Below are 57,671 nucleotides of genomic sequence, written 5' to 3' on the forward strand. Positions count from 1 at the left end.
CGGGCTCGCTCATCGCCGTCGGCGCGCTCGCCGAGCAGATGACGGGGCGCACCCCCGACTACATCCGGGTGGTCCGTCCGGTCTCCGGCGGAACCGTCGTCGACATCGACATGGCGCAGCGCATGCTGCGCCAGTTGCTCGGTGAGAAGCTCCGCCGCCAGCTGCGCCGCAAGCCGCGGCTGCGCGCCGCCGCCTGCACCCCGCACGACAGCGATCCGCTCGCCCAGCGCGCCGCCGTCGAGACCCTGGTCGGACTCGGGGCCCGCCGGGTCGAGCTCGTCGACACCCTGATCGCGGCGGCCGTCGGCTGCGGACTGCCGGTCGAGCAGCCGACCGCCACCATGATCATGGTGTGCGGGGCCGCGACCACCCAGATCGCGGTGCTCTCCCTCGGTTCGATCGTGACCGCGGTACGCATCCCCATCGGCGGCGACGCCATCGACCACGCGGTGATCCAGCACCTGCGCCAGTACCACGAGCTGATGCTGCCCAGCCAGTCCGTACGCCCCCTCCAACTGGCGCTCAGCGGCAACGGACTGACCCCGTACGGTCCCGCCGTGACCGAGATCCACGGGCGGGACGTGGCGACCGGCCTGGCCCGTTCCGTGCAGGTCGACACCGCAGCGGTGCGGCAGGCGATCCACCGCCCGCTGACCGCGGTCCTCGACGGGCTGGGCAAGATCCTGCGGGACTGCCCGCCCGATCTGGTGGCCGACCTCGCCGACTGCGGGATCATGATGGTCGGCGGCAGCGCGCTGCTGCCCGGCCTGGACCAGATGCTGCGCGACGCGACGGGCATGCCGGTACACATCGCCGAGCGGCCCGACGTCTGCTCCGTCCTCGGGCTGGGCGCCATGCTGGACGGCAAGATCAGCCCCCTGGTCCTCGACCCGCTCGCCGGCTGAGTCCCGCACGGGCCCGGCGCATGACCGACGAACCACGCGGCGCGGCACCCGGCCGCGGTGTCCCCGAGTCACCGCGGCTGCCGATGCTGCTGGAGGCGGTGCTGAGCGTCGGCACCGACCTCGAACTGCGCGCCACCCTTCAGCAGATCATCGACACCGCCACCGCGCTGACCGAGGCCCGCTACGGCGCGCTCGGGGTCCTGGACCCCGGGAGCGGCACGATCAGCGAGCTGTTCGTCACCGGGATGAGCGAGAGCGAGCAGGCGGCCATCGGTGACTTGCCCGACGGGCACACGGGCCTGCTCGGCGCGCTCATCGAGCAGGCGCAACCGCTGCGCTCCGACGACCTGACCACCGACCCCCGCGCCTGCGGCGTGCCGCCCGGCCACCCCCGTATGCACTCGTTCCTCGGCGCCCCGATCCGGGTCCACCACAGGGTCTTCGGGAACATCTACCTGGCCGAGAAACACACCGGGCACTTCAGCGACACCGATATGACGCTGCTCCGGGTCCTCGCCTCGCAGGCCGGCATCGCGATCGGCAACGCCCGGCTGTACGAGAGCGCCCGGCAGCGGGAACGCTGGATCGAGGGCGCGGCAGCGGTCACCAACACGCTGCTGACCGGCGAGAACGCCTCCGACGCCCTGATGACCGTGGCCGAAAGGGCCAGAATCCTCAGCGACGCGTCGGCCGGGGTGATCCTCCAGCCCAACGAGGAGGGCGGCATGGAGATCGTCGTCGCGTCCACTCTGGAGGATCCGGCCGGTCTCGTGGGAACGGCGATCGCCCCCGGCTCCCCCGTCCTGGTCCAGCTGCTGGGCGGCGAGGCGGTCTTCGTCGACGACTCGGCGACCGATCCCCGGATGACCACCCCGGTACGCTCCCGCTTCGGCCCCAGCATGATGCTGCCGCTGCAGAGCGGCGGGCGGCTCATCGGCACCCTCGCCCTGCCCCGGCGGCGCGGCGCCCGTCCGTACACCGACGTGGACCGGCTGCTGGCCGCCCAGTTCGCCTCCCAGGCCGCGCTCGCCCTGGTCCTGGCGGACTCCCAGCACGACCGCGAGCAGCTGGCGGTGTACGAGGACCGGGACCGGATCGCCCGCGATCTGCACGATCTCGTCGTCCAGCGGCTGTTCGCCACCGAGATGATGCTGGAGTCGACCCGCCGGCGGGCCGGCGCCGGGGACACGGACGAGCTGCTCGGCCGGGCCGTCGACGAGCTGGACTCCACGATCCAGGAGGTGCGGACGGCCATCTTCGCTCTCCAGCAGCCGCCCGCCGAGGCACCCACCACCTTCCGTGGCCGGGTGCTGCGGGAGGCCAGCGGCGCGGCCGCGGTGCTCGGGTTCCAGCCCTCGGTGCACTTCACCGGTGCGGTGGACGCGCTCGTACGGGACCCGCTGGACGGGCAGCTGCTTGCCGCGCTGCGCGGTGCGCTGGCCGCCGCGCACCGGCGGCCCGGGGTGTCGGCGATCGAGGTGGAGGTGGACGCGACGGCCGCGCTGCCCGACGGCCGGGCCGCGGTCCGGCTCGCGGTCGCCGACGACGGGCGCGAACCTGACGGTTCGCGCGCGCCGACCGTCATCTGGCAGGCGCCGCTCTGAGCGCGATCCTGGTGCTGGAGTGGGCGACGCCGGCCTCGCGCTTGAGTCTGCGCAGCAGTCCGTCCAGGGCCGCGGTGTCGGCGGCCGTGGCCCGTACGAGGTAGTCGTGCCCGCCCGTCACGTGCACCACTTCGGTGATACCGGGCAGGGTCAGCACCGCCCGCTCGAACACCTCGTTGGTGGTGTCCGTCCGCAGGGTCACATCGATGAAGACGACGAGCCCGGTCCTGGTGTCGGCGGCGGGGTCGATGATCACGGTGAAGCCGCGGATGACGCCGTCCCGGCGCAGCCGGCGCACCCGGTCGGCCGCCGCGTTCGCGCTGAGCCCGACCCGTGTCCCCAGATCGCGGTACGAGATCCGTGCGTCCTCCTGGAGAACGCCGAGGATTTCCCTGTCCAGACGGTCCATACCGCGATTGTCCCAGCTTCCGGCCGATCGCGACTGCGGAGACGTCGGTATCCCCCTGGCAGGCCGCCGTTGCGGGCCCTCGTTCGGCGTAACCCGACGGGCTCACGCCCCCCTTCCGCACTTGACTGACCGTGTGGAAACAGCAGCCCAGCAGTCACCGGCTCCGGCCGCCGACAAGCCCTCCGGCGCCGCGTACCGCAACCTCGTGATGGCCACGATCGGCTTCGCGCTCACCTTCTGGGCCTGGAACCTGATCGCGCCCATGTCCGCGGACTACAAGGACCGGCTCGGCCTGAGTTCGTTCCAGCAGTCCCTGCTGGTCGCCGTGCCGGTGCTCGTCGGCTCGCTGGGCCGCATCCCGGTGGGTGCGCTCACCGACAAGTACGGTGCGCGGCTGATGTTCCCGCTGGTCTCGGCGCTCACCGTCGTGCCGGTGCTGCTGCTGATCCCGGCGAGGGACTCCTACGGCGCGATGCTGGCCGTGGGCTTCCTGCTGGGTCTGGGCGGCACGACGTTCGCGATCGGCATCCCGCTGGTCAACTCGTGGTTCCCGCCCGCCGATCGCGGCCTCGCGCTCGGGGTGTTCGGCATGGGCATGGGCGGCGTCGCCCTGTCCGGCTACTTCACCCCGCGGATCGCCGAGCACGGCGACAACCTGCCCTTCCTCGTGGTCGCCGGCGCGCTCGTGGTGTACGCGGCGCTGGCGGCGGTGCTGGTCAACGACCGTCCGGGCCGCCAGGTGCCGACCGACTCGCTGGCCCACCGGCTGGGCTCGGCCGGCCGGCTGCGGGTCACCTGGGAGCTGTCCGCGCTGTACGCGATCGGCTTCGGCGGCATCGTCGCGTTCGGCGTCTATCTGCCGACGTATCTGAAGACCTGGTACGAGCTCTCGCCGACCGACGCCGGCACGAAGGCAGCCGGATTCGCCCTGGTCACGGTCATCTTCCGGCCGATCGGCGGCTGGCTCTCGGACCGGATGCACCCGGCACTGGTCTCCTCGGCCGCGCTCGGCGTCGCCGCCCTGATGGCCATCGTCCAGGCCTTCGACCCGAAGCTGGTGCCCGGCGGCACGATCGCCCTGCTCGTCATGGCGGCCGGACTCGGCACCGCGAGCGGCAGCGTCTTCGCCCTGGTCTCCCAGGTGACGCCGCAGGCGAAGGTGGGCAGCGTCACCGGCATCGTCGGCGCGATGGGCGGCCTCGGCGGCTTCGTGCCACCGCTGGTGATGGGGGCGATCTACAGCTCGAAGGGCTCCTACTCGATCGGTTTCATGCTGCTGTCCGACCTGGCGCTGGCGGGCTGCGTGTACGCGTACGGGCGGATGCGCAACATCCAGCGGGACGCCTGAATCCGGGCACCCTTCGGAGCCCGTGAAGGGCCGTCCACGGACCGCCCGAGGGCCGGTCAAGGGCCGGTCGACTCCCGTTCCAGGACCGCAGGCGCTTCGGCGCTCTAGGGTTCGCAGGGTGATGCCACTTCTGCCTGCACTCCAGGACGCGGCCGCCCCGGTGGCCGCCCGCGAAGCCGTCCGTTTCGACGAAGTCTCCCTGTCCTACGCACAGCTGGCCGCCGCAGCGGACTCGCTCGCGGCCCGGATCGCCGGCGCGGGCCGGGTCGCGGTATGGGCCACACCCACCGCGCAGACCGTGATCGCGGTGGTGGCCGCGCTACGGGCAGGAGTCCCCGCCGTACCGCTGAACCCGAAGACGGGCGAACGGGAGCTGGCACACATCGTCGCCGACAGCACACCGACGACGGTGCTGGCCTCGGCGTCCGACGTACTGCCGCCCGCCCTGGCGGCGCTGGAACGGCTCGACGTGACCACGGATGGTCCGGCGAAGGGCGAGGCCGTGACCGCGGAGGCTGGCCCCGCCGGTGCGGGGTTCCCCGAACCGCCGCCCGAGGCCCCCGCCCTGGTCGTGTACACCTCCGGCACCACCGGCCCGCCCAAGGGGGCCGTCCTGCCGCGCCGGGCGATCGCCGCCTCGCTGGACGCGCTGGAGGACGCCTGGCAGTGGACCGGGGACGACGTCCTCGTCCACGCCCTGCCGCTGTTCCATGTGCACGGCCTGATCCTCGGCATCCTCGGCCCGCTGCGCCGGGGCGGCTCGGTGCGCCATCTCGGCCGGTTCTCCGCGGAGGGCGTGGCCCGGGAGCTGGGCTCCGGCGGCACGATGCTGTTCGGTGTGCCGACGATGTACCACCGGCTGGCGGACGTGCTGGCGGACCCGTCGGCGTCGGACGGCCTCGCGAAGGCCCTCGCGGGCGCCCGGCTGCTGGTCTCCGGATCGGCCGCGCTGCCGGTCCACGACCACGAACGGATCGCGGCCGCGACCGGCCGCCGGGTCATCGAGCGGTACGGCATGACGGAGACGCTGATGAACACAGGCGTACGGGCCGACGGCGAACCGCGTCCCGGTACGGTCGGCGCACCCCTCCTCGGCGTCGAACTCCGCCTGGTGGAGGAGGACGGCACCCCGCTCGCGGACCCCGGGTCCATCGGCGAGATCCAGGTGCGCGGCCCGAACCTGTTCACCGAATACCTGAACCGCCCCGACGCCACGGCCGCGGCGCTCACCGCCGACGGCTGGTTCCGTACGGGCGACATGGCCACGCTCGACCCCGACGGGTACGTACGGATCGTCGGCCGCAAGGCCACCGACCTCATCAAGAGCGGCGGCTACAAGATCGGGGCCGGCGAGATCGAGAACGCGCTCCTGGACCACCCGGGCGTCCGCGAGGCCGCCGTCACCGGTGAGCCGGATCCGGACCTGGGCGAGCGGGTCGTCGCCTGGGTGGTGCCTGCCGATCCCGCCGCCCCGCCCTCGGCCACCGCGCTGGCGGACCACGTCGCGGCCCAGCTCTCCCCGCACAAGCGACCGCGCACGGTCCGCTACCTGGACGCGCTGCCGCGCAACGACCTGGGCAAGATCATGAAGCGGGCCCTCCATGGCTGACCGGCTGACGGCCAGGGAGGCGATCACCGCTCTCACCGCCGACTTCACCGAGTCCACCGCACCCGCCAGGGACACCGCGGCCGACGGACCGCTCGACTGGTCCGGCTACGCCGACTCCCGGGCCCGGGCAGCCGCCCGTACCGGTGAGCAGGAGTCCGTCGTCCACGGCACCGCCACGATCGGCGGCCGGCCATGCGTCCTGATCTCCTTCGAGTTCGGCTTCCTCGGCGGCTCGCTCGGACAGCGCACGGGCGACCGGCTGGAGGCGGCGTACGAGGAGGCCACGGCCCGGCGGCTCCCCCTCGTCTCGCTCATCGCGACGGGCGGCAGCCGGATGCAGGAGGGCATGATCGCGCTCACCCAGCTGCACCGGGTGGCCCGTGCGTCGGCCCGGCTGCGGGCTGCCGGCCCGGCGCAGCTCGCGGTCCTGCGCGACCCGACGACCGGCGGCGGCTGGGCGACCCTGGGTGCGGGCGCCGATGTGATCCTGGCGCTGCCGGGGGCGCAGGTCGGGTTCGCCGGTTCCCGGGTTCGGCCGGCCGACGCGGACCCCGGTGCCTACACCGCCGAGGGCCAGCTGGCGGCCGGTCAGATCGACGCGGTCGTCCCACCCGGCGAGCTGCCGGCCGCGGTGGGCCACTGGCTCCGGCTCCTCGCCCGCCGCGACGCCCCGCCCACCCCCGCCCCGGTCCCGGCCGCGCTCTCCTCGGCGGGGCTCCCCCGCACCGGCTGGGACGCCGTGCTCCGGGCCCGGTCCGCGACCCGGCCGCACGCCGAGGCGTATCTGGACACCTACTTCACCCTGCGGCTCCCCCTGAGCGGGGACCGCTGCGGCGGCACGGACCCGGGGCTGCTCTGCGGGTTCGGGCTGCACGAGGGCGAGCCGGTCGCGTACGTGGCACAGTGCGGCACAGCCACCCGCCCGGCGGGCTATCGCACCGCGGCCCGGGTGATCCGGCTGGCCGACCGGCTCGGGATCCCGGTCCTCACCCTGGTCGACACCCCGGGCGCGGCCAACGACGCGGAGGCGGAGCGGGCCGGCGCGGGCGCGGCCATCGCCGACGCCTTCGCGGCGATAGCGGCGGCCCGGGTCCCCGTCACCACCCTGGTGATCGGCGAGGGCGGCTCGGGCGGGGCGCTGGCCCTGGCCGCACCGGGCAGCACCCACGTGACCGCGGACAGCTACTTCTCCGTCATCGCCCCGGAGCTCGCCGCGGCGATCCTGAAGCGCGCCCCGGATCAGGCGCACGCCACGGCCGAGCAGCTGCGACTGCGCCCGCAGGACCTGGTGGACCTCGGCGTCGCCCGCTCGGTGGTACGGCCGGACCCGCCGGGTGGGCGCTGACCCGTGTCCGACGCGCAGAGGAGGCGAGGGATGGCTAGCGTGTCAGAGGGGCCATTCACACCTGAGGAGATGACCGGTCATGGCCGCAGAACCGGAAGGCACACCGTGCTGGGCCGACGCGACGTTCGGCGACCTCGAAGGAGCGAAGCGCTTCTACGGTGAGGTACTGGGCTGGACGTACGGCGACTCGCTGCCCGAGTTCGGCAACTACACGCAGGCCTACGTGGACGGCAAGGCGGTCGCCGCCCTGATGCCGCCCGTGCCCGGCCAGGACGTACCCGCCGCCTGGTGTCTGTACCTCGCGTCACCGGACGCGGCGGCCACCGCCACGAAGGTCCGCGAGAACGGCGGCAAGGTCCTGGTGGAGCCGATGCAGGTCGGTGAGTTCGGCACGATGGTGCTGGCGAGCGACCCGGGCGGGGCGGCCTTCGGGGTGTGGCAGGCGGGCACCCACGAGGGTTTCGAGGCGCGGGCGGTGCCCGGTGCGTACGCCTGGGCCGAGATCTTCACCCGGGAGCCGGAGAAGTCGGACGCCTTCTTCCCGTCGGTCTTCGGGTACGGGGTGAAGCGCATGGTCGACGACGCGGTCGACTTCACGCTGTACGACCTGGGCGCGGACCCAGTCCTCGGCCGGATGAAGATGACGGACGAGTTCCCGCCCGAGGTGCCGCCGCATCTGAACGTGTACTTCACGGTCGCGGACTGCGACGCGGCGGTGGAGAAGGCGAAGGCGCTCGGGGCGGAACTCCGGTTCGGCCCGATGACGATGCCCTTCGGCCGGTTCGCCGCGCTGACCGACCCGCAGGGCGCCACCTTCTCGCTGATCGACGGCACGACGACCGGGGGCGACATGCCCAAGATCGAGGACGTTTCCTGACCGGTCGCCCGGCCGCGCCGGGTCAGGCCCCGGGGTCGCGCGCGTCATAGCGCGCGAACCCGGGCCACCGCAGTGCCAGCAGCGCCACCGCGACCACACACGCGATCCCGCCACCGGTCACAGCGAGGCCCGGGGACGCCAGATCGGCGACGGACCCGGCCAGGAAGTCCCCGAGCCGCGGGCCACCCGCCACCACCACGATGAACACGCCCTGGAGCCGGCCCCGCATCTGGTCGGGCACGGCCGCCTGGAGCATGGTGTTGCGGAAGACCATGGAGGTGGTGTCGGCGGCACCTGCGAGGGCCAGGAAGATCAGCCCGAGCCAGAGCTGGCGGGTCAGCCCGAAGACGGCGACGGCGGTGCCCCAGCTCGCGACGGCGAGCAGCACCGCCAGGCCGTGCCGCCGGATCCGCCCCAGCCAGCCGGAGAACACCCCGCCCAGCAGCGCCCCGAGCGCCGGGGCGGCGACCAGCAGTCCGGTGGTCTTCGCGTCGCCCCCGTACCAGAGCACGGCGACGACGGGGAACAGGGCGCGTGGGTGGGCGAGCACCATGGCGCACAGATCGCTGAGGAAGGTCATCCGCAAGGTGGGCCGGGTCCCGAGGAACCGCAGCCCGTCCATGACGGAGGCACGTTTCGCGTCCCCGGCCTTCTTCTCGCCCCGCTCCGGCAGCATCGAGGGCAGCCGCCACATCGCGTACAGCGAGGCCGTGAAGGTGACCGCGTCGACGCCGTACGCGGCCCGGTACCCCCACCAGCCGACGATGAGCCCGCCGAGCATCGGTCCGACGAGCATGCCCGTGGTGCTGGTGATGGAGTTCAGCGCGTTGGCGGCGGGCAGCTGTTCGGCCGGGAGCAGGCGGGCGATCATCGAGCTGCGGGCGGGCGAGTTGAGCGCGAAGCAGACGGCCTGGAGGGCGACGACCCCGTACAGCAGCCCGACCTGTTCCACGCCGGCCACGGTGCACGTCACCAGCCCCACCGACAGCAGGAACGACCCGAAGGCGCTGACCAGACCGAGCTTGCGCCGGTCGACCGTGTCGGCGACGGCTCCGCCGTACAGTCCGAAGACGACCAGCGGCACGAGCGAGCAGAATCCGATGAGCCCGACGGAGAAGGCGGAGCCGGTGAGGTCGTACACCTGGAGCGAGACGGCGAGCGACGTCATGCCCTGGCCGACCCAGGAGACCGTGTTCCCGAACCAGAGCCGCCGGTAGTCGGGGGAGGTGCGCAGCGGGGTCAGGTCGGCGAGTATCCGGGTCCGGGGAGCCGACTCATCGGCCGCGTCCGCCGGTTCGGTCAGGGATTCGGTCACGGGGAATGGTAACGACCGGTCCCGAGGGGGCTGATCGGGCAAGACATCGACCAGTGCCTCCGCCACCGTCGTCGCGGAGACGAAGGCCCCCTCCTTCACCGCCGAACCCGCCCTGAACCCGCGCAGCGGCACCGTGAACACCGCCGCCGTCCCTGTGAAGCCGAGCTGGAAGGCCACCGACAGCGCGGCCCACAAGGAGGTACGGCTGGTCGCACCACCGGCGAAGGCCTACGGACCGGCCACGACGAGCGCTTCGCACACGGCCAAGTCCGCCGCCACCGCATGGAAGCTGACCAAGGTCGTCGGGGCAGGCACCGCCGGCCGCCCGACCGTCACCACCGACGGCCTCGTCCACCTCAGGTGGTCGACGAGGACGGCGCATGCCGGGACCGTGTGGTCCCGGTGTGCGCCTCCATGCCCGTCAGCCGATGATCGCGACCGGGGCGTCCCATGCGTTTCGGTCGACGGTGATGGTGTAACCGCCGCGGCTTTCCTTGCTGTTGACCATGTACTGGTGGGCGCGGCTGTGGTTGGTGAACTGGGTCGGCTGCCACGGCCAGTCCGTGGTGGTCGTGTTCTTCTTGTCCCACAGTGCGTACCAGAGGTTGCCCGGCAGGTCCGTCTTGTTCGTGGCGGTGGCGATGGCCTTGGCGCTGGAACTGCTGAAGCCGTAGAAGCCGCCACGGTAAGTGGCGTTGCGCAGAGTCTTGGTGAAGGAGCGCACGTACGTCAGGACGGCGTTGTTGCACGCCTTGTCGGTGATGGCGTACGGCTCCATGTCCAGGTAGATGGGGCTGCCGGCCTTCATTCCGAGCGCTGATGCCTTGGCGATGGCGTCCTTGGCGTTGCTCGCTCCGACGGAGGCGGCCGTGGAGGTGGTGAACCTCTCCCGGTTCGCGCTCTTCTGGCAGGGCGGCTGCGCGCCGACGTAGAGCGGGATGAGCTTCCATCCGGTGGCGCTGACCGACTTCACCCAGGGCTTGGTCAGGTTGGGCTGGGCGCAGCCACGGTTCTTCCCGCCGATGTAGACGGCGGCGGCGCCGTAGTACCCCGTGTGCCACGCCTTCATCGCGCTGAGCGAGGGCGCGGTACAGGCGTCGAACGCCCGGCCGGTGTAGGTCTTCTGCGCAGGCCAGGCGCCGGCGGCCATGGACGTCTGTGCCGCGAATCCGGCACCCGCGACCACGGCAGCACCCGCGGTCGCCCACGCGATGTAACGGCTCTTCTTGGACAGCCGATGTCTGGACATTCCCCACCCCATTCAGTGCGGCTCACGGCCGCATCCGACACACCCACAAACGGCGACTCGCAAGGAGCTGTGCCAGGGCCCTGCCGCACCTCACCAGCGAGAGGCGCCTGCCCGAGGCGAAATCGCCGAGATTTCGTTTCCCAGGCCGGAACGGCTCCCCCTGGGCTTCCTCGATGAGGCGAGTGGGACTCGGACCCATTCACGTGACCCACTTCACCTGCGAAGGCGCCGAAACAACGGACGTTCCAGCCCGTTGCCGGCCAGCCCGATCCTCCTCGATTCGGCTCGAAAGGGGATCGGTCAGGCGTTCGCCACACTACTTCCCCGCCGCACGGATTCTCCACTGGACGAAGCGCCACGTAAAAGATCACCCACGCCGAAGTCACGGCGGGCCGACCGGTGTCGATCGACCGCGCGGGCACCCCGTCCCTCCGGCAACCCTTAACCCCTCGCAGGCCGCCCCCACCTCTGATGTAATAGGCTCACCACGGAGTCACCACTTACGCCGGGAGGAACCTTGCCTTTCAGGAACACAGCCGAAGCCGTAGGAGCGTGGGTCGAAGGCTGGGCCGTTTCACGTGGCGCGGCCGAACCGGCGGCCCGCCCCGGGGGTTTCACCATCGATGTCGGGCTGTCCAAGCACGTCATGCGCCACGTCCTGACCACCGCCGACGAGGCGACCGTCCGCAAGATCACCGAGAACGCCCCCATGCCGGGCATCTGGCTGAAGACGTTCGTGTCACCGGAGACGCTCACCCCGTGGCTGGCCCCCGGCTGGTCCCTCGCGGGCGGCCCCGGCTACCTGATGTCCGCCTCGCTGCGCGCAGCCCGGGCCGAGGTCCCCGACGGCTACCGGCTGCGTACGTGGAGCCGCGACGGCGTGGTCCGCGCCCTGGTGCGCACCGCGGACGGCGCCTTCGCGGCGCGCGGTCAGATCGCCGTCACCGGCTCCACCGCCGTTGTCGACCAGGTCGAGACCGACCCGGCCCACCAGCGCCGCGGCCTGGGACGCCTGGTGATGAGCACGCTCGCCACCGCCGCGGCCGGACAGGGCGCCACGGCGGGTGTGCTGGGCGCGACGCCGGAGGGCCGGGCCCTGTACGAGAGCGCAGGGTGGCGTGTTCTGGCCCCGCTGACCGGTGCTACGCGAGACACGGGCCGGGTCGAGGCATGAGCGGGCCGAGGACGAGCTCGAAACGGCCCGCGAGAAGCGGGCCGGCCACCACGATGTACACCAGCTGCCAGCCGTGCGGCATGTGCGAGGCGGTCATCCAGCGGGCCGGGCTACGACGCGTGGTGTACGCCCTGTCCAACGACCAGCTCCTGGACATCAGACCGGGCAGCGGCCAGCCGCCCGTGCCACAGCACGGCCCCGCGCTGCTCGACGAGGTACGAGCCGTGTTCGAGGGGTACTACTGCTGAGCCGTCGCCGATGTACGAGGACTCGCGTTCACCACACCTGCGTGAGGTGAACGCCACACGCAAAAAGCCCCTGCAAAACGCGTTTCCCCAGTTCGGAACGATTCTGCCTGGGGACGCTCGGTGGGGCGGGTGGGACTCGAACCCACGGCCGACGGATTATGAGTCCGCTGCTCTAACCGGCTGAGCTACCGCCCCGTTTCGGCGTGGCGCGTACATGTGTGCGCGCCGTCTGCCGCAGCATAGCCGGTCATACGATCTCTCGCTCCGGGTGCCCGGCTACTCGTGACCATGAAGACCGCGCTGCTCGCTGCCCGGTTCCGGGTGACGAGAAGTTGACGCGAAAGAGTCACGCGAGCCTCACGCTCACCACGGTTCCGACCCCCGGGCGCGATCCTCGCGGACCGGACCCGGGCACACGAAAAAGGACCCCGCAGGGTCCTCTTCCGTTCCGCTCCCCCGACTGGACTCGAACCAGTAACCCTCCGGTTAACAGCCGAATGCTCTGCCAATTGAGCTACAGGGGATCGCGCTCCCCCGACTGGACTCGAACCAGTAACCTGCCGGTTAACAGCCGGCTGCTCTGCCAATTGAGCTACAGGGGATTGCTGCGTTGCCTCGAACGTACCTGCCTGGCTGCTGCCGGGCGGCGCACGTTCGCTGCGACACATACATTAGCGCAAGCAGGGGGGTGCTTTGCCAATCGGTATCGCCCGGGGTGATCTCGGGCGCCTGCGGGTAGGCGAGCAGCACACGTCGCACGGAGCGAAGACGGAGCGAAGGAAGGGTGGCAGCCATGCGGTACCGGCTCACGTTCATCGCCGGAGTGGCCCTCGGTTACGTACTCGGCACGCGTGCCGGGCGCGAGCGTTACGAGCAGCTGAAGAAGTCCGCACGCCAGTTCGCCCAGAACCCGGCCGTGCGCAACACCTGCGAGACGGCGGCCCAGAGCGGTCGCCAGTTCGCCGGGAAGGCGTACCACGCGGTCGAGGAGAAGGTCGGCGAGAAGGTCCCGGCGTCGGTGGCGGACCGGGTGCGGTCGCTGCGCGGGCGCGGGGCCAACGGCGAGGACGACTGGGGAACGACCAACACCTGAGTCGGCATCTCCACGTCTGCCGCACCACCGGTACGGGAAACCTCCGGGGGTGCGGCAGAATCTGTGTATGGGCATAGTCGCCGGCTTGGACAGTTCTTCCGCCTTCACGCACATCGTGGTCTGCGATACGGACTCGGGTGCCGTACTGCGCCAGGGATACGCCGCACATCCCGTCGACGCGAAGGCAACCGAGGTCGACCCTCAGGCATGGCTGCTCTCACTCGGTGAGGCCGCCGCCGGCGGGCTCCTCGAAGGGGTGCAGGCCATCGGTGTGTCGGCGCAGCAGCACGGGCTCGTGCCGCTGGACCACCAGGGCAATCTCGTGCGTCCGGCGCTGCTCGGCAACGACAGGCGGGCGCAGGTCGCCGCGGCCGATCTGATCGACGGGCTCGGCGGGCGGCAGGCCTGGGCCGAGGCGGTCGGGTCCGTGCCGCAGGCCGCGCAGCCCGTGTCGAAGCTGCGCTGGCTGGCGCGGACCGAGCCGGACATGGCGCAGCGGGTCGCCGCGGTGCTGCAGCCGCACGACTGGCTGGTGTGGCAGTTGCTGGGCCGGCCGGCCCGGCGGACCACCGACCGGGGGGCCGCCTCCGGGACGGGTTACTGGTCGGCAGGCAGCGAGTCGTACCGGCCGGAGCTGGTGGAGCTCGCGCTGGGGCGCCAGGCGGCGCTGCCGGAGGTGCTCGGTCCGTCCGACGCGGCGGGGACGACGCCCGAGGGGCTGCTGATCTCGGCGGGTACGGGCGAGACGATGGCGGCGGCGTTCGGGCTGGGGGTCGCGGTCGGTGATGCCGTGGTGTCGCTGGGGGCCTCGGGTTCGGTGATGGCGGTGCACCACGAGGCGCTGGCCGACCCGACGGGGATGATCACCTCCTTCGCCGATGCCACCGGGATGCATCTGCCGGTGGTCCACACGTCGAACGCGGTACGCGCGCTGCGCGGCACCGCCGAGATGCTGGGCCTGGACGGGCTGGAGGAGCTGTCGGCACTGGCGCTGAAGTCGACGCCGGGCGCCTCGGGGCTCGTACTCCTGCCGTATCTGGAGGGTGAGCGCACCCCGAATCTGCCGCACACTGCCGGAACGCTGAGCGGGCTGCGGCGCGAGTCGATGAAGCCGGAGCACCTGGCGCGGGCCGCGTTCGAGGGGATGCTCTGCTCGCTGGCCGACGCGCTGGACGTGCTGCGCGGCCGTGGGGTGGAGGTGCGGCGGGTGTTCCTGCTCGGCGCCGCCGCCGAGCTGCCGGCCGTGCAGGGGCTGGCGCCGGCGTTGCTGGGCACTCAGGTGGTCGTGCCGCAGCCGGCGCAGTACGCGGCGCTGGGTGCGGCCCGGCAGGCGGCCTGGGCGCTGGGCGTCTCCCAGGGAACGCTGGACACCCGCACTCCCCCGGCGTGGCAGGGTGCCGCGGCGCAGGTGCTGGAGCCCGGCGACGAGCTGCCGGTCGGTCAGGCGGTGCGCCAGCAGTACGTGGCGACGCGGGACCAGATCCACCCGGGGGCGTTCGACTCCGCGCGCTGAGACGAGTGTTTTCGGTGACGCGTCCGGGCCTCCGGGGAGGCCCGGACGTGAAAATTATGGACCCGGTCCGTTTTTTTACCTGGACTTGAATTAAAACGTTCGCGGTCCCGGCCGACGGTGTCCGAAGATGAGTCGACTCCCGACCTCGCCGACTCCGAGAGACACGCGTGCTCATAAAAATCCTGCGGGCCTATCTCGGTCCGTACAAGAAACCGATCGCGCTGCTGGTCGTCTTCCAGCTGCTGCAGACCTGCGCCACGCTCTATCTGCCCACCCTGAACGCGGACATCATTGACAACGGTGTCGTCCAGGGGGACACGGGCTACATCCTCCAGTACGGCGGCGTGATGATCGTCGTCAGCATCGCCCAGGTGGTCTGCAACATCGGGGCCGTCTACATCGGTGCCCGCACCGCGTCCGCCCTCGGCCGCGACGTCCGGGCCTCGATCTTCGACCGGGTGCAGTCGTTCTCAGCGCGTGAGGTCGGCCGGTTCGGTGCGCCCTCGCTGATCACCCGTACGACCAATGACGTGCAGCAGGTCCAGATGCTGGCCCTGATGACGTTCACGCTGATGGTGTCGGCGCCGATCATGTGCGTCGGCGGCATCATCATGGCGCTCGGCCAGGACGTCCCGCTGTCCGCGGTGCTGCTCGCGGTGGTGCCGGTCCTCGGCATCGCGGTGAGCCTCATCGTGCGGAAGATGCGCCCGCTGTTCCGGACGATGCAGGAGCGGCTCGACACGGTGAACCGGGTGCTGCGCGAGCAGATCACCGGCAACCGGGTCATCCGCGCCTTCGTGCGCGACGACTACGAGGAAGAGCGCTTCCGGGGCGCCAACACCGAGCTGACGGACGTGGCGCTGTCCACGGGCCGGCTGATGGCACTGATGTTCCCGACCGTGATGACGGTCGTGAACGTGTCGTCGATCGCCGTCGTCTGGTTCGGCGCGCACCGGATCGACAGCGGCGGGATGGAGATCGGCGCGCTGACCGCGTTCCTCTCCTATCTGATGCAGATCGTCATGTCGGTGATGATGGCCACCTTCATGTTCATGATGGTGCCGCGCGCCGAGGTCTGCGCGGAGCGCATCCAGGAGGTCCTGGAGACCGATTCGAGCGTGGTGCCGCCGGTGAACCCGGTGCGGGAGCTCACTGTCCAGGGCCATCTCGAGGTGCGCGGTGCGGACTTCCGCTACCCGGGCGCCGAGGAGCCGGTGCTGCGCTCGGTGGACCTGGTGGCGCGGGCCGGCGAGACGACCGCGATCATCGGGTCGACGGGCAGCGGGAAGTCGACGCTGCTCGGTCTCGTACCCCGGCTGTTCGATGTCACGGACGGCCAGGTGCTGGTCGACGGAACGGACGTACGGACGCTGGATCCGGTCCTGCTGGCGAAGACCGTGAGCCTGGTCCCGCAGAAGCCGTACCTCTTCTCCGGGACGGTCGCGACGAATCTGCGGTACGGGAACCCGGACGCGACCGACGAGGAGCTGTGGCACGCGCTGGAGATCGCGCAGGCCAAGGAGTTCGTCGAGGAACTGGAGCACGGGCTCGACGCACCGATCGCGCAGGGCGGCACCAATGTCTCCGGCGGGCAGCGGCAGCGGCTCTCGATCGCCCGGACGCTGGTGCAGCAGCCGGAGATCTACCTCTTCGACGACTCCTTCTCGGCCCTGGACTACGCCACGGACGCGGCGCTGCGCGCGGCGCTGCTGCGGGAGACCCGGGGGGCGACGGTGGTGATCGTCGCGCAGCGGGTGTCCACCATCCGCGACGCCGACCGGATCCTGGTGCTGGACGAGGGCCGCGTCGTCGGTTCCGGCAGCCACCACGAGCTGATGGAAGGCAATGAGACATACCGGGAGATCGTTCTCTCCCAGCTGACGGAAGCGGAGGCCGCGTAATGGCCGGGCCTGGTGGACGCATGATGGCGGGCGGGGCGCCGACCGAACGGTCCATGGACTTCAAGGGCTCGTCGAAGCGGCTGCTGAAGCGCTTCGCGGCGGAGAAGGCCACCCTGTACGTGATGCTGGTGGCCGTCGCGCTGAGCGTGGCGCTCTCTGTGGTCGGCCCGAAGATCCTCGGCAAGGCCACCGACCTGGTGTTCGCCGGTGTCGTCGGCCGGGGAATGGACGCGGGGACGACGAAGGAGCAGGCCGTCGAGGGCCTGCGCAACAGCGACAGCGGCCTGGCCGACATGCTCTCCAAGGTGGACTTCACCCCGGGACAGGGCATGGACTTCGACGCGATCGGCCAGGTGCTGCTGGTGGCGCTGGCCGTGTACGTCGGTGCCGGGCTGCTGATGCTGGTGTCGACGCGGCTGTCGATCCGGGTGATCAACCGGGTCGTGTTCCAACTGCGCGAGGACATCCAGACGAAGCTGTCGCGGCTGCCGCTGTCGTACTTCGACCAGCAGAAGCGCGGCGAGGTGCTGAGCCGGGCGACGAACGACATCGACAACATCTCGCAGACGATGCAGCAGACGATGGGGCAGCTGATCAACTCGCTGCTCACCATCGTGGGCGTGCTCGTGATGATGTTCTGGATCTCGCCGCTGCTGGCGCTGATCGCGCTGGTGACGGTGCCGCTGTCGGTGGTCGTGGCGACGAAGGTCGGCAAGCGCTCCCAGCCGCAGTTCGTCCAGCAGTGGAAGGTGACGGGCAAGCTCAACGCCCACATCGAGGAGATGTACACCGGGCACACCCTGGTGAAGGTCTTCGGGCGGCAGGACGAGTCGGCGCGGGACTTCGCCGAGCAGAACGACGCGCTGTACGAGGCCGGTTTCAAGGCGCAGTTCAACAGCGGGATCATGCAGCCGCTGATGATGTTCGTGTCGAACCTGAACTATGTACTGATCGCTGTCGTCGGCGGGCTGCGGGTCGCCTCGGGCGCACTGTCGATCGGTGATGTGCAGGCCTTCATCCAGTACTCGCGGCAGTTCTCCATGCCGCTCACCCAGGTCGCCTCGATGGCGAACCTGGTGCAGTCCGGGGTGGCCTCGGCGGAGCGGATCTTCGAGCTGCTGGACTCCGAGGAGCAGGACGCCGACCCGGCGAAGGGCGAGGCCGAGTTCCCCGGGCAGCTGCGCGGCAGCGTGTCCCTGGAGAACGTGTCGTTCCGCTACGACCCGCAGAAGCCGCTCATCGAGGACCTGTCGCTCAGCGTCGAGCCCGGCCACACGGTCGCGATCGTCGGCCCGACCGGCGCAGGCAAGACGACGCTGGTCAATCTGCTGATGCGGTTCTACGAGGTGACCGGCGGCCGGATCGCTCTCGACGGGGTCGACATCGCGAAGATGTCGCGTGACGACCTGCGCTCGGGGATCGGCATGGTCCTCCAGGACACCTGGCTGTTCGGCGGGACCATCGCGGAGAACATCGCCTACGGCGCCTCGGGCGATGTCACCCGTGAGCAGATCGAGGAAGCGGCGCGGGCGGCCCACGCCGACCGCTTCATCCGCACCCTGCCCGACGGCTACGACACGGTGATCGACGACGAGGGCTCGGGTGTCAGTGCGGGCGAGAAGCAGCTGATCACCATCGCACGGGCGTTCCTGTCCGACCCGGTGATACTGGTGCTCGACGAGGCGACCAGCTCCGTCGACACCCGTACCGAGGTGCTGATCCAGAAGGCGATGGCCGGTCTCGCACACGGCCGTACGAGCTTCGTGATCGCGCACCGGCTCTCCACCATCCGGGATGCCGACGTCATCCTGGTGATGGAGAACGGGTCGATCGTCGAGCAGGGCACGCACGACGAGCTGCTGGAGGCGGAGGGCGCGTACGCCCGGCTGTACGCGGCCCAGTTCGCGCAGGCGGTCGCCGAGGTCGACTAGGGTCTTTCGTTTGGATCAGGCCGGATCAGCGAGCCCGGCATGATCCGAACGAGAGGCCCTGGGGCCTGGCCATGCGGCTGCCTGGGCACGGACGCGTGCGCGTTCAGTCCAGGTAGCCGCGGAGCTGGTCGGCGAAGGCGTGGTCCCGCAGTTTGTTGAGGGTCTTGGACTCGATCTGCCGGATGCGCTCGCGGGTCACGCCGAAGATCCGTCCTATCTCCTCCAGCGTGCGCGGCCGCCCGTCGGCCAGCCCGTAGCGCAGCTGGACCACTTTGCGCTCCCGCTCGTTGAGGGTCGAGAGCACCGCTTCCAGATGTTCGCGCAGCAGCAGGAACGCGGCTGACTCGACGGGGGACGCGGCGTCCCCGTCCTCGATGAGGTCGCCGAGCGAGACATCGTCCTCCTCGCCCACCGGGGCGTGCAGGGACACCGGCTCCTGGGCGAGGCGCAGGACCTCTCCGACCCGTTCGGGTGTCAGGTCGAGCTGGGCGGCGACCTCCTCGGGCGTCGGCTCGTTTCCGTGCTCCTGGAGCATCCGGCGCTGGACCCGGACGACGCGGTTGATCAGTTCGACGACGTGGACCGGGACCCGTATGGTCCGCGCCTGGTCGGCGAGGGCGCGGGACATGGCCTGCCGGATCCACCAGGTCGCGTACGTCGAGAACTTGTAGCCGCGGGCGTAGTCGAACTTCTCGACCGCCCGGATCAGTCCGAGGTTGCCCTCCTGGACCAGGTCCAGCATGGTCAGTCCGCGGCCCACGTAGCGCTTGGCCACGGAGACGACGAGGCGGAGGTTGGCCTCGATGAGGCGGCGCTTGGCCATCCGCCCCATGACCACGAGCCGGTCCAGATCGACGGCCAGCCGGGTGTCGGGGTCCGGGGTGCGGGCCAGACGCTCCTCGGCGAACAGGCCGGCTTCGACGCGGCGGGCGAGCTCCACCTCGTCGGCGGCGGTGAGGAGCGGGATGCGGCCGATCTCGCGCAGGTACTGGCGGAAGAGGTCGGACGACGGTCCGCCGGTGTCCGGGCGGCTGCGCGGCCCCGACGGTTCGGGGTGCTCCGACTCCTCCATGACGGCCTCGGGCGGTTCGGGCGGGTCCGGTGGCGCTTCGGGCGGGTTCCGCGGGGCGGCCAGGGGCGTCGGCGGGTCCACCGCGGCCTCGGGGTGATGCACGGCCCGGGTTTGCGCGGGGATGGCCGGGACACGCTCGGTTTCGGTCACGGTCCGGGTCTGCACGGGGGCGACCTCCAGGTGATCGCTGCCGGAACGCGGGGATGGAGGACCACCGTTCGGTGAGCCGGCCGCGCTCCGATGACTCAGGCACCGCCACCCAGTGTGGGGTACGACACACGGCCGCCACGAGGGGCGTGCGGGGACTTTCTGAGTTCGTTCCGTGACCGGCCGGTTACCGGCGCGGAGGCCGCCGCGGCGCCGTCAGAGCGCGTCGGCGCCGTTGTTGCGCAGGGACTGGGCGTACTGCTGGAGGACCCAGACCTCGTTCTGTGCGGCGGCCAGGTGGTCCGGGGCGACGTTGCTGCCGAGGCGGGTGAGACTGCCCTGGACGTCGTTGATCCGGCGGTCGACGGCGCGCAGGCGGACCTTGACCAGGTGCTCGCCCGCGTACGCCTCGTCGATGGACTTGCCGTGGAAGACCTCGACCGCCAGCTCCGTGACCAGTTTGCGCACCGTGTCGTTGGGGGTCGCGTCGAGCACCTGGACGAGGTACTCGCGGGTCTCGGGGACGCCGAGCTCCGCGCCGCCCGCCTCCGCGATGCACTGGCGGACCGCGGCGTACGGCGGGGCGGTGAACTCGTCGACCCCGTAGGCGTCGAACGCCGGGGAGACCAGGGCGGGCTTCTGCAGGGCGAGCTTGAGCAGCTCGCGCTCGGTGCGGTGGGCCGGGCTGCGGAGGTTGAGCGCGGGGCCCGAGGGGACGGCGGGCGCCTGAACCTCCTGGCGCCGTGAGCCCCCGCGCGTGGCGGGTGCGGGTCCCCGGTCGCCCCGGCCGCGGGCCCACTGGGCGAGCTGGTTGACCCGGTGCACGACGTACTCCTGGTCCAGGATGCCGACGAAGCCGGCCAGCTGGACGGCGACCTCGCGCTGCACACTGCCCGTCTTGATCTTGGCGACGACCTGGGCCGCCTCGTCGAGTGCGGCGGCGCGGCCCGCCGGGGTCTCCAGGTCGTAGCGGGCGACGATCTGGCGGAGCGCGAACTCGAAGAGCGGGGTGCGGGGTTCGACCAGGTCGCGGACGGCCTCGTCGCCCTTGGCGAGGCGCAGGTCGCACGGGTCCATGTTGTCCGGGGCGATCGCGATGTAGGTCTCGGCGGCGAACTTCTGATCGTCCTCGAAGGCGCGCAGGGCCGCCTTCTGGCCGGCCGCGTCACCGTCGAACGTGAAGATCACCCGGGCGCTGCCGTTGTCCATCAGGAGGCGGCGCAGGATCTTGATGTGGTCGCCGCCGAACGCCGTGCCGCAGGTCGCGATGGCGGTGGTGACCCCGGCGAGATGGCAGGCCATCACGTCCGTGTAGCCCTCGACGACGACGGCCCGGCTGGACTTCGCGATGTCCTTCTTGGCCAGGTCGATGCCGTACAGCACCTGGGACTTCTTGTAGATCGGCGTCTCAGGGGTGTTGAGGTACTTCGGGCCGTTGTCGTCGTCGCGCAGCTTGCGGGCGCCGAAGCCGACGATGTCGCCGGAGGTGTCGCTGATCGGCCACATCAGCCGGCCGCGGAAGCGGTCGATGGGACCGCGCCTGCCGTCCTGGGAGAGGCCGGAGGTGATCAGTTCCTTGTCGCTGAATCCCTTGCCGCGCAGATAGCGGGTGAGGTGGTCCCAGCCCGCGGGGCTGTAGCCGACGCCGAAGTGCTCGGCCGCAGCCTGGTCGAAGCCGCGCTCGGCGAGGAACTTGCGGCCGATCTCGGCCTCCGGGCCGTCCAGCTGCTCGACGTAGAACTGGGCGGCCGCCTTGTGCGCCTCGACCAGCCTGATCCGCTCACCGCGCTGGTGGGAGGGGTTGTACCCGCCCTCCTCGTACCGCAGGGTGATGCCGGCCTTGGCCGCGAGCCGCTCGACGACCTCCGCGAAGGTCAGGTGGTCGATCTTCTGCACGAAGGCGATCGTGTCGCCGCCCTCCTGGCAGCCGAAGCAGTGGAAGAGACCCTTGCTCGGACTGACCTGGAAGGAGGGGGACTTCTCGTCGTGGAAGGGACACAGGCCCTTGAGGTTTCCACCGCCCGCGTTGCGCAGCTGGAGGTACTCGGAAACGACGGCGTCGATCGGGACCGCGTCCCGGACCGCCTTCACGTCGTCGTCATTGATCCTGCCTGCCACGAGTGAAGTCTACGGGTGGGGTGGGACAGTCATGGTGCGCGCGGGTGTGATCCCGTGCGTCCGCTGCGTCCGCCGCCCGTGCCGAGGCCTGCGGGGCCGCGGCACGGGGGCGGTGCGGGAACCGGAGCGGGGCGCGCTCAGATCAGTGACTCCAGGGGCACGGACGGGTCGGCGAGGGCGTCCGGGTCGACCGGCTGTCCGGCCCTGATCAGCTCCTGCACGGTCTCCGTGACGTCCCACACGTTCACGTTCATCCCGGCGAGCACCTTGTGGTCCTTCAGCCAGAACGCGATGAACTCACGCTTGCCCGCGTCGCCGCGGATCACGACCTGGTCGTAGCTGCCCGGCGGCGCCCAGCCCGAGTATTCGAGGCCGAGGTCGTACTGGTCGGAGAAGAAGTACGGCACCCGGTCGTAGGCGACGTCCTGGCCGAGCATGGCGCGGGCCGCCGCAGGCCCGCTGTTCAGCGCATTGGCCCAGTGCTCCACCCGCAGCCGGGTGCCGAGCAGCGGATGGGCCACGTTGGCCACGTCTCCGGCCGCGAAGATGTGCGGGTCGCTGGTGCGCAGCGAGGCGTCCACGGCGATGCCGCCGCCCTGGGCGCGCGGGACGATGTCGAGTCCTGCGGCCTCGGCGAGGGCGGCACGCGGGGCGGCGCCGATCGCGGCGAGGACGTCGTGGGCGGGGTGTTCCTCGCCGTCGTCGGTGCGGACCGCGAGGACCATGCCGTCCTGGCCGACGATCTCGGTGAGACGGCCGCCGAAGTGGAAGCGGACGCCGTGGTCGCTGTGCAGGTCGGTGAAGATCTGGCCGAGCTCGGGGCCGATGACCTTGAGCAGCGGGGTCGCCTCCGGTTCGACGACGGTGACCTCGGCCCCGTATCCGCGGGCCGCCGCCGCGACCTCCAGGCCGATCCAGCCGGCGCCCGCGATCACCAGATGGCCGTTGTCGCGGCCGAGTGCGGCCAGCACGTTGCGCAGCCGGTCGGCGTGGGCGAGGCGGCGCAGATGGTGGACGCCCGCCAGGTCGGTGCCGGGGATGTCGAGGCGGCGCGGTTCGGCGCCGGTGGCCAGGAGCAGCTTGTCGTAGTGGATGACGGTGCCGTCGCCGAGCTCCACGGAGCAGGCTTCGCGGTTCAGCGCGGTGACGGGCTGGCCGAGGTGGAGCTCGACGTCGGCCCCCGCGTACCAGGCGGTCTCGTGGACGAAGACGCTGTCGCGGTCCTCCTTCCCGGCCAGGTACCCCTTGGAGAGCGGCGGGCGTTCGTACGGGTGGTCCCGCTCATCGCCGATCAGGATGACCCGCCCGCTGAAACCCTCCGACCGGAGCGTCTCCGCTGCCTTCGCTCCGGCCAGTCCTCCGCCGACAATGACGAACGTCCGATGTGCGTCGACCACTTGATGCCTCCTCGGTGCTTGCTGCGCGGCGCCAACTGCGAGCGTCCCGCACGCAGCGTGATGGCGAAAGAGGGTGTGGCCCGATCAGGTCACACCCAGTGGTCATAGGCCAGTTTGCCGACCAGGGCCAGCACCACGAGGAGCAGGGTGGCGCGGACGAGTCCGGCGCCCCTGCGCACTGCGGTACGTGCACCCAGCACACCACCTGCGACATTGCTGACCGTCATCGCCGCGCCCCACTGCCACAGGACATGTCCGAGGGAGGCGAAGACCAGGTGAGCCCCGAGGTCGGTGCCGACCGAGACGAGCTTCGCCATGGCCGAGCCACGCAGAAGGCCCGCGCCGAGGACGGTGACGAGAACGACGACCAGCAGGACGCCCGTCCCCGAACCGATCGCTCCACTGTAGAAGCCGATGGCCGCGCCCGCCGCGCAGGAGCGGGCCCGGGACCGGCCGGCAGGGCCGCCCTGTGCCCTTCCCGGCGGGCGTCCGGACCGGTGGAACGGCTGTACGTCATGGCCGCGCCTCTGACGGTCCGGTCAGCCGCGGCGTGCGGTGAGCCAGTGGTGCAGGCTACGGGCCGACGCGTCGGTCAGGGCGGCGATCTGGTCGACCAGGACCCGCTTGCGGGCGCGGTCGTCGGGGGCCGCCTCGTACAGTGCGCGCAGGTGTGGCTCCAGGCCCTCCGGTGCGCGGGCGGTCAGCGCCGCGGCCAGTTCGGCGATGACGATCCGCTGATCGGCGCGGATCGCCTCCTGCTCGGCGCGCTGCATGACGTACCGGTCGGCGACCGCCTTGAGGACCGCGCACTCGTTGCGTGCGTCGCGGGGGACGACGAGCTCCGCGCCGTATCTGCCGAGGCGTCCGGTGCCGTACGCCTGCCGGGTGCTGCTCTCGGCGGCGAGGCAGAACCGGCCGATCAGCTGACTCGTGGCGTCCTTGAGCCGGGCCTGGGCGACGGCCGAACCGTCGTAGCCGTGCGGCCACCAGTCCTGGCCGATGAGGCGGTCCAGTGCGTCGGACAGCTCCTGGGGATCGGTGTCCGCTGGGACGTACCGTCCGATGGCGACGGCCCAGATCTCCCGGCGCTCCGGCTCGGCGTCCAGGCAGTTGGGGTCGATGTGGCCGGCGTGCAGTCCGTCCTCGAAGTCGTGGACCGAGTACGCCACGTCGTCGGACCAGTCCATCACCTGGGCCTCGAAGCACTTGCGGTCCTGCGGGGCGCCCTTGCGGAACCATTGGTAGACCGGCAGGTCATCCTCGTACACCCCGAATTTCGGCGAGCCGGGGTCGGTGGGATGGGCGCCTCTCGGCCAGGGGTACTTGGTGGCGGCGTCGAGCGCGGCACGGGTGAGGTTGAGCCCGACGCTGACCAGTTCGCCGGTGCGGGTGTCGGGCACGAACCGCTTGGGTTCGAGCCGGGTCAGCAGCCGCAGGGACTGGGCGTTGCCCTCGAAACCACCGCAGTCGGATGCGAAGTCGTTCAGCGCCTGTTCGCCGTTGTGCCCGAAGGGCGGGTGGCCCATGTCGTGGGCGAGGCAGGCCGTTTCGACCAGGTCGGGGTCGCAGCCGAGCGCGGCGCCGAGTTCGCGGCCGACCTGTGCGCACTCCAGCGAGTGCGTGAGCCGGGTCCGCGGGCTGGCGTCCCAGAGGTGGCTGCGGGTGCCCGGGGTGACGACCTGGGTCTTCCCGGCGAGCCTGCGCAGGGCCGCGGAGTGCAGCACCCGGGCGCGGTCGCGCTGGAAGGCGGTGCGGCCCGGCCGTTTGTCCGGTTCGGTGTCCCAGCGCTCGGCGTCGGCGGCGCCATAGGGGGCCGTGCCGGGGTCCTGTGTGCCGTACGCGTTGTCCGTGCCGTCCGTGCCGTTCATGAGAGCGACACTAATCCGCCGGACTGACAGGAGGGCTCAGGCGGAGGCCAGGAATCGTGTGTTCATCAGGGTTTCTTGCGCCGGTGCGCCACCCGCCCGTGCCTGGTCGTAGCGGTGGAGCAGCAGGCGTGCCATGGCCGGGTGGGCGCCGAGCGGAGCGGCGGCGATCCAGGGCGCCTCCGCCGCCGCGGCCGCGGCGAAGCGTCCGGGGGCGGTGAAGTACGAGGCGACGGCGACCCGCCGGCGGCCGCGGGCGGCGAGCGCGCGCAGGGCTGCCGGGACGGTGGGCGTCGCGGCGGAGGCGTACGCGGGCACGACGGGCACTCCGCCGAGCCGTTCGCTGAGCAGGTGCGCGGTGCGACGTGTGTCGGCGGCCGATTCGGGGTCCCGCGAACCGGCGGCGGCCAGGACCACGGCGCTGTTGCGGTTCCCGTCGTCCGAGGGGAGCCAGCCGGCCTCGGTGAGCCGGCCGTGGAGCGCCTCGACCAGCAGCGGGTGCGGTCCGAGGGGGCCGGCGGTGCGGGTGCGCAGGGCGGGGGCGCCGGCGACGGCGTCCGGGATGTCCTGCTTCACGTGGTAGCCGCGGCCCAGTAGCAGCGGGACGAGAACCGCCTCGCCGCCCCCCAGCGCGTCCAGGGTCTGCGGGAGGAGGGGTGCGTTGAGCTCGATGTGACCGAGCCGGACGTCGAGCCCCGGCCGCAGCTCCCGCACCCGGTCCAGGAGTCCCGTCACCGTGTGCAGCGCCCGCGGGTCCCGGCTGCCGTGCGCGACGGCGACGAGTGCGGGTGCGGCGGGCATCAGGGGGCTCACGTTGCTGTGCGGGGCCTGCTGCGGGGTGCGGTCCATGGGCCGTCGGATTCCGTTCAGGGAGACGAGGCTGAGCTGGGTGCCGAGCTGTGCGGTGATACGGGTCAACAGTTGCGCCGTGCTGTCGAGGGACAGGGACTCCTGGGGACGTTCCGGTGCCGGCTCCGTCATGGACCGATGGTGCCGGGCGCAGGTTGCCGCGTCGTTGCGCGCCGGTCACAGGCGTTTTCCGCCGCCTCACCGGGCGCGCCTGCCCGCTGTCAGCTGACCGCCCCGGGGCCGGACCTGCCCGGAGCCCGGCCGGGGCCCTGCCTGCTGTCAGTTGGCGGCCGCGGGCCGTACCTGGCCGGCGAACAGCCGCTCGATGACGTCGGCGACGCCGTCCTCCTCGTTGGTGGCGGTGTGCACCGGCACGGCGGCGAGTACGGCCGGGTGGGCGTTGGCCATCGCGTAACCGGTGCCCGCCCAGGCAAGGACGGTGAGGTCGTTGGGCATGTCACCGAAGGCGATGACCTCGGTGGCGTCGATACCCCGTGCGGCGCAGAGCACCTCCAGGGTGCCGGCCTTGGTGACACCGGGCGCGCTGATCTCCAGCAGTCCGCGCCCGCCCGAGTGGGTGAGCTGCACCTCGTCGCCCGCGCCCTGCCGGGCCGCGGCCAGCAGGGTGTCCGCGTCGAGCCGGTCCGACCAGGCGAGCAGTTTGGTGACGGGGGCCTCGGTCAGCCACAGGTCGGCGAAGGACGGTACGGGGAGCTCGGCGCCGGCGTCCTCGGACATGCGCAGCCGATAGGCCGGTTCGTACAGCACCTGGTTCCCGGTCTCCAGGGCGAAGCCCACCTCGGGCATCGCCGCTGCCAGTCGGGTGGCCACCCGCTGCGCGGTGCTCAGGGGCAGGACACGGGACGAGACGACGGTGCGGGTCGCGATGTCGTACACGAGGGCGCCGTTGCTGCACACCGCCGTGCCCACGAGGCCGGTGGCCTCGGCGAGCCGGTCGACGAACCTGGGCGGTCTCGCGGTGACGATGACGATCTCCGCGCCGGCGTCCTCTGCCGTGCGCAGGGCTTGCAGGGTGCGGGGCGAGAGCGTGCCGTCGTTGCGCAGAAGGGTGCCGTCGAGATCTGAGGCGATCAGCCGTGGGAGCAACATCGGCCGATGCTACCGACGGCCGATTCCGAGAACCCTTTCGGCCGTCTGCTCGTCAAGTCATGGGGGACGGTTCGCGCTCGTCAAGCCATAAGGGACGTTTCGCGACGGCACGGGACAAACAGGAACGGGGGACTCCCATGGGACTGGGGCGACGGGGAACAGGGACGGGCCGGACCCGGCTGCGGAAGGCCGCAGCCCGGCTGCGGCCGCGGCTGCCGCGGACCCGGCGGGGGCGGCGCCTGGCCGTGCAGGGGGTGATGGTCGCCTGTGTGCTGGCGCTGGCCCCGGCCACCTGGATGCACACGGTCGCCGACGCCCGGGTCAGGACGGCGGCGGACGTGCCCGCGCAGCAGGTCGCCGTGGTGTTCGGCGCGGGGCTGTGGGACGGCAAGCCGTCCCCGTATCTCGCGAACCGGCTGCGGACCGCGGCCGGGCTGTACCGGGACAAGAAGGTGAAGGTCGTGCTGGTGACCGGTGACAACAGCCGGGTGGAGTACGACGAGCCGGACGCGATGCGCACGTTCCTGGTCGCGCACGGGGTGCCGGACAGCAGGATCGTCAGCGACTTCGCGGGCTTCGACACCTGGGACTCGTGCGTGCGGGCCAGGAAGATCTTCGGCGTCGAGCGGGCCGTGCTGGTGAGCCAGGGGTTCCACATCCGGCGTGCGATCGCGTTGTGCCGGGCGGCGGGGATCGATGCGTACGGCGTCGGGGTCGATGCCGTACACGATGCGACCTGGTACTACGGCGGTACGCGGGAGGTGTTCGCGGCGGGGAAGGCGGCCCTGGACGCCCTGTTCGAGCCGGATCCGCACTTCCTCGGGCCGCGCGAGCCGGGAGTGACGAAGGCACTCGCGTCGGATGACCGGTGACGGCGCGGCGCACCTCACGGCCGCCGGCCGGGCGGGCTGAGGTGCGCGTACCGGCGGTGTAACCGGGAGCGGGCACCCGTGTAACACCCGGCTCGCAGTCTGGGGTCATGACCAGCACCGCGACTGCCGCCACCGCGACCCACTGCCCGTACTGCGCACTGCAGTGCGGCATGAGCCTGCGCCCGGTCGCCGGTGACGCGGTCGTCGAGGTCGAGGAGCGCACCGACTTCCCCGTGAACCGGGGCGCACTGTGCGGCAAGGGGCGTTCGGCGCCCGCCGTGCTCTCCTCCGCGGTACGGCTGACCGGTCCGCTCGTACGCGACACGGCGACCGGGGAGCTGGAGCCGGCCGGCTGGGACGAGGCGCTGGCCCGTATCGCCGACGGGGTGCGCGGGACGCGCGCGGAGCACGGGGCCGACGCGGTGGGAGTGTTCGGCGGCGGCGGGCTGACCAATGAGAAGGCGTACGCGCTCGGGAAGTTCGCCCGGGTGGTGCTCGGCACCTCGCAGATCGACTACAACGGGCGGTTCTGCATGTCGTCGGCGGCCGCCGCGCACCAGCGGGCCTTCGGTCTCGACCGCGGACTGCCGTTCCCACTGGAGGACATCCCGCGCACCGGATGCGTGATCCTCGTGGGGTCGAATCTCGCGGAGACGATGCCGCCCGCGCTGCGCTATCTGACCGAACTGCGGGAGAACGGCGGCCGGCTGATCGTCATCGATCCTCGCCGCACCAGGACCGCCGAGCAGGCGGACCTCCATCTGGCCCCCCGGCCCGGCACCGATCTGGCGCTCGCGCTCGGCATGCTCCACCTGGTGGTGTCGCAGGGGCGGGTGGACGAGGACTTCGTGCGGGAGCGCACCAGCGGCTGGGACGAGGCGCGGGCCGGGGTGATGGCCCACTGGCCGGAGCTGGTGGAGCGGCTGACCGGCGTGCCGGTGCCGCAGCTGCGGTCGGCCGTCGAGATGTTCTGCGACGCCGAGAGCGGCATGGTGCTGACCGCGCGCGGCCCCGAGCAGCAGGCGAAGGGCACGGACACCGTCGGCGCCTGGATCAACTTCGCCCTGGCCACCGGGCGGGCGGGCCGGCCGCTGTCCGGCTACGGCTGCCTGACCGGGCAGGGCAACGGCCAGGGGGGCCGTGAACACGGCCAGAAGGCCGACCAGCTGCCCGGCTACCGCAAGCTCACCGACCCGGCGGCGCGCCGCCATGTCGCGGGGGTGTGGGGGGTCGACCCGGACACGCTGCCGGGGCCGGGGCGCAGCGCCTACGAGCTGCTCGACGCGCTGGGCACCGAGGTGCGGGCGCTGCTGGTGATGGGCTCGAATCCGGTGGTGTCCGCGCCGCACGCGGGGCATGTGGAGAAGCGGCTCCGGTCGCTGGACTTCCTCGCGGTCGCCGATGTGGTGCTGTCGGAGACTGCCGCGCTGGCCGACGTGGTGCTGCCGGTGACGCAGTGGGCCGAGGAGACGGGGACCACCACGAACCTGGAGGGCCGGGTGCTGCTGCGCCGGCGTGCGGTCACCGCGCCCGAGGGCGTCCGCAGTGATCTGGACGTGCTGCACGGGCTGGCCGGGCTCCTCGGGCACGGGAAGGGGTTCCCGGCCGACCCGGAGGAGGTGTTCGACGAGCTGCGCCGGGCTTCGGCGGGCGGCCCGGCGGACTACGCGGGCATCACGTACGAGCGGATCGCTGCCGAGGACGGGGTGTTCTGGCCGTGTCCGGACACGGAGCACGCCGGTACGCCGCGGCTGTTCCTGGACCGGTTCGCGACGGACGACGGGCGGGCCCGGTTCGTGCCCGTCACGCACCGGCCGTCCGCCGAGGAGACGGACGCGGAGTATCCGGTGGTGCTGACCACCGGACGGGTCGTCGCCCAGTACCAGTCGGGGGCGCAGACCCGCCGGGTGGCGGAGCTGAACGCCGCCGCCCCGGGGCCCTTCGTCGAGCTGCATCCGCGGCTCGCGGAGCGGATCGGGGTGGCCGAGGGCGATCCGGTGGCGGTCACCTCACGCCGCGGCCGGGCGGTGGCGCCCGCGCGGATCACCGTGGCGATCCGGCAGGACACCGTGTTCATGCCGTTCCACTGGGCGGGTGAGGGCCGGGCCAACACGCTGACCAACCCGGCTCTGGACCCGGTGTCGAGGATGCCGGAGTTCAAGGTGTGCGCCGTACGGCTGGAGGCGCTCGGCCCGACCCCCGGTGTTACTCAGAGCGAGGTGACCGGGGCCGTCTCGGCGGACACCCAGCCGAGGTAGCGGGCGCTCCCCCGGAGCACCGGCAGGGCGATGATCTCCGGGGTGTCGTAGTCGTGCGCCTCCTGGAGGTGGGCCTCCAGCTCGGCGTAGCGCGCAGCAGTCGTCTTGAAGGACAGCTGCCACTCCTCGGTCGACTCGATGGCGTTCTGCCACCGGTAGACCGAGGTGATCGGCGCGGAGATCTGGACGCAGGCGGCCAGCCTCGCCTCCACCGCGCCCTGCGCCAGGAGCTTGGCCTTCTCCTCGCTGTCCGTCGTGGTCAGTACGGTCAGCCATGCGGACGTGGTCACCTTCGGTCTCCTCGGATCGGCAGCGGTCCTCCTCCCGATTGTCGGTCAGGTCGTGGTGCCGCGCAGTCAGCCTCCGTACGGGTGCGCAGCCCTGGCGCCCCTCAGGGCCCGCCCCCACCAGACCAGTTGGTCCAGAAGCGACTTCGCCGCCGCGTCGGGGCCGACCGGGTCGCGGTGCCTGCCCTCGTCGTCGAAGAGGGCGCCGGCGTTGTGGAAGGAGACGGTGTCGCGGACCGAGACGGCGTGCAGCTCGGCGAAGACCTGGCGCAGGTGCTCGACCGCGCGAAGACCGCCGGACACCCCTCCGTAGGAGACGAAGGCGACGGGCTTGGCCTGCCATTCGGTGAAGTGCCAGTCGATGAGGTTCTTGAGCGGGGCCGGGTAGGAGTGGTTGTACTCCGGCGTGATGACGACGAAGGCGTCGGCGGCCGCCAGCCGCCCGGAGACCTCGGCCAGCACGGCCTGGTCCTCGGGTCCGGGACGGCGGGAGAGGGCGGTCGGCAGGTCGAGCGCGGCGACGTCGAGCAGGTCGGTCTCGATGCCGGGGTGGCCGTCGGTGCGGGAGCGGAACCAGTCGGCGACGACGGGCGCGAACCGGCCCTCGCGGTTGCTGGCGAGGATGACGGCGACCTTGAGAGGGGCGGTCTCGGACAGAGCGGTGGCCGTGTTTCCGGCTGTGGTGAGGTCCATGCGAAGAGGTTCGTACGTCAACCGTGGTTGAGGTCAAGCGCGCGCTTCCGGGTCCTTGCGCCGCGCGTGTCGGCATACGGTGGCCGACATGACGACTCCAGCAGCCGCACCACTCCCCTACGCCGAGTTCGACGGGCATCCGGCCACCGAGGACGACCTGCGCACGGCCGCCTTCTCCGGCTACGGCCACTTCACGGCCATGCAGGTCCGGGACGGCCGGGTGCGCGGCCTGGGGCTCCATCTGGAGCGGCTCGACTCCGCGAACCGGGAGCTGTTCGAACTCCCCCTGGACGGCGGCCTGGTCCGGGAGCTGATCCGGCACGCACTGTGGGGCGCGGGGACGGCGGACGCCTCGGTGCGGGTGCACGGACTGCGGCCGCCGGGCGCCGCCGCGACGACCGTCATGGTCGCGGTGCGCGGGCCGGCCCGGATGAGCCCCGAGCCGGTCGGCCTGATGTCCGTCCCGTACGCGCGCACCGCGCCGCACCTCAAGCGCCCCGGCGACTTCGGCCAGACGTACTACGGGGACCTCGCCCGCCGCGCCGGTTTCGACGACGCGCTGCTGACCCTTCCGGACGGCGAGGTGACCGAGGGCGCGATCACCAACATCGGCTTCTGGGACGGCACTTCGGTCGTCTGGCCGCAGGCACCCGCACTGTCGGGCATCACCATGGCACTCCTGGAACAGGAGTTGCCCGGCACGGGCGTGCGCTCGGTGCGCCGACCGGTGACGAAGGACGGGCTGGGGGCCTACCGGTCCGCGTTCGTCACCAACTCGCAGGGCATGGCGCCGGTCGCCCGGATCGACGACACGGCGTTCACGCTCGACGAGGAGCTGATGAAGCGGCTGACGGCCGCATACGAGGCAGCCCCCTGGGACACCGCCTGACACCCTGGGCGGCCGGCGGCCCGCCGCAACGGTGGACCATGGACCCATGCAGACCCCCGCCGAAGGACCGCCGTCGCCCATGCAGATCCACATCGAGGGCTCACAGCTGCCCGGCCGCACCTGCGGGCCCGGCGGCGACTTCCCCGGCCGCGAGAACATCCACGTGGGCGTGCAGCGCAAGGACCGGCCCGGTGAACTCCTCGGGCTGCACCCGGGCGACGCCCCCGCCGCCCGCTGGACCCTGGACTGCACCACCACCGGCGGCGCGGACGGTACCGAGGTGAGCGGGCCGTTCGTGCAGAACCGGCTCGGCGGCCGGTTCGTCTACCTGTCGTGGGGCACGGTCGACACGGACGGGCTGTTCTCCATGTTCCGGCGGGCCAAGCTGATGTTCTCCGACATCGACACGGACACCCTCGAAGCGGCCGCGCGCTCCGGGCACCTCACCGCACGGCTGCCGCTCTCCGACGTCAAGGGACAGCCGCTGTGCGGCCGGGTCCGGCCGCCCGTCATCACCTGGTCCGCCGGCGCGCCCGCCTGAGCGGACATCGCCCGGCACAGGACGAACCGCCCTCACCGGACCCAGGGGGGGTGGGTCCGGTGAGGGTGGCGGCCGGGGGCGGCCGTACTCGCCGTCCCGTGGGGGGTGAACATCGTGTGCCCGGCGACACCCGAGTCATGCGTGTGACGTACGACACCTTCCCTTCGGTGGGCCATCACCCGATCGGCACCGGACACCGAAGGACGACCCCTCCCCCCTGCCATCACCGCCGCGACCTGCGCGCATGGGGCGCGGCAAGGAGGCGGCGCCGGTCCGGTCGGGTGAAAGCTGACCTGGTGTCAGCAGGCATGGATGGCGGACCGGCCGTTAGCTCGGAACAGGACACACCAGCCCGGCGCCATCCCCGCTCGGAGGAACCCTCATGCGCAGTCCTGCTCGCCTCGTGACCGGCACCGCCGCCGCGGCCCTCGCCGCTGCCGCGCTCGGCCTCAGCGCCGCCGCCCCGTCCGCGTACGGGGATGAGCCGGTGCCACTGGAGATCACTCCCGCGAGTGCCGCCCCGGGCGCCACCGTCACCGTGAACACCACCGCCTGTGGGAGCGACACGGGCGCCACGGGGGACGCGAGCTCCCTGGACGCCTCGCAGTTCGCGCTGGCTCCGGCCACGCTCAAGGAGGTCCTGGCCGGTTCGTTCCGGGTGCCGGGCAACGTCGAGCCGGGGCCGTACAGCATCGACGTGGCCTGCGAGAACGGCAAGCAGGCCACCGGGGAGATCGAGGTGAAGGCAGCGGCCGCCACGGACAAGGACAGTGCCGCCGGGTCATCCGACACGGACTCCCCCGCAGGTGCCGGTCTGCCCACGGACCTCTACGACTCCGAGGAGTACGACACGACCGGTCTCGACGAGGCCGAGGCTTCCGGTTCGGCCCTGGTGCCCGATGCCCCCGCGCTCCCGGACCGCGGCACCCCCACCGCTCACCCGAGCCCCTCCGGGCACGAGAGTTCCGCCGGGCACGAGAGTTCGTCCGGGCACGAGAGTTCGTCCGGCGGCTACGAAACCCCCTCCGGCCACCACACCTCGGCCGCACCCACCGCCCCCACGGGGCATGTGAAGACCGGTATCGGCGGCAGCGTCGGACCGGACATCACCCAGATCGCGGCGGGAGCCGGCGTTCTCGCCGCGACCGCCGTCGGCGGAGCCTGGCTCCTGCGTCGCCGGGCGAGCGGCACGCAGGACGACAGCTGACGGAGACTTCCACCTCTCCGTACCGCCCGGTTTCCGTCCCGGTGGCTTCGCGCCACCGGGGCGGGACCCTTCTCACTCGGGCCCATCCCGGCCCCCGTCACACGGAGGACGACCGTGTCCCAGAAGGCCAAGGGCTGGCTGCTCGTCGTCGCGGCGCTGGCCGGTCTCTGGCTGATCCGGAACGGCGCCGACGCGCGGCTGACCCCGCCTGCCCCGGCCTCCGCCGACGCCTTCGCCGCCGGTCCCGGGCTGCTGCCCGGATCGCCGGTCGCCGAGCCGCTCCGGCCGTCGGCGCCCGTTCGCATCACCATCCCCGCGATCCGGGTGGACGCCCCGATGATGCGGCTCGGGCTCGGACCGGACGGCAGCCTCGACGTACCGCCGGCCGGGAACACGGACATCGTCGGCTGGTACAAGGACGGCCCGCCGCCCGGCGCCAAGGGCACGGCGATCGTCGCCGGTCACGTCGACAACGCCCAGGGTCCGTCCGTCTTCTACGACCTGGGGTCGATGAAGAAGGGCAGCACCGTCGAGGTGCTGCGCCAGGACGGCCGCACCGCCGTCTTCTCCGTCGACGCGATCGAGGTGTACGACAACGAGGACTTCCCCGACCGGCGGGTGTACGGGGCCTCGGAGCACGCCTCGCTGCGCCTGATCACGTGCGGTGGCGGCTTCTCCGACGCGACGGGCTACGAGGGCAACGTGGTGGCGTACGCCCACCTCACCGGCGTGCGCTGAGGAACCCCGCGCCGTTCAGGCCTGCCACTGGTCGAACGCGAGCTTCGCCACCAGCGAGAAGACGACCACCAGCAGCACCCCGCGGACGAACTCGCTGCCCTTGCGCAGCGCCATTCGCGCCCCGAACAGGCCGCCCGCCAGGTTGAACACCGCCATCAGCGCGGCCAGCTGCCACATCACGTTGCCCTGGTAGGCGAACATCGCCAGGGCCCCGCCGTTGGTGCAGACGTTGACGATCTTGGCGGTGGCGGACGCCGTCACCAGGTCGAGGTGGAGCACCGCGGTGAGCGCCAGCACGAGGAAGGTGCCGGTGCCCGGCCCGAACAGCCCGTCGTACAGACCGATGCCGCCGCCCACCAGCACGATCGCGGTGACGGTGCGGGCCCGGGTGACCCGGGGCGCCGTGCCGTCCTCGGCCGACCGGCCGAACTGGGGCCGCAGCATCACGAACGCGGCGACGGCCAGCAGTACCACCATGATCACCGGGCGCAGCACCTCGCTGCTGATCCCGGCGGCGAAGAAGGCACCGGTCATCGAGCCGGCCAGCGCCGCCAGCCCGATCCGCAGCGCCGTGCCGACCTTCACCGGCGCCTTGCGCGCATAGGTGACGGCGGCGCCCGACGTGCCGACGATGGCGACCGCCTTGTTGGTGCCGAGGATCTGGGCGGCCGGGACGTGCGGCAGACCGAGCAGCAGCGCGGGCAGCAGAAGCAGTCCGCCGCCCCCGACCACCGCGTCGATCCAGCCGGCCGCTGCCGCGGCGAGGCACAGCACGACGAGGGTGGTCAGGGTTATGTCAGGCATGATCGCGACCTTAAGGAAACGGTACGTGTCGCGTCCAACCGTCCCGGAATTCTTGAGCCAATTCTGAGCTCGGCGCCGCGTCCGGCCCTCACAGGCGTCTTCCGCCGATGCTGAGCGCAAGGTTCCTCCCGGGAAACAGAGGGGATCCGGACGGGTAACACCCCCCGGTCACGCTTCCTGACATGAGGACACGGACGGAGAACACGGCGCGGGTGGTGGTGATCGGCGCCGGGATGGCGGGCGCACGCCTCGCCGCCAAGGTGCCCGATGTCACCGTCATCGGCGAGGAGTCGCACGCCCCCTACAACCGGGTGCTGCTGGCCGAGGTGCTGGCCGGACGGTATCCGGCGGACGTGATCGCGCTCCCCCCGGCCGAGGTCAGGCGCGGGGTGCGGGTGGTGCGGATCGACCGGGACGACCGGCTGGTGCACTGCGACGACGGAAGCGTCGTGCGCTACGGACGGCTGGTGCTGGCGACCGGCTCCAACCCGGTGCTCCCGCCGCTGCGCGGGCTCGGGAACACGATGCCGGACGGGGTGCACGCCTTCCGCACCCTCGACGACTGCATGGCGCTGCGCGCCTCGGTGCGGCCGGGGGTGAGCGCGGTCGTCATCGGCGGCGGTCTTCTGGGCGTGTCGGCGGCCCGCGCACTGGCCGAGTGCGGTGCCCAGGTGGTGCTGGCCCAGCAGGGCGAGCACCTCATGGAACGGCAGCTGGACGCGGAGTCGGCAGGACTGCTGCGGCGCCATCTGGAGTCGCTCGGCGTCGAGGTGCACACCGAGTGCCGGGTCCGCGGGCTGCGCTGCACCGACGGTGCGGTGCGGGCCGTGGAGCTCGCCGACGGCTACGAGCTGGCGGCCGAGATCACCGTGCTGGCCTGCGGGGTGCGTCCCCGGACGGGCCTCGCGCAGGCGGCCGGACTCGAGGTCCGCAAGGGCGTCGTCGTCGACGACGAGCTGCGCACCTCCGATCCGTACATCCATGCCGTCGGCGACTGCGCCGAGCACCGCTCCACCGTGTACGGGCTCGCGGGCCCGGCGCTGGAGCAGGCCGATGTGCTCGCCGAGGTGCTGGCCGGGCGGCCCGCCCGGTACGACGGCACCCGGGCCCTGACCCGGCTGACCCTGAACGGCCCGGCCGACCCCGGCACGGGATCGCTCGATCTCGCCGCCTTCGGCGACTCCCGGCCGCTGCCCGGCGACGACGTGATCCGGCTGGCGGATGCCACCCGCGGCGCGTACCGCACGGTCGTCGTCCGCGGCGACCGGCTGGCGGGCGGTGTGCTGCTCGGCGACCTCGCCGCGGTCGGCACCCTGGCCCGCACCTGGCAGGACGACGAACCGCTCCCCGCCGAAACGTCCCTGCTCCACCTGCTCACCAACGACGGAGGCTTCTGAGATGCCGGTGTCCACTCTCCCGACCGCCCACACCTCCACCGCGGCAGCCGTGCCGACCATCGTGGTCGTCGGGCACGGAATGGTCGGACAGCGCTTCCTGGAGGCCCTCGCCGACCGCGGGCTGACGGCCACCGCCGGCACCGCCCGGGTCGTCGTGCTCTGCGAGGAGCCCCGCGCCGCCTACGACCGGGTGCAGCTGACCTCGTACTTCTCAGGGAAGACCCCCGAGGACCTGTCGCTGGTCGAGCAGGGCTTCATGGAGCAGCACGGCTTCGAACTGCGGATCGGTGACCCGGCCGAGTCCCTGGACCGCGAGGCCCGCACGGTCACCGCTCGTTCCGGCGAGACCTTCCGCTACGACACTCTGGTGCTGGCCACCGGCTCCTACCCGTTCGTCCCGCCCGTCCCCGGCAAGGACAGCGAGGGCTGCTTCGTCTACCGCACGATCGAGGACCTGCTCGCGATCGAGGAGTACGCGAAGACGGCGACGACCGGCGCGGTCGTCGGCGGCGGACTGCTCGGCCTGGAGGCGGCGGGCGCGCTGAAGGGGCTCGGCCTCGACACCCACGTGGTGGAGTTCGCGCCCCGGCTGATGCCCGTCCAGGTCGACGAGGGCGGCGGCGCGGCGCTGCTGCGCACCATCGAGAACATGGGCCTGACCGTCCACACGGGCGTCGGCACCCAGGAGGTCACCGCGGGCGAGGACGGCGCGGTGAACGGGATGTCGCTCTCCGACGGCTCGTCGCTCGCCACGGATCTGGTGGTCTTCTCGGCCGGTGTCAGGCCCCGCGACCAGCTGGCCCGGGACTGCGGTCTGGCGGTCGGCCAGCGCGGCGGCATCATCGTCGACGACGAATGCCGCACCTCCGACCCGGCGGTCTTCGCGATCGGCGAGTGCGCGCTGGCCTCGGACGGCCGGGTGTACGGCCTGGTGGCGCCCGGATACGAGATGGCGCAGACGGCCGCCGCGGTGATCGCGGGCAACGAGGCGGCGTTCACCGGCGCCGACCTGTCGACGAAGCTGAAGCTGCTCGGTGTGGACGTGGCGTCCTTCGGTGACGCCCACGGCACCTCCGAGGGCTGCCTGGACGTCGTGTACGCGGACTCCCGCTCCGGCGTCTACAAGAAGCTGGTGATCGGCCAGGACGGCACACTGCTCGGCGGAGTGCTCGTCGGGGACGCCGACCAGTACGGCACACTGCGCCCGATGACGGGCACGGTCCTGCCGGTCGCCCCCGAGCAGCTGGTCCTGCCGGCCGGCGCGGGCGGCCCGGTCACCCTCGGCCCCTCCTCGCTGCCCGACGAGGCCGTCATCTGCTCCTGCCACAACGTCACCAAGGGTGCGATCTGCGAGCACACCACGCTGCCCGAGGTGAAGAAGTGCACCAAGGCCGGTACCGGCTGCGGCAGTTGCGTCAAGGTCATCGGCCAGCTGCTTCCGCAGAGCCAGGACAAGGGCCTGTGCGGCTGCTTCTCGTACACCCGCAGTGAGCTCTACGAGATCGTCCGCACCCTGGGAATCACCTCGTACGCCGAGCTGCTCGACTCGCACGGCCGGGAGGCGGCACGCGGTGGCGACGGCTGCGAGGTCTGCAAGCCGACGGTCGGTTCGGTCATCGCCTCGCTGGCGCCGACGGTCGGTGCGAGCGGCTACGTCCTGGACGGCGAGCAGGCGGCTCTCCAGGACACCAACGACCACTTCCTGGCCAACCTCCAGCGCAACGGCTCCTACTCGATCGTGCCGCGCATCCCCGGCGGCGAGATCACCCCGGAGAAGCTGATTGTGATCGGCGAGGTGGCCCGGGACTTCGGCCTCTACACCAAGATCACCGGTGGCCAGCGGATCGACCTGTTCGGCGCCCGCGTCGACCAGCTGCCGCTGATCTGGACCCGCCTCGTGGACGCGGGCTTCGAGTCGGGGCACGCGTACGGGAAGTCGCTGCGGACGGTCAAGTCCTGTGTGGGCCAGACCTGGTGCCGCTACGGCGTGCAGGACTCGGTGAAGATGGCGATCGATCTGGAGCTGCGCTACCGCGGCCTGCGCTCCCCGCACAAACTGAAGTCGGCGGTCTCCGGCTGCGCCCGCGAATGCGCCGAGGCCCGCGGCAAGGACTTCGGGATCATCGCCACCGCCCAGGGCTGGAACCTGTACGTGGGCGGCAACGGCGGTGCCACCCCGCGCCACGCGGACCTGCTGGCCCAGGACCTGTCCGACGCCGAACTGGTGCGGCTCATCGACCGGTTCCTGATGTTCTACATCCGCACGGCGGACCGGCTGGAGCGCACCTCGACCTGGCTCGACCGCATCGACGGCGGCCTGGAGCACGTACGGGACGTCGTCGTCCACGACTCGCTGGGGCTCTGCGACGAGCTGGAGCGGCTGATGGCCGACCACGTCCGCGGCTACCGCGACGAGTGGGCCGAGACCATCAACGACCCGGAGCGGCTGCGCCGCTTCGTGACCTTCGTCAACGCACCCGACGCACCCGACCCGTCGGTGAAGTTCGTCCCGGAACGCGACCAGGTCAAGCCCGACCTGGACATCCTCGCGGGCCCGGTTCTCGCCATCCGCACTCTTGAAGGGACCGCCTCCTGATGACGACCCAGACGATGACCGAGACGACGGAGACCGCGCAGGACACCCGGGTCATCCGGCTCGCCGCCGGGGACGACTGGCTCACGGTCTGCGACCGCTCGCTGCTGACGCCGGGCCGCGGGGTCGCCGCGCTCCTCCCGGACGGCCGGCAGGTCGCGCTGTTCGTGGACCGCGCGGGACGTACGTACGCGATCGACAACCGCGACCCGTTCACCGGTGCGTACGTCCTCTCCCGCGGGCTGGTCGGTTCGGACGGCGGGCAGCCGTTCGTCGCCTCCCCGCTCCTGAAGCAGCGCTTCGACCTGGCGACGGGGGCCTGCCTGGACGACGACGAGGTCTCGGTGCCGGTCTTCGAAGTCCGCGCGGACTGATCCCGGCCCGTTCACCGCCTGTTGACGCTCCGTCAACTGCGTCCCTCTACTGTCCTGACGTTCGACCCGCCGGGCCGACCGGACCGGCGGGCCCTCACGTCACCCGTGGAGTGATCGTGGAACGTCGGACCTTCTTGCGCACAGCGGTGATCGGCGGCTCGGCGGCCGCCTTCGGCGGCACCCTGTGGCGGGGTGCCGCCTTCGCCGGCCCCGCCCAGCCGGCCACCGGCCCGTACGGCGCGCTGCAGGCCGCCAACGGCAACGGCATCCTGCTGCCGAGCGGCTTCACCAGCAGAATCATCGCCCGCTCGGGGCAGACCGTCCCCGGCACCTCGTACGCCTGGCACAGCGCGCCCGACGGGGGCGCCACGTTCGCCGACGGCAGCGGCTGGATCTACGTCTCCAACTCCGAGGTGTCCGCCGGCAGCGGCGGCGGAGCGAGCGCGGTGCGCTTCAACTCCTCCGGAACCGTCACCTCCGCCTCCCGGATCCTGTCCGGCACCGACAACAACTGCGCGGGCGGCCGCACCCCGTGGAACACCTGGCTGTCCTGCGAGGAGGTCAGCCGCGGATTCGTCTACGAGACGGACCCCTGGGGCGTGAACGCGGCCGTGCAGCGCCCCGCGCTGGGCCGCTTCAAGCACGAGGCGGCGGCAGCCGACCCGGACCACGGGTACGTCTACCTCACCGAGGACGAGACGGACGGCCGCTTCTACCGCTTCCGCCCCACCACCTGGGGCAACCTGTCCGCCGGCACCCTCCAGGTCCTGGTGGCCGGCACCGGCACCTCGGGCCCGGTGACCTGGGCGACGGTCCCCGACCCGGACGGCTCGCCCACCCTGACCCGCTACCAGGTCTCCGGCGCCAAGGTGTTCAACGGCGGCGAGGGCTGCTTCTACGCGGCGGGCACCTGCTGGTTCACCACCAAGGGCGACAACCGGGTGTGGGCGTACGACGCGAACGCGTCCAGCATCTCGCTCGTCTACGACGACTCGCTGGTCACCGGCGGCAGCGCCCCGCTGACCGGCGTCGACAACGTCACCCGGTCCACCTCGGGAGACCTGTACATCGCCGAGGACGGCGGGAACATGGAGATCTGCCTGATCACCCCGGACGACACCGTCGCCCCGTTCCTGCGGATCAGCGGCCAGTCCGGCTCGGAGATCACCGGCCCTGCGTTCTCCCCGGACGGCACCCGGCTCTACTTCTCCTCGCAGCGCGGGACGAGCGGCAGCTCGTCCGGCGGCATCACGTACGAGGTCACGGGGCCGTTCCGCAGCTGAGCGCGACCCCGGCCGCGCGGCGCCCGTACCGGCGCCGCGCGGCTGTCTCCCCCGCCATCAGGCCGGCTGGCCGCCGGCCTCGACGGCCGCCGGGTCCATCCACACGACCTCCCAGATGTGGTGGTCCGGGTCCTGGAAGGAGCGGCCGTACATGAAGCCGAGGTCCTGGGTCTCGTTGGCGGGCGATCCACCGGAGGCGAGCGCCGTGTCCACCAGCTCGTCCACCTTCTCGCGGCTCTCGGCGCTCAGCGCCAGGATCACCTCGGTGGACGTCGAGGCGTCCGCGATCTCCTTCTTGGTGAAGTCCTTGAAGCGCGGCTCCTCCAGGAGCATGGCGAAGATGGTGTCGCTGATGACGAGACAGGCGGTGTGCTCGTCACTGAACTGCGGGTTGAAGGAGTATCCGAGCTTGTCGAAAAAGCCCTTGGTCGTCTCGATGTCCTTGACAGGAAGGTTCACGAAAATCATCTGAGGCATGGCCGTCCCGCTCTCTCGGTGGTGTTCCGTGTGCGTTTCTCGAACGCGTTACGACAGGTAGACGCCGGGGTCGCCGAAAACTCATCGGCACCGGACGAAAAATCCTTCCCGCGCGGCGACGGACGGAAAACCTTCCCGGTCGCGGCGGGGCCAGGAGCTCAGGACACGGCGAGCGGCGCGCCGCCCCTCAGCAGCGAGCCGCCCAGCGGGGTGAGGGTGTGCAGGACCGAGCTGCCGTGGCGCAGGGTGTGGACCAGACCCGCCTCGCGCAGCACACTGGCGTGCTGACTCGCCGAGGCGAGGGAGACACCTGCCCGGCGGGCGAGCTCGCTGGTCGTGCAGCCGTCGCCGATGACCTTCAGGACCGTCGACCGGGTGCTCCCGAGCAGCCGGCCGAGCCAGGGGCCCGGTTCGGCGAAGACGGGGGCCGCGGCGTGGGTCACGGGGTAGACGAGCACCGGCGGGAGCAGCGGGTCGCGGTAGACGACCGGGGTGCCGCGGCAGAAGAACGACGGCTGGAGGAGCAGGCCGCGTCCGTCCAGGTGCAGTTCGCGGTCGACCGGGTAGTCCGCCTCCAGCACGGGCGCCCGCCAGCGGATCACCGGCGGGAGCGAGGCCAGCAACTCGTCGGCACCGCCGTCCAGGAGCGCCCGGCCGCGGACCGCGCGGTCGGCCTCGATGCGGGCCTGGATGTGCGGCCAGTACGGTTCGACGGCGGCCCGGTGGTAGGCGCGCAGGACCCCGATGAGCCGGCCCAGGGGCTCGGCGCGCCCCTCCCCCAGTGTGTCCAGCGCCACCGGCCGGATCGCCCGCCGGGCCGCACCGCGGCCGCCGGCCGGACCCTGGGCGCCCAATATCGCCAGTTCGGCCTGCAGCCGTTCGGGCGGGGTGTCGCGCAGGGCCTCCATTCCGGTGGTGAAGTCCATCGGTTCGGCGCCTTCCTGAGAAGGCGTCAGGAAGTCCGGGAAATAGCCGCGCGGTGGAACCACGGCAGACAGCAGCCGTACTTCACTATTCAACCGTGGCCGGGTTTCGGAGCGCCATTTCCCGAACACCGTGGAAGCCCGCCGGTCTCTCAGCCGGTGAAAGCTGAGAATGGTCTCCCATAACGCGTCCGGCCCGGTGGCCATCCGCACCTTGGAAAGGTCCCATCCGGAGACATGGATACGCAGCACCGAACCCCCACCCCTTGCACCTGCAATTGCCCCCGCGCAAGAGTATGCGAAGCGTAACTACACGTCACCACGGGGTTTCGGCCAGAGGTGAAACGTCTCGCCCCGAACCACCGTCACCCGAAAGGCTGTACGACGTCGGGTGCGATTCCGGAGCCACCGGAAGAGCGAGTGAAGGCCGTGGGGGGTTTTGCTCGCTCGGCGGCGGTTGGTGACGGTGCGGCTCCGCACCCGATGGGGGTAAGCCGGGTGCGGTCCGGGGATGGGGATCCCTGGACCGCACCCCGGTCCGTTCCGGACCCATCTCTTTGCGCATTAAACGAAGCAATGAAGTGCCGACCATTGGAGAAAGCGCTCACTATTGGCGCCCGGCCCGGGGCGGCATGACATCCGCACAGTGCCCCGTGCACATGACAAGGCGGCGGCACCCCCGCACAGGGTGCCGCCGCCTTCGGGAATTCCGAGGCTGCCGCCGGACCGATGAGGGTCGTCCGGTCCGACGGCAGCCGGCGGAATCAGTGGCTCTGCCGCGTCATCGGCTGTCGCTGCCCCGCGACTCCGCAGCCGCCCGGCCGGCCTCCAGGCGGGCCACCGGAATGCGGAACGGCGAACAGGAGACGTAGTCCAGGCCCACCTCGTGGAAGAAGTGCACCGACTCCGGGTCGCCGCCGTGCTCACCGCAGACGCCGAGCTTCAGGTCGGGACGGGTGGCCTTGCCGGCCGCGACCGCGCTGCGTACCAGCGCCCCCACGCCGTCCTTGTCGATCGTCTCGAACGGCGACACCCCGAAGATGCCCTTCTCCAGGTACGCGGTGAAGAACGAGGCCTCCACGTCGTCACGGGAGAAGCCCCACACCGTCTGGGTCAGGTCGTTGGTGCCGAAGGAGAAGAACTCCGCCGCCTCGGCGATCTGACCGGCGGTCAGCGCGGCGCGCGGCAGCTCGATCATCGTGCCGATCTTCAGCTTGAGGTTCGTGCCCGTGGCGGCCTGGACCTCGGCGATGACCCGGTCGGCCTCCTCGCGGACGATCTCCAGCTCCTGGACCGTACCGACGAGCGGGATCATGATCTCCGCGCGCGGGTCGCCCTTGGCGTTCTTGCGCTCGGCGGCAGCCTCGGCGATCGCCCGTACCTGCATGGCGAACAGACCGGGGATGACCAGGCCGAGCCGGACCCCGCGCAGGCCGAGCATCGGGTTCTGCTCGTGCAGCTTGTGCACGGCCTGCAGCAGCCGCAGGTCGTTCTCGTTGGCGTCCTTGCGGGACTCGGCGAGCGCCACGCGGACCGAGAGCTCGGTGATGTCGGGCAGGAACTCGTGCAGCGGCGGGTCCAGCAGCCGTACGGTGACGGGCAGTCCGTCCATCGCCTCGAAGAGCTCGATGAAGTCGGCCTTCTGGAGCGGCAGCAGCTCCTCCAGAGCCGTCTCGCGCTCCTGGTCGGTGTCGGCCAGGATCAGCTTCTCGACCATCTCGCGGCGCTCGCCGAGGAACATGTGCTCGGTGCGGCACAGTCCGATGCCCTGGGCGCCGAAGCGGCGGGCCCGCAGGGCGTCCTCTGCGTTGTCCGCGTTGGCCCGCACCCGCAGCCGGCGCACCCGGTCCGCGTACGCCATGATCCGGTGCACGGCGGCGACCAGCTCGTCGGCGTCGTCGGCGCCCGCGTGCATACGGCCCTCGAAGTACTCGACGACCGGCGACGGCACGACGGGGACCTCACCGAGGTACACCTTGCCGGTCGAGCCGTCGATGGAGACGACGTCGCCCTCCTCGATGACCCGCCCGCCCACCGTCATCCGGCGGCGCTTGGTGTCGACCTCCAGGTCCTCGGCGCCGCAGACACAGGTCTTGCCCATGCCGCGGGCGACGACGGCCGCGTGCGAGGTCTTGCCGCCGCGCGAGGTCAGGATGCCCTCGGCGGCGATCATGCCGTCGAGGTCGTCCGGGTTGGTCTCGCGGCGGATGAGGATGACCTTCTCGCCGGAGCGGGACCACTTGACCGCGGTGTACGAGTCGAAGACGGCCTTGCCGACCGCGGCGCCCGGCGACGCGGCGATGCCGCGGCCCAGCCGCTCCGTCTTCGCTTCGTCGTCGAAGCGCGGGAACATCAGCTGCGCGAGCTGCGCACCGTTGACGCGCTGGAGCGCCTCGGCCTCGTCGATGAGTCCCTGGTCGACGAGCTGGGTGGCGATCCGGAAGGCGGCACCGGCGGTGCGCTTGCCGACCCGGGTCTGGAGCATCCACAGCTGGCCGCGCTCGATGGTGAACTCGATGTCGCAGAGGTCCTTGTAGTGGGTCTCCAGCGTCTCCATGATCTGCATCAGCTGGTCGTACGACTTCTTGTCGATGGACTCCAGCTCGGCGAGCGGCACGGTGTTGCGGATGCCCGCGACGACGTCCTCGCCCTGCGCGTTCTGCAGGTAGTCGCCGTACACACCCTGGTGGCCGCTGGCGGGGTCGCGGGTGAACGCGACACCCGTACCGGAGTCGGGACCGAGGTTGCCGAAGACCATGGAGCAGATGTTGACCGCGGTGCCGAGGTCGCCGGGGATGCGCTCCTGGCGGCGGTAGAGCTTGGCCCGGTCGGTGTTCCACGAGTCGAAGACGGCCTTTATGGCCAGGTCCATCTGCTCGCGCGGGTCCTGCGGGAAGTCTCGTCCGGCGTCCCGCGTGACGATCTTCTTGAACTGCTTGACCAGCTTCTTCAGGTCACCCGCGTCGAGATCCACGTCGACGGTGACGCCCTTGGCCTCCTTCGCGGCCTCCAGCGCCTCCTCGAAGAGGTCGCCCTCGACCCCGAGGACGGTCTTGCCGAACATCTGGATCAGGCGGCGGTAGGAGTCCCACGCGAACCGCTCGTCGCCGGACTGGGCGACGAGGCCGACGACGGAGGCGTCGGAGAGGCCGATGTTGAGCACCGTGTCCATCATGCCGGGCATCGAGAACTTGGCGCCGGAGCGGACGGAGACCAGCAGCGGGTCGTCGGCCTGGCCGAGCTTCTTGCCCATCCGCGCCTCAAGGGCGTCGAGGTGCGCACTCACCTCGTCGCGCAGGGCGGCCGGCTCGTCGCCGCTGGCGAGGTAGACCTTGCACGCCTCGGTGGTGATGGTGAAACCCGGAGGGACCGGAAGCCCGAGGTTGGTCATCTCGGCGAGGTTCGCACCCTTCCCGCCGAGAAGGTCCTTCAGTTCCTTGTTGCCCTCGGTGAAGTCGTAGACGAACTTCTGAAGGTCTTCGTTTTCCGACACGGGTCTCGACTCCTCGACGACGCGGTGGCTGCCCTGACGGCGAGGAACATACCCAGATCGAAGGTGTCTGGGTATGTGCGCTTGCGCGTCGTGCGGCCTCAACCACCCGTCCGCCAGCAGATCGAAAGTGGAACGGCCCATAACCCGATCGAGCGAATGCATTCACTTCTTGAATGAATGAACACGCACCGCAGCCGATTCCGGGCCTGTTGGTGGCGGTACGTGAGGGAAGTGTCGATCGATCAAAGTGGAGCCCCCTGGCACCCAGTGCCACCATTTGAGAAGTGCAGCCCCCCTGAAACTGCTCATCTGAGCAACATCACCTTCAGGCGTGGCGGAGATCACGCCGTGAGCGGCGCTCAGATGTCACCATCCGGACGCCTCCCAGGCAGCCCTTGGTGACGTTATGGTCACGCGGCGCCACCCACGAGCCGGGAAAGTGACCCATGCGGTACCACCGGCCGACAGATCCCGCCGGATCTCTTCGATTCTCGCCAGATCTGACGCTCAAATGAGCAGAGGGGGTGGTGGGGCACCGAGTGCCCCACCACCCCCCGAGCGATCCCGCTCCGCCGGACGGCGGATCTCAGCCGCCGGACGTGTCCAGTTCCGCGTCCGCGCTGATGCCCGCGCAGTCGTACGGGTCCTTCAGCCAGCCGTCCGGGAGCACCACCCGGTTGTTGCCCGAGGTGCGTCCGCGCGGGCCGTCGGCACCGTCCGGCCACGGCTGGTCCAGCTCCAGCTCGTGCAGCTGGGAGCCGAGCTCCTCGAGCGAGGAGGTGATCGCGAGCTTCTTGCGCATCTCGGAACCGACCGCGAAACCCTTGAGGTACCAGGCCACGTGCTTGCGGAAGTCGATCACGCCGCGGGTCTCGTCACCGATCCACTCCCCCAGCAGCGTCGCGTGCCGCAGCATGACGTCCGCGACGGTGCGCAGGGAGGGCGCCTGCCTCGTCTCCGTACCCTCGAACGCGCTCACCAGGTCGCCGAAGAGCCAGGGGCGGCCCAGGCAGCCGCGGCCCACGACCACACCGTCGCAGCCGGTCTCGCGCATCATCCGCAGGGCGTCGTCCGCACACCAGATGTCGCCGTTGCCGAGGACGGGGATCTCGGGAACGTGTTCCTTGAGCCGGGCGATGGCGTCCCAGTCGGCGGTGCCGCCGTAGTGCTGGGCGGCCGTCCTGCCGTGCAGGGCGACGGCCGTGACACCCTCCTCGACGGCGATCCGGCCCGCGTCCAGGAAGGTGATGTGGTCGTCGTCGATGCCCTTGCGCATCTTGATGGTGACGGGCAGATCGCCCGCGTTGGAGACGGCCTGGTTGAGGATCGCGCGCAGCAGCGGCCGCTTGTACGGGAGCGCCGAGCCGCCGCCCTTGCGGGTGACCTTGGGGACGGGGCAGCCGAAGTTCAGGTCGATGTGGTCGGCGAGGTCCTCGTCGACGATCATGCGGACGGCCTTGCCGACCGTGACCGGGTCGACTCCGTACAGCTGGATCGAGCGCGGGGTCTCGGTCGCGTCGAAGCGGATGAGCTGCATGGTCTTCTCGTTGCGCTCGACCAGCGCCCGCGTCGTGATCATCTCGCTGACGAACAGCCCCTTGCCGCCCGAGAACTCCCGGCACAGGGTGCGGAAGGGCGCGTTGGTGATGCCGGCCATGGGGGCCAGGACCACCGGTGGCTGCACGGTGTGCGGGCCGATGCGGAGCAGCTGGGGCGAGGGGGCGAGCGTGGTCATTCCCCCATTGTCGCGTACGCCGGGAACTGCTCCGGTGGCGGCGGGGGCGGGCCGGGTGGCGCGGACCCCGTTGTCGGACCCCGCACGTAGCGTGAGCGGGTCTGTACCGATGCAGCGAACGAAGGACTTGATGAACATGCACTCCCCCCGATCCTTAGGCCGGACCGTATCCACGACCTCGACGACCCGCACGGCCCCCACCCGCCGCGCGCTGCTCTCACTGGGCACCGCAGGGGCGGCCGGTGCACTGCTCGCCTCCGCCGCGGGTCCCTCCCGGGCCGCCGCGCGGACACCCGGGCGCGGGTCCGCGACCGTCCGGCTGCGCGAGCTGGAACGCGTCCATGGCGCCCGGGTCGGCGCGTTCGCGTACAACCTGGCCACCGGGGCCGCAGTCCGCCACCGGGCCGATGAGCTCTTCCCCGTACTCTCCACGTTCAAGACGCTCGCCGCGGCGGCCGTGCTGAGGGACCTGGACCGGGACGGCGAGGTGCTCGGCCGGCTCGTCCGGTACACGAAGGCGGACTGCGTGGTCGATTCCCCGTTCACCGACACACCGGAACACATCGCGAGCGGGCTGACCGTCGCCCAGCTCTGCGACGCGGCCATCTGCGACAGTGACAACACCGCGGGCAACCTGCTGCTGCGCGAGCTCGGCGGGCCGCGTGCGATCACCCGTTTCAGCCGCTCGATCGGCGACCCGACGACGCGGCTCGACCGGTGGGAGCCCGAGCTCAATTCGGCCGAGCCCCGGCGGCGCACGGACACCACCACACCGGCCGCGATCGCGCGCGACTACGCCCGGCTCGTGCTCGGGGACGTACTGGAACCGGGCGACCGCGAGCGGCTGACCGGCTGGCTGCTGAACTGCCGGACCAGCGGGACCCGTTTCCGGACCGGGCTGCCGCCGGAGTGGACGGTCGCGGACAAGACCGGCGGCGGATCGTACGGCAGTTGCAACGACGTGGGCATCGCCTGGACACCGGACGGGACCCCGGTGGTGCTGGCCGTACTGACGACCAAGCCGGACGGGGACGCGGGGGCGGCCGGGGACCATCCGCTGGTGGCCGGCGTCGCCCGGGTACTGGCAGCGGAAGTCGTTAGTTAGGCGTACTATCCATGCATGCCTGAGCTCAGCCACCGGCGACGGATGCTCGTACTGGCGATCTGCTGCATGAGCCTCCTGCTTGTCAGCCTCGACGTCACCGTCCTCAACGTCGCTCTGCCCGCCATGCGCCAGGACCTGGACGCGAGCGTCGCAGGGATGCAGTGGACGATCGACGCGTACACGCTCGTCCTTGCCTCCCTGCTGATGCTCGCGGGGTCCAGCGCCGACCGGATCGGCCGGCGCAAGGTCTTCATGGCCGGTCTCGTCCTGTTCACCCTGGGCTCGGCGCTCTGTTCGCTGGCACCCAGCCTGGAGATGCTCATCGCGTTCCGGATGGTGCAGGCCGTCGGTGGCTCGATGCTCAACCCCGTGGCGATGTCGATCATCACCAACACCTTCACCGACCCCCGCGAGCGCGCCCGCGCGATCGGTGTGTGGGGCGGGGTCGTCGGCGTCTCGATGGCCGCGGGACCCGTGGTCGGCGGCGCCCTGGTCGACTCGGTCGGCTGGCGGTCGATCTTCTGGATCAACCTGCCGGTCGGCATCGCCGCCTTGCTGGCGACCTGGCGGTACGTCCCCGAGTCCCGCGCCCCGAAGGCCCGCCGCCCGGACCCCGTCGGCCAGTTGCTGGTGATCGCGCTGCTGGGCTCGCTGACGTACGCGATCATCGAGGCGCCGCAGAAGGGCTGGACCTCGGCGGAGATCCTGCTCCTCGCCGCGCTCGCGGCGGCCTCGCTCATCGGCCTGCTGGTGTACGAGCCCCGGCGCACCGACCCGCTGATCGACCTGCGGTTCTTCCGCAGCGTCCCCTTCAGCGGGGCCACCGTCATCGCGGTCAGCGCCTTCGCCGCCCTCGGCGGCTTCCTCTTCGTCAACACGCTCTATCTGCAGGACGTGCGGGGCCTGAGCGCGCTCACCGCCGGCCTCTACATGCTGCCGATGGCGGTGGTGGTCTGTGTGCTGTCGCCCCTCTCGGGCCGGCTCGTCGCCAGCCGCGGGCCGCGCATCCCGCTGCTCGTCGCCGGTGTCGCGATGGCGGTGAGCGGGCTGATGTTCGCGGCGTTCGACGCGGAGACCGGCACCGCGTCGATGTTCACCGCGTACGTGGTGTTCGGCCTGGGCTTCGGCGCGGTGAACGCGCCCATCACCAACACGGCCGTCTCCGGGATGCCGCGCTCCCAGGCGGGCGTGGCCGCGGCGGTCGCCTCGACCAGCCGCCAGATCGGGCAGACGCTGGGCGTCGCCGTGATCGGGGCGGTCCTCGCGGCAGGGGTGGCCGGTTCCTCGTACGGCAGCGGGTCGGCGGGCGACTTCGTCGCGGCGAGCAGGGCCGCCTGGTGGATCATCACCGGCTGCGGGGTGTGCGTCCTGCTGGTCGGCGCGCTGAGCAGCGGGCGCTGGGCCCGGGACACCGCCCGCCGGACCGCGCAACGGCTGGAGGAGTCTGCGGCCACGGCCCCGCCCGGTGCTCCCGCGGGTCAGTCCTCGTCGGCGAGCACCAGGGCCTGAAGCCGCTCCAGCCGCTCGCGGGTCTCCTCGTCGCGCGGCACGTAGGTGACGAGCCTCGGTCCGGACGACGGGCCGAGCCAGAGGTCGGTGGTCTCCAGGCGCAGCAGCCCCACGTGGGCGTTGCGGAAGATCTTGGACCGGGCGCCGGGGCCGAGGATCTCGTGTCGCGCCCAGGCCTCCCGGAATTCCGGTGATGCCGCCTCCAGCCGCTTGAGCAGCGCCTTCCAGGAGGGCTCGGCGAGGTGTCCGGCCATCGACGCACGGAATTTCGCGGTCATGAGACGAGTCACCGCGGCCACGTCCATGACGGAGGTTCGCCATTCCTCGTTCGTGAAGGCCAGCAGCATGACGTTGCGGTCCCCGACCGCGACGGCGTCCATGTCGCAGAGCATCCGGCCGTAGGTGCGGTTGTGGGCGAGGATGTCGTACCGGCTGTTCTGCACGCAGGCGGGGATCGGCTCCAGCTGCCGCAGCAGGGTGCGCAGCGCCGGGGTGATGCTCGGGCACTCCGTGCCGGGTGCCGGGTCGATGGCGCCCGCGAGGGAGAACAGGTGGGTGCGTTCGCTGCGGTCCAGCAGCAGGGCGCGGGCGAGCGCGTCGAGGACCTGGGGCGAGACCTGGATGTCGCGGGCCTGTTCGAGCCAGGTGTACCAGGTGACGCCGACGGCGGAGAGCTGGGCGACCTCCTCGCGGCGCAGCCCCGGGGTGCGCCTGCGGCGGCCGCGGACCAGCCCCACCTCCTCGGGGGTGATCCGTTCCCGGCGGCTGCGCAGGAAGTCCGCGAGCTCGTGCCGCCGGATGTCGGTCCCGGACACATTCGGGGAGACCTTCGCCGCATTCCGCGGCGCTTCGGAGTCGCTCCGCGCTGCCGTCACCATCGTCGTCATGCCTCCAGGGTGCGGGCCAGTCCGCTGCCATGCCAGGTGCTGCTTGTACCAGGATAAAGAGACTCTGGTACCAGGCTCCGTGGAGAGAGATCGTCGGTTCCGTGAGTGAATCCTCTGTACGGCCGAAGACATACGCCGCCACCGCCCCCGTGGTGCGGCACGACCATCCGGCCCCGGTGCTCGGTGCGCTGGGGCTGTTCACCGTGCTGCTGGGTGCGGCCCTCCCCCTGATCGACTTCTTCATCGTCAACGTCGCCCTGCCCACCATCGACCACGACCTGGCCGCGGGTCCCGCGCTGCTGGAACTGGTCGTCGCGGGCTACGGGCTCTCGTACGCCGTCCTGCTCGTCCTCGGCGGCCGGCTCGGCGACATGGCCGGCCGGCGCCGGCTCTTCCTGCTGGGCATCGCCGCGTTCGGGCTCACCTCGCTGGCCTGCGGACTCGCCCCGAACGCCTGGACGCTGGTCGGGGCGCGGGTGGCCCAGGGTGCCGCGGCGGCGCTGATGCTGCCGCAGGTGCTCGCCACGATCCAGGCGGCCACCTCCGGACACCGGCGCGCCCGGGCGATGAGCCTGTACGGGGCCACGGCCGGGCTGTCCATGGTCGCGGGCCAGATCCTGGGCGGGGTGCTGGTCGCCGCGGCGCCGCTGTCGTCGGTGTTCGGCGAGAGCGCGGGGTGGCGCTCGGTGTTCCTGGTCAACGTCCCGGTGGCGGCCGTCGGGCTGTTCCTGGCGGCCCGCGCGGTACCGGAGACCCGTTCGGAGCGGCCGGCGCCCATCGACGTGCCGGGCACGCTGCTGCTCGCCGTCTCGCTGGTGACGCTGCTGGCCCCGCTCACCGAGGGGCGGGCCGCGGGCTGGCCGCTGTGGACCTGGGTGTCTCTGGCGCTGTTCCCGTTCGCCGCGGTCGCCTTCTACCGGGTGGAGCGGCGGGCCGACCGGCGCGGGCTGGTTCCGCTGGTCCCGCCGAGCCTGTTGCGGCTCGACTCGCTGCGGGGTGGGCTGGCGCTGGTGGTGCCGTTCTCGATCGGCTTCGGCGGCTTCATGTTCGTCATCGCCGTGGCACTCCAGCAGGGACTGCGGCTGGGCCCTGCGGAGTCGGGGCTGTCGATGGCCCCGATGGCGGTGGCGTTCTTCGCGGCCTCACTGGCCGGTCCGCGGCTGGTGCGTCGCCACGGCAGCCGTGTGGTGACGGCCGGCGGGCTGATCCAGGCGGCCGGAGTCGTCGTCCTCGCCCTCACGGTGTGGCACGGCTGGTCGGGCCTGGGGATGCTCGGGCTGACACCGGGGATGGCGATCGCCGGGCTCGGCCAGGGCCTGCAACTGCCCGTCCTGTTCCGCATCGTCCTGTCCGACGTGCCGCCGGAGCGGGCCGGTGTGGGCGGCGGTGTCATGACGACGACCCAGCAGGCGGCGCTGGCGCTGGGCGTGGCGACGCTCGGTTCGTTGTTCCTGGCGCTGGTGCCGGGCTCGGGCATGCGGGACGCGCTGATCGTGACGCTGCTGGTCCAGCTGGCGGCGGTCGCCCTGACGACCCTGCTGAGCCTGCGGCTGCCGCGCAGGGTGGAGTGAGGCGCCCTCGATCGCCGGTACGGGCGTGGGCCCGGAACACCTGAGGTGTTCCGGGCCCACGGTGGTGCTGGTCGTGCGAACTGTTCTCCGTGAGGAGGCGTCAGCTCTGTGCAGGCGCGTCCTGTTCCGGTGCGTCCTGCTCGGCGGGGGCGGCGGCTGCGGCGTCCGACGGCTCGGTTCCGGCGGCGCGCTCGCGCATCTTGCGCAGCAGCTCCGCCTTCTGCTCGGCGGCCGTCTGGCGGTCGGCGTTGCGCTCGGGGCCGGCGCCCTGCTGCTCGGCGCGGGACACCTTCTTGCGCTGTCCGCCGACGCCGAGAAGGTTGTTACGGCTCTTGGCCACGGGGTTCTCCCATTCGTGGTGAAAGTGAGGTCTGAGAAGACCCTGGATCGGTCCGGTGGGCGGCGGGTGGTCAAACCCGCCGCGCTCTCACTCGTAGATCTGGAAGAACGAATACATGCGGCAAACGGTACCCCGCCCCGGGCGGCCCACTCACCCGGTTTTCCGCCCGGCCGAGCACGTCCCCGCCGCCCGCCGGGCGCCCCCTACGTCGCCGTCGGGTCGACCGTTGCCTGGTGGGCCTCGGCGAGGTGCTCCTCGGCCTTGAGCCAGGGCAGGAACTGCACCGCCTTGCGCCAGTCGCAGGTGTCGCAGCTCAGTTGCCGCTGCACCCCCGACTTCGTGACGTGAACGACGTGTTCACGGCCGTGCTGGTCCCATCTGCTGACCTTGCTCGTGGTCATGGACGGCATCCGAGCCTCCTGAGGGCGAGTGTGCCCAGTCTGCACGAAGCCCCCGGTTCCGTACGGGGAACCGGGGGCTTGGTGCAGCGGGTGGAGCGGGTGCGAGGTGTCAGCAGCCGAGCAGACGGGCACCGAGGTACGCCTGGATCTGGTCCAGCGAGACGCGCTCCTGCTTCATGGTGTCGCGCTCGCGCACCGTCACCGCGTTGTCGTCGAGGGTGTCGAAGTCGACGGTGACGCAGAACGGCGTGCCGATCTCGTCCTGGCGACGGTAGCGGCGACCGATGGCGCCCGCGTCGTCGAACTCGATGTTCCAGTTCTGCCGCAGGTCGGCCGCGAGGCCCTTGGCCTTCGGCGAGAGCTGCGGGTTGCGGGACAGCGGCAGGACCGCGACCTTGACCGGCGCCAGGCGCGGGTCAAGGCGCATCACGGTGCGCTTCTCCATGACGCCCTTGGCGTTGGGCGCCTCGTCCTCGATGTAGGCGTCCAGCAGGAAGGCGAGCATCGAACGGCCGACACCGGCCGCGGGCTCGATGACGTAGGGGGTCCAGCGCTCGCCGGCCTCCTGGTCGTAGAACTGCAGGTCCGTGCCGGAGGCCTTGGAGTGTGCCTTCAGGTCGTAGTCCGTGCGGTTGGCGACGCCCTCCAGCTCGCCCCACTCGCTGCCGCCGAAGCGGAAGCGGTACTCGATGTCAGCGGTGCGCTTGGAGTAGTGGGAGAGCTTCTCCGCCGGGTGCTCGAACCAGCGCATGTTCTCCTCACGGAGGCCCAGGCCGGTGTACCAGTTCCAGCGCTGCTCCATCCAGTACTCCTGCCACTGCTCGTCCTCGCCCGGCTTGACGAAGAACTCCATCTCCATCTGCTCGAACTCGCGCGTGCGGAAGATGAAGTTGCCCGGAGTGATCTCGTTCCGGAAGGACTTGCCCATCTGCGCGATGCCGAACGGCGGCTTCTTGCGCGAGGTCTGCTGCACCTGGCCGAAGTTGGTGAAGATGCCCTGGGCGGTCTCGGGGCGCAGGTAGGCCACCGAGCCGGAGTCCTGGGTCGGGCCGAGGTGCGTCGAGAGCAGGCCGGAGAACTGCTTGGGCTCGGTGAAGGTGCCCTTGTTGCCGCAGTTGGGGCAGTTGAGGTCGGCGAGGCCGTTGACCGGCGGCTTGCCGTGCTTCTCCTCGTACGCCTCCTCCAGGTGGTCAGCGCGGTAGCGCTTGTGGCAGGAGGTGCACTCGGTCAGCGGGTCGGAGAACGTGGCGACGTGACCGGAGGCCACCCACACCTCGGGGGCCAGGATGACCGACGAGTCGAGTCCGACCACGTCCTCGCGCGAAGTGACCATGTAGCGCCACCACTGACGCTTGAGGTTCTCCTTGAGCTCAACGCCCAGCGGCCCGTAGTCCCAGGCGGCACGCTGACCACCGTAGATCTCACTGCAGGGGAAAACGAAGCCACGGCGCTTGCTCAGGCTGACGATGGAGTCGATCTTGTCGGCGGCCACGGTGCTCTCTTCATTACGACGGCGACGAACGGCGAAGTCCTCAGATTACCGGCGGGCACGCCCCTTCGATCAAATCGGTATCGGGACAGTCACTTCCAGGGGCATCTCATCGGCCTTGTTGACAATCGTTTCCACTTTTGTTGAAAATGACTGTCATGAACGTACGCCGCCTCATACCCACGTCCGCCGTCGCCGGAGCAGTCGTCCTCGGCCTCGCCGCGCTCTCCGCCTGCTCGACGTCCGACGCGGCCGACCGCAAGAGCGGCGACAAGCTGAACGTGGTGGCGTCCTTCTATCCGATGCAGTTCCTCGCCGAGCAGATCGGCGGAAACCACGTCTCCGTCTCCACGCTGACCAAGCCCGGCGTGGAACCGCACGACCTGGAGCTCCGCCCCCGGCAGATCGGCGGCCTCAGCGACGCGGACCTGATCGTGTATCTCCACGGCCTCCAGCCCGCCGTCGACGACGCGATCGAGCTCTCCGAGTCCGAGCACACCGTCGACGCCGCGAAGCTCACCACGCTGGAGGACCACGGCGCCGAGGTCGGCGGCGAGGAGCACGCCCACGAGCACGAGGGCGACGAGGCCGGCGCCGACCCGCACATCTGGCTCGACCCGGTGAAGTACGCCCAGGTCGCCAAGGGGGTCGGTGCGTCCCTGGAGAAGACCGACCCGGACCACGCCGCGGACTACCGCAAGAACACCGACGCCCTGGTCACGAAGCTCGACGCACTCGACACCGCGTACGAGAACGGGCTGAAGAACACCGACACCAAGACGTTCATCACCACCCACTCCGCCTTCGGGTACCTCGCCGAGCGCTACGGCCTCATGCAGGAGGGCATCGCCGGCATCGACCCCGAGGCCGAGCCCAGCCCCGCACGCATCAGCGCCCTGCACTCGATCGCGCAGGAGAAGAAGGTCACCACCGTCTTCTTCGAGACGCTCGCCAGCGACAAGACCGCGAAGACCGTCGCCCGGGACACCGGCCTGAAGACCGGCGTCCTGGACCCGCTGGAGGGAATCACCGGCAAGTCCAAGGGCGATGACTACATCGAGGTCATGGAGTCCAACCTCGCCGCGCTGCAGAAGGCACTCGGCGCGAGGTGAGCGACCCCACCGACCCCACCGGCCCGGCCGACCCCACCGACCCGGCCGACCCGACCGGCCCGAACCGCGCAGCAGCACCGGAGGCGCTCATGCCCGAGCCCCAGAGCACCACACCCGACCCCGTGATCGTCGTGCGCGACGCCGCGGCCACCCTCGGCGCACGCCCCGTCCTGCGCGGCATCGATCTGACCGTGCACCGCGGCGAGGTCGTCGCCCTGCTCGGCGCCAACGGTTCCGGCAAGTCGACCGCCGTGCGCTCCGTCATCGGCCAGGTCCCGCTCACCGGCGGCAGTGTCGAGCTCTTCGGCACCCCGCTGCGCCGCTTCCGCGACTGGGCCCGGATCGGTTACGTACCGCAGCGCACCACCGCGGCCGCCGGTGTGCCTGCCACGATCCGTGAGGTCGTCTCCTCCGGCCGGCTGTCCCGCACCAAGCTGGGACTGCCGCGCAGGGCCGACCGGGCCGCCGTCGACCGCGCCATCGCGCTCGTCGGCCTCGCCGACCGCGCCAAGGACTCGGTGGACGCGCTCTCCGGCGGCCAGCACCAGCGCGTACTGATCGCCCGCGCGCTCGCCTCCGAACCCGAGCTGCTGATCATGGACGAGCCGATGGCCGGCGTCGACCTGGCCAGCCAGGAGATCCTCGCCGAGACGCTGCGCGAACAGGTCGCGGCCGGCACCACCGTGCTGCTCGTCCTGCACGAGCTCGGCCCGCTGGAGCCCCTGATCGACCGGGCGGTCGTGCTGCGAGACGGCTGCGTGATGCACGACGGACCGCCCCCCAAGGCACTCGGGCAGCACGCACTGCCCGGCCACGACCACGTACACCCCCACGCGGCCTCCGAGCCCGTCCGGACGGGACTGCTGAGCTGATCATGGAATTCCTCACCCCTCCCTTCATGCAGCGGGCGCTGATCGCCGCCGTGCTGGTCGGCGTCATCGCCCCCGCCGTGGGCATCTACCTGGTGCAGCGCCGGCAGGCCCTGATGGGCGACGGCATCGGCCACATCGCGATGACCGGCGTCGGCCTCGGCTTCCTGCTCTCCACCAGCCCGGTCTGGATGGCCACGGCCGTCGCCGTCGTCGGCGCGGTCACCATGGAGCTGATCCGCTGGTACGGACGCACCCGCGGCGACATCGCGCTGGCGATGCTCTTCTACGGCGGCATGGCGGGCGGTGTCCTGCTGATCAACCTCTCCGACACCGGTTCCAACGCCAACCTCACCTCGTACCTCTTCGGCTCGCTGTCCACGGTCTCCTCCGAGGACATCACCGCGATCGTGCTGCTGGCGGCGTTCGTGCTGCTGGTGACGGTGGGGCTGCGACGGCAGCTGTTCGCCGTCAGCCAGGACGAGGAGTTCGCCCGGGTCACCGGGCTCCCCGTGCGCGTACTGAACCTGCTGATCGCGGTCACCGCCGCGGTGACCGTCACCGTCGCGATGCGGGTCGTCGGGCTGCTGCTGGTCAGCGCCCTGATGGTGGTCCCGGTCGCCGCCGCGCAGCAGATCACCCGGTCGTTCAAGGTGACGTTCGTGCTCTCGGTCGTCACCGGGGTCGCGGTGACCCTGGCCGGCACCATCACCTCGTACTACCAGGACGTCCCCCCCGGCGCGAC

The 57,671-nt window shown here is 71.3% G+C and carries 47 protein-coding genes, 3 tRNA genes and 2 pseudogenes (2 of these 52 only partly in view); 28 read left to right on the plus strand and 24 right to left on the minus strand.

What is annotated here, in order from left to right:
* Both SH922_RS12310 and SH922_RS12315 read left to right on the plus strand, forming a co-directional pair.
* Positions 1-905, plus strand: partial view of a rod shape-determining protein gene (locus SH922_RS12310; protein WP_393057881.1) — the 3' portion only. The gene continues 133 nt to the left of window position 1, outside the view; the window shows 905 of its 1,038 coding nt (coding positions 134-1,038); its start codon lies beyond the left edge, outside the window; it ends in the stop codon at positions 903-905.
* Between the two features lie 20 nt (positions 906-925).
* On the plus strand, positions 926-2,509 hold the full coding sequence (locus tag SH922_RS12315) for a GAF domain-containing protein (protein ID WP_393057883.1): 1,584 nt from the start codon (positions 926-928) through the stop codon (positions 2,507-2,509).
* On the opposite strand, the gene SH922_RS12320 is transcribed toward SH922_RS12315, so the two are convergent.
* Positions 2,487-2,918 (minus strand): Lrp/AsnC family transcriptional regulator, encoded by a 432-nt coding sequence (locus SH922_RS12320; protein ID WP_326736033.1) that lies wholly within the window; start codon positions 2,916-2,918, stop codon positions 2,487-2,489. The genes SH922_RS12315 and SH922_RS12320 overlap by 23 nt on opposite strands.
* 208 nt (positions 2,919-3,126) lie before the next feature.
* Here SH922_RS12320 and SH922_RS12325 point away from each other — a divergent pair, with 208 nt between their 5' ends.
* The 4 genes from SH922_RS12325 to SH922_RS12340 all read left to right on the plus strand — a co-directional run bounded on the left by SH922_RS12325 (position 3,127) and on the right by SH922_RS12340 (position 8,097).
* Complete coding sequence (locus tag SH922_RS12325; RefSeq protein WP_393063539.1) at positions 3,127-4,266, plus strand: MFS transporter; 1,140 nt, start codon at positions 3,127-3,129, stop codon at positions 4,264-4,266.
* 121 nt (positions 4,267-4,387) lie between these two features.
* A complete protein-coding gene (locus SH922_RS12330; RefSeq protein ID WP_393057886.1) occupies positions 4,388-5,875 on the plus strand; it encodes an acyl-CoA synthetase in 1,488 nt (495 codons plus the stop codon).
* Positions 5,868-7,220, plus strand: a complete 1,353-nt coding sequence (locus SH922_RS12335; protein ID WP_393057888.1) for a carboxyl transferase domain-containing protein — start codon at positions 5,868-5,870, stop codon at positions 7,218-7,220. The genes SH922_RS12330 and SH922_RS12335 overlap by 8 nt, the downstream gene beginning before the upstream one ends.
* A gap of 79 nt (positions 7,221-7,299) precedes the next feature.
* Entirely contained in the window at positions 7,300-8,097 is a 798-nt protein-coding gene (locus SH922_RS12340; RefSeq protein ID WP_393057890.1) for a VOC family protein, read from the plus strand.
* A gap of 22 nt (positions 8,098-8,119) precedes the next feature.
* Here SH922_RS12340 and SH922_RS12345 read toward each other — a convergent pair whose 3' ends face one another.
* Together SH922_RS12345 and SH922_RS12350 are read right to left on the minus strand one after the other, a co-directional pair.
* Complete coding sequence (locus SH922_RS12345) at positions 8,120-9,412, minus strand: MFS transporter (protein WP_393057892.1); 1,293 nt, start codon at positions 9,410-9,412, stop codon at positions 8,120-8,122.
* Positions 9,413-9,833: 421 nt separating this feature from the next.
* On the minus strand, positions 9,834-10,661 hold the full coding sequence (locus SH922_RS12350; protein ID WP_393057894.1) for a glycoside hydrolase domain-containing protein: 828 nt from the start codon (positions 10,659-10,661) through the stop codon (positions 9,834-9,836).
* A gap of 517 nt (positions 10,662-11,178) precedes the next feature.
* Here SH922_RS12350 and SH922_RS12355 point away from each other — a divergent pair.
* The gene (locus SH922_RS12355; RefSeq protein ID WP_393057896.1) at positions 11,179-11,835 is read left to right on the plus strand and encodes a GNAT family N-acetyltransferase; all 657 of its coding nucleotides are present in this window, start codon (positions 11,179-11,181) and stop codon (positions 11,833-11,835) included.
* A 29-nt stretch (positions 11,836-11,864) separates the two neighbouring features.
* Positions 11,865-12,083 (plus strand): annotated as a pseudogene (locus SH922_RS12360) (nucleoside deaminase); the annotation flags it as partial.
* A 121-nt stretch (positions 12,084-12,204) separates the two neighbouring features.
* Here SH922_RS12360 and SH922_RS12365 read toward each other — a convergent pair.
* From SH922_RS12365 to SH922_RS12375, 3 genes are all read right to left on the minus strand, one after another.
* Positions 12,205-12,278: transfer RNA gene (locus SH922_RS12365), tRNA-Ile, on the minus strand.
* A gap of 256 nt (positions 12,279-12,534) precedes the next feature.
* Positions 12,535-12,607, minus strand: a tRNA-Asn gene (locus SH922_RS12370).
* Between the two features lie 5 nt (positions 12,608-12,612).
* A tRNA-Asn gene (locus SH922_RS12375) sits at positions 12,613-12,685 on the minus strand.
* Positions 12,686-12,876: 191 nt separating this feature from the next.
* Here SH922_RS12375 and SH922_RS12380 point away from each other — a divergent pair.
* From SH922_RS12380 to SH922_RS12395, 4 genes are all read left to right on the plus strand, one after another.
* Entirely contained in the window at positions 12,877-13,176 is a 300-nt protein-coding gene (locus SH922_RS12380) for a YtxH domain-containing protein (RefSeq protein ID WP_351003264.1), read from the plus strand.
* A gap of 67 nt (positions 13,177-13,243) precedes the next feature.
* A complete protein-coding gene (locus tag SH922_RS12385) occupies positions 13,244-14,689 on the plus strand; it encodes an FGGY family carbohydrate kinase (RefSeq protein ID WP_393057899.1) in 1,446 nt (481 codons plus the stop codon).
* A gap of 167 nt (positions 14,690-14,856) precedes the next feature.
* The gene (locus SH922_RS12390; protein ID WP_393057901.1) at positions 14,857-16,590 is read left to right on the plus strand and encodes an ABC transporter ATP-binding protein; all 1,734 of its coding nucleotides are present in this window, start codon (positions 14,857-14,859) and stop codon (positions 16,588-16,590) included.
* Positions 16,590-18,521: an ABC transporter ATP-binding protein gene (locus SH922_RS12395; protein WP_393057903.1), complete on the plus strand. Its 1,932-nt coding sequence runs from the start codon at positions 16,590-16,592 to the stop codon at positions 18,519-18,521. The genes SH922_RS12390 and SH922_RS12395 overlap by 1 nt, the downstream gene beginning before the upstream one ends.
* A gap of 103 nt (positions 18,522-18,624) precedes the next feature.
* Here the strand turns inward: SH922_RS12395 and SH922_RS12400 are convergent, their stop codons facing one another.
* From SH922_RS12400 to SH922_RS12430, 7 genes and pseudogenes are all read right to left on the minus strand, one after another.
* Positions 18,625-19,758, minus strand: coding sequence for an RNA polymerase sigma factor (locus tag SH922_RS12400; protein WP_393057905.1), 1,134 nt, complete (start codon positions 19,756-19,758; stop codon positions 18,625-18,627).
* 198 nt (positions 19,759-19,956) lie between these two features.
* On the minus strand, positions 19,957-21,858 hold the full coding sequence (gene dnaG, locus SH922_RS12405) for a DNA primase (RefSeq protein ID WP_393057907.1): 1,902 nt from the start codon (positions 21,856-21,858) through the stop codon (positions 19,957-19,959).
* A 137-nt stretch (positions 21,859-21,995) separates the two neighbouring features.
* The gene (locus tag SH922_RS12410) at positions 21,996-23,255 is read right to left on the minus strand and encodes an NAD(P)/FAD-dependent oxidoreductase (protein WP_393057909.1); all 1,260 of its coding nucleotides are present in this window, start codon (positions 23,253-23,255) and stop codon (positions 21,996-21,998) included.
* 89 nt (positions 23,256-23,344) lie between these two features.
* Positions 23,345-23,707, minus strand: a pseudogene (locus tag SH922_RS12415) (TSUP family transporter); the annotation flags it as partial.
* Positions 23,708-23,794: 87 nt separating this feature from the next.
* On the minus strand, positions 23,795-25,123 hold the full coding sequence (locus SH922_RS12420; RefSeq protein WP_393057911.1) for a deoxyguanosinetriphosphate triphosphohydrolase: 1,329 nt from the start codon (positions 25,121-25,123) through the stop codon (positions 23,795-23,797).
* Between the two features lie 36 nt (positions 25,124-25,159).
* On the minus strand, positions 25,160-26,101 hold the full coding sequence (locus tag SH922_RS12425) for a sirohydrochlorin chelatase (protein WP_393057913.1): 942 nt from the start codon (positions 26,099-26,101) through the stop codon (positions 25,160-25,162).
* A gap of 147 nt (positions 26,102-26,248) precedes the next feature.
* Positions 26,249-27,064, minus strand: a complete 816-nt coding sequence (locus SH922_RS12430; RefSeq protein WP_393063540.1) for a Cof-type HAD-IIB family hydrolase — start codon at positions 27,062-27,064, stop codon at positions 26,249-26,251.
* Positions 27,065-27,216: 152 nt separating this feature from the next.
* On the opposite strand from SH922_RS12430, the gene SH922_RS12435 reads away from it, so the two are divergent.
* Both SH922_RS12435 and SH922_RS12440 read left to right on the plus strand, forming a co-directional pair.
* Positions 27,217-27,951: a vancomycin high temperature exclusion protein gene (locus SH922_RS12435; RefSeq protein WP_393057915.1), complete on the plus strand. Its 735-nt coding sequence runs from the start codon at positions 27,217-27,219 to the stop codon at positions 27,949-27,951.
* A 107-nt stretch (positions 27,952-28,058) separates the two neighbouring features.
* Positions 28,059-30,209: a molybdopterin oxidoreductase family protein gene (locus SH922_RS12440; RefSeq protein ID WP_393057917.1), complete on the plus strand. Its 2,151-nt coding sequence runs from the start codon at positions 28,059-28,061 to the stop codon at positions 30,207-30,209.
* Here the strand turns inward: SH922_RS12440 and cutA are convergent.
* The gene (cutA, locus tag SH922_RS12445) at positions 30,161-30,499 is read right to left on the minus strand and encodes a divalent-cation tolerance protein CutA (protein ID WP_393057919.1); all 339 of its coding nucleotides are present in this window, start codon (positions 30,497-30,499) and stop codon (positions 30,161-30,163) included. The two genes, SH922_RS12440 and cutA, sit on opposite strands and share 49 nt — an antisense overlap.
* A 66-nt stretch (positions 30,500-30,565) precedes the next feature.
* Positions 30,566-31,189, minus strand: a complete 624-nt coding sequence (locus SH922_RS12450; RefSeq protein ID WP_393057921.1) for an NADPH-dependent FMN reductase — start codon at positions 31,187-31,189, stop codon at positions 30,566-30,568.
* 88 nt (positions 31,190-31,277) lie between these two features.
* Between SH922_RS12450 and SH922_RS12455 the strand changes: the two genes are divergently transcribed.
* From SH922_RS12455 to SH922_RS12470, 4 genes are all read left to right on the plus strand, one after another.
* The gene (locus tag SH922_RS12455) at positions 31,278-32,078 is read left to right on the plus strand and encodes an aminotransferase class IV family protein (protein WP_393057923.1); all 801 of its coding nucleotides are present in this window, start codon (positions 31,278-31,280) and stop codon (positions 32,076-32,078) included.
* A 79-nt stretch (positions 32,079-32,157) separates the two neighbouring features.
* Positions 32,158-32,619, plus strand: coding sequence for a DUF5990 family protein (locus tag SH922_RS12460; protein ID WP_393063541.1), 462 nt, complete (start codon positions 32,158-32,160; stop codon positions 32,617-32,619).
* Between the two features lie 382 nt (positions 32,620-33,001).
* Positions 33,002-33,826: a hypothetical protein gene (locus tag SH922_RS12465; protein ID WP_393057925.1), complete on the plus strand. Its 825-nt coding sequence runs from the start codon at positions 33,002-33,004 to the stop codon at positions 33,824-33,826.
* Positions 33,827-33,940: 114 nt separating this feature from the next.
* Positions 33,941-34,564: a class F sortase gene (locus SH922_RS12470; protein ID WP_393057927.1), complete on the plus strand. Its 624-nt coding sequence runs from the start codon at positions 33,941-33,943 to the stop codon at positions 34,562-34,564.
* 15 nt (positions 34,565-34,579) lie between these two features.
* Here SH922_RS12470 and SH922_RS12475 read toward each other — a convergent pair whose 3' ends face one another.
* Complete coding sequence (locus tag SH922_RS12475; protein ID WP_393057929.1) at positions 34,580-35,368, minus strand: sulfite exporter TauE/SafE family protein; 789 nt, start codon at positions 35,366-35,368, stop codon at positions 34,580-34,582.
* A gap of 182 nt (positions 35,369-35,550) precedes the next feature.
* Here SH922_RS12475 and SH922_RS12480 point away from each other — a divergent pair, with 182 nt between their 5' ends.
* From SH922_RS12480 to SH922_RS12495, 4 genes are all read left to right on the plus strand, one after another.
* A complete protein-coding gene (locus SH922_RS12480) occupies positions 35,551-36,765 on the plus strand; it encodes an NAD(P)/FAD-dependent oxidoreductase (RefSeq protein ID WP_393057931.1) in 1,215 nt (404 codons plus the stop codon).
* Position 36,766: 1 nt separating this feature from the next.
* Positions 36,767-39,361, plus strand: coding sequence for a nitrite reductase large subunit NirB (gene nirB, locus SH922_RS12485; protein WP_393057933.1), 2,595 nt, complete (start codon positions 36,767-36,769; stop codon positions 39,359-39,361).
* Entirely contained in the window at positions 39,361-39,732 is a 372-nt protein-coding gene (nirD, locus tag SH922_RS12490) for a nitrite reductase small subunit NirD (protein WP_393057935.1), read from the plus strand. Before nirB ends, nirD begins: the two co-directional genes overlap by 1 nt.
* Before the next feature lie 116 nt (positions 39,733-39,848).
* Positions 39,849-41,015 carry an alkaline phosphatase PhoX gene (locus SH922_RS12495; RefSeq protein ID WP_393057938.1) on the plus strand — a complete coding sequence of 389 codons (1,167 nt, stop codon included), beginning with the start codon at positions 39,849-39,851 and terminating at the stop codon, positions 41,013-41,015.
* A 57-nt stretch (positions 41,016-41,072) separates the two neighbouring features.
* Here SH922_RS12495 and SH922_RS12500 read toward each other — a convergent pair whose 3' ends face one another.
* From SH922_RS12500 to dusB, 4 genes are all read right to left on the minus strand, one after another.
* A complete protein-coding gene (locus SH922_RS12500; RefSeq protein ID WP_393057940.1) occupies positions 41,073-41,492 on the minus strand; it encodes a VOC family protein in 420 nt (139 codons plus the stop codon).
* Positions 41,493-41,650: 158 nt separating this feature from the next.
* Positions 41,651-42,667 (minus strand): ArsR/SmtB family transcription factor, encoded by a 1,017-nt coding sequence (locus SH922_RS12505; protein WP_393057942.1) that lies wholly within the window; start codon positions 42,665-42,667, stop codon positions 41,651-41,653.
* A 529-nt stretch (positions 42,668-43,196) separates the two neighbouring features.
* Positions 43,197-45,908, minus strand: a complete 2,712-nt coding sequence (gene ppdK, locus SH922_RS12510; RefSeq protein ID WP_393057944.1) for a pyruvate, phosphate dikinase — start codon at positions 45,906-45,908, stop codon at positions 43,197-43,199.
* A 586-nt stretch (positions 45,909-46,494) separates the two neighbouring features.
* Positions 46,495-47,643: a tRNA dihydrouridine synthase DusB gene (dusB, locus tag SH922_RS12515; protein WP_393057946.1), complete on the minus strand. Its 1,149-nt coding sequence runs from the start codon at positions 47,641-47,643 to the stop codon at positions 46,495-46,497.
* Between the two features lie 136 nt (positions 47,644-47,779).
* Here dusB and bla point away from each other — a divergent pair, with 136 nt between their 5' ends.
* Together bla and SH922_RS12525 are read left to right on the plus strand one after the other, a co-directional pair.
* Positions 47,780-48,748, plus strand: coding sequence for a class A beta-lactamase (gene bla / locus SH922_RS12520; protein ID WP_393057948.1), 969 nt, complete (start codon positions 47,780-47,782; stop codon positions 48,746-48,748).
* A 15-nt stretch (positions 48,749-48,763) separates the two neighbouring features.
* A complete protein-coding gene (locus SH922_RS12525; RefSeq protein WP_393057950.1) occupies positions 48,764-50,257 on the plus strand; it encodes an MFS transporter in 1,494 nt (497 codons plus the stop codon).
* Here SH922_RS12525 and SH922_RS12530 read toward each other — a convergent pair.
* The gene (locus SH922_RS12530; protein WP_393057952.1) at positions 50,227-51,144 is read right to left on the minus strand and encodes a helix-turn-helix domain-containing protein; all 918 of its coding nucleotides are present in this window, start codon (positions 51,142-51,144) and stop codon (positions 50,227-50,229) included. The two genes, SH922_RS12525 and SH922_RS12530, sit on opposite strands and share 31 nt — an antisense overlap.
* A 101-nt stretch (positions 51,145-51,245) precedes the next feature.
* Here SH922_RS12530 and SH922_RS12535 point away from each other — a divergent pair, with 101 nt between their 5' ends.
* Entirely contained in the window at positions 51,246-52,715 is a 1,470-nt protein-coding gene (locus tag SH922_RS12535) for an MFS transporter (protein ID WP_393057954.1), read from the plus strand.
* Positions 52,716-52,815: 100 nt separating this feature from the next.
* Here the strand turns inward: SH922_RS12535 and SH922_RS12540 are convergent, their stop codons facing one another.
* From SH922_RS12540 to SH922_RS12550, 3 genes are all read right to left on the minus strand, one after another.
* Positions 52,816-53,055 (minus strand): DUF6243 family protein, encoded by a 240-nt coding sequence (locus tag SH922_RS12540; protein WP_393057956.1) that lies wholly within the window; start codon positions 53,053-53,055, stop codon positions 52,816-52,818.
* Between the two features lie 203 nt (positions 53,056-53,258).
* The gene (locus tag SH922_RS12545) at positions 53,259-53,465 is read right to left on the minus strand and encodes a hypothetical protein (RefSeq protein ID WP_393057958.1); all 207 of its coding nucleotides are present in this window, start codon (positions 53,463-53,465) and stop codon (positions 53,259-53,261) included.
* A gap of 100 nt (positions 53,466-53,565) precedes the next feature.
* Complete coding sequence (locus tag SH922_RS12550) at positions 53,566-54,948, minus strand: glycine--tRNA ligase (RefSeq protein ID WP_393057960.1); 1,383 nt, start codon at positions 54,946-54,948, stop codon at positions 53,566-53,568.
* Positions 54,949-55,103: 155 nt separating this feature from the next.
* Here SH922_RS12550 and SH922_RS12555 point away from each other — a divergent pair, with 155 nt between their 5' ends.
* The 3 genes from SH922_RS12555 to SH922_RS12565 all read left to right on the plus strand — a co-directional run.
* The gene (locus tag SH922_RS12555; RefSeq protein ID WP_393057963.1) at positions 55,104-56,057 is read left to right on the plus strand and encodes a metal ABC transporter substrate-binding protein; all 954 of its coding nucleotides are present in this window, start codon (positions 55,104-55,106) and stop codon (positions 56,055-56,057) included.
* Positions 56,058-56,146: 89 nt separating this feature from the next.
* A complete protein-coding gene (locus tag SH922_RS12560; protein ID WP_393063542.1) occupies positions 56,147-56,929 on the plus strand; it encodes a metal ABC transporter ATP-binding protein in 783 nt (260 codons plus the stop codon).
* Between the two features lie 2 nt (positions 56,930-56,931).
* A protein-coding gene (locus tag SH922_RS12565) for a metal ABC transporter permease (RefSeq protein ID WP_393057965.1) crosses the window boundary here: on the plus strand, positions 56,932-57,671 show its 5' portion. It continues 154 nt past the right edge of the window; the window shows 740 of its 894 coding nt (coding positions 1-740); it begins with the start codon at positions 56,932-56,934; the stop codon falls past the right edge of the window.

This window comes from Streptomyces sp. LN549, assembly GCF_043203805.1.
In the GTDB taxonomy this organism is placed as follows: Bacteria; Actinomycetota; Actinomycetes; order Streptomycetales; family Streptomycetaceae; genus Streptomyces.

Bases quoted from the DNA above. Each gene is read 5' to 3' on its own strand.
- SH922_RS12315 (WP_393057883.1), top strand. From the start codon at position 926: ATGACCGACGAACCACGCGGCGCGGCACCCGGCCGCGGTGTCCCCGAG.
- SH922_RS12320 (WP_326736033.1), bottom strand. From the start codon at position 2,918: ATGGACCGTCTGGACAGGGAAATCCTCGGCGTTCTCCAGGAGGACGCA.
- SH922_RS12325 (WP_393063539.1), top strand. From the start codon at position 3,127: ATGGCCACGATCGGCTTCGCGCTCACCTTCTGGGCCTGGAACCTGATC.
- SH922_RS12330 (WP_393057886.1), top strand. From the start codon at position 4,388: ATGCCACTTCTGCCTGCACTCCAGGACGCGGCCGCCCCGGTGGCCGCC.
- SH922_RS12335 (WP_393057888.1), top strand. From the start codon at position 5,868: ATGGCTGACCGGCTGACGGCCAGGGAGGCGATCACCGCTCTCACCGCC.
- SH922_RS12340 (WP_393057890.1), top strand. From the start codon at position 7,300: ATGGCCGCAGAACCGGAAGGCACACCGTGCTGGGCCGACGCGACGTTC.
- SH922_RS12350 (WP_393057894.1), bottom strand. From the start codon at position 10,661: ATGTCCAGACATCGGCTGTCCAAGAAGAGCCGTTACATCGCGTGGGCG.
- SH922_RS12380 (WP_351003264.1), top strand. From the start codon at position 12,877: ATGCGGTACCGGCTCACGTTCATCGCCGGAGTGGCCCTCGGTTACGTA.
- SH922_RS12385 (WP_393057899.1), top strand. From the start codon at position 13,244: ATGGGCATAGTCGCCGGCTTGGACAGTTCTTCCGCCTTCACGCACATC.
- SH922_RS12395 (WP_393057903.1), top strand. From the start codon at position 16,590: ATGGCCGGGCCTGGTGGACGCATGATGGCGGGCGGGGCGCCGACCGAA.
- SH922_RS12420 (WP_393057911.1), bottom strand. From the start codon at position 25,123: ATGAACGGCACGGACGGCACGGACAACGCGTACGGCACACAGGACCCC.
- SH922_RS12425 (WP_393057913.1), bottom strand. From the start codon at position 26,101: ATGACGGAGCCGGCACCGGAACGTCCCCAGGAGTCCCTGTCCCTCGAC.
- SH922_RS12435 (WP_393057915.1), top strand. From the start codon at position 27,217: ATGGGACTGGGGCGACGGGGAACAGGGACGGGCCGGACCCGGCTGCGG.
- SH922_RS12440 (WP_393057917.1), top strand. From the start codon at position 28,059: ATGACCAGCACCGCGACTGCCGCCACCGCGACCCACTGCCCGTACTGC.
- SH922_RS12450 (WP_393057921.1), bottom strand. From the start codon at position 31,189: ATGGACCTCACCACAGCCGGAAACACGGCCACCGCTCTGTCCGAGACC.
- SH922_RS12455 (WP_393057923.1), top strand. From the start codon at position 31,278: ATGACGACTCCAGCAGCCGCACCACTCCCCTACGCCGAGTTCGACGGG.
- SH922_RS12460 (WP_393063541.1), top strand. From the start codon at position 32,158: ATGCAGATCCACATCGAGGGCTCACAGCTGCCCGGCCGCACCTGCGGG.
- SH922_RS12465 (WP_393057925.1), top strand. From the start codon at position 33,002: ATGCGCAGTCCTGCTCGCCTCGTGACCGGCACCGCCGCCGCGGCCCTC.
- SH922_RS12475 (WP_393057929.1), bottom strand. From the start codon at position 35,368: ATGCCTGACATAACCCTGACCACCCTCGTCGTGCTGTGCCTCGCCGCG.
- SH922_RS12480 (WP_393057931.1), top strand. From the start codon at position 35,551: ATGAGGACACGGACGGAGAACACGGCGCGGGTGGTGGTGATCGGCGCC.
- nirB (WP_393057933.1), top strand. From the start codon at position 36,767: ATGCCGGTGTCCACTCTCCCGACCGCCCACACCTCCACCGCGGCAGCC.
- nirD (WP_393057935.1), top strand. From the start codon at position 39,361: ATGACGACCCAGACGATGACCGAGACGACGGAGACCGCGCAGGACACC.
- SH922_RS12500 (WP_393057940.1), bottom strand. From the start codon at position 41,492: ATGCCTCAGATGATTTTCGTGAACCTTCCTGTCAAGGACATCGAGACG.
- dusB (WP_393057946.1), bottom strand. From the start codon at position 47,643: ATGACCACGCTCGCCCCCTCGCCCCAGCTGCTCCGCATCGGCCCGCAC.
- bla (WP_393057948.1), top strand. From the start codon at position 47,780: ATGCACTCCCCCCGATCCTTAGGCCGGACCGTATCCACGACCTCGACG.
- SH922_RS12525 (WP_393057950.1), top strand. From the start codon at position 48,764: ATGCCTGAGCTCAGCCACCGGCGACGGATGCTCGTACTGGCGATCTGC.
- SH922_RS12530 (WP_393057952.1), bottom strand. From the start codon at position 51,144: ATGACGACGATGGTGACGGCAGCGCGGAGCGACTCCGAAGCGCCGCGG.
- SH922_RS12545 (WP_393057958.1), bottom strand. From the start codon at position 53,465: ATGCCGTCCATGACCACGAGCAAGGTCAGCAGATGGGACCAGCACGGC.
- SH922_RS12555 (WP_393057963.1), top strand. From the start codon at position 55,104: ATGAACGTACGCCGCCTCATACCCACGTCCGCCGTCGCCGGAGCAGTC.
- SH922_RS12560 (WP_393063542.1), top strand. From the start codon at position 56,147: ATGCCCGAGCCCCAGAGCACCACACCCGACCCCGTGATCGTCGTGCGC.